A 47362-nucleotide genomic window follows, 5' to 3' on the forward strand; every position below is an offset into this window, starting at 1 on the left:
CTTGCCGTCCCCAACCCCGGAACGATGGACAGGGCGAAGGTCATCAAGGGTTCGGCCTCCGCCGCATCCTGCCGGACCTGCCAGATCAGCATCCCGAGATTTCCGGCGGCTTCGGCATGACGGGGGGCGATGTCCAGCGCTTCGCGATGCGCGGCTTCGGCCTCGGCGATGCGCCCCTGAAGCTGCAATGCGAGACCAAGGCCGGTGAGGGCCGCCGGCCGCCGGCGATCGATGATCAGAGCCCGGCGATGCAGCCGCTCGGCACCGGTGATGTCGTCCCGGTCCAGGCGCTGCGCCGCCAGATTGACGTAGCTTTCGACGATGCCGGGATCGCAGGCCGCAGCCTTGCGGTAAAGCTCCTCCGCACTGTCGCGGTCCAGCCGGGCAGCCTGAAGCCCGCCAAGGTTGAGCCAAGCCTTGCCATAGTCCGGTCGCAGACGAATTGCCCGGCGATACCATCTTGCGGACGGTCCGTTGTCGTGCTCCGGATCGTGCCGGTCATCCAGCGCGGTGCCATGATTGTTGAGGACCATGGGATCGGCGGGGCTGAGCGCCACCGCCCGACGCAGAACCCGCACCGCTTCATCCCTCGAATCCAGATCCAGCAGCGCGACGCCTAGATTGTTGTAGACGCCCTGCATGGACGGATCATGGGCCAGCGCCCTGCGGAAATGGTCCGCCGCCTGTGCCGGGCGTCCCAAGGCGAGCAGGGCCGCGCCCACGGCAACATGCATCATCGCGCTATCGGGATGACGGCGCACCCCGGGTGCCAGCACCTCCAATGCCTCGGCATGGCGAGCCTGTCCGTTCAGCAGCGTTCCCAGCTCCAGCAACAGCTCGCAATCGTCCGGTGCATCGGCAAGCGCACGCCGCAGGCAAGCTTCCGCGTCCGGATGGCCCAGTCCACGCAGACAGATCGCCAGATGCCGCCATGCTTGGGAATGGGACGGGTCGGCCTGTACCACCGCATAGAAGGCGTTGGCCGCCGCCGGGATCTGGCCAAGCTCGCGCTGGAGGACACCATAGTTGAAACGGACGGTCAGGTTGCCGGGATTGATGTTGAGCGCCCTGGCATAGGCCTCCGCCGCCTCCGAGCCGCGTCCCAGACGTTGCAGGACGGTCGCGCGATTGCCGTGGGCTTCGGCATAGCCGTCATCCCGGGCAATGGCCTCGGCATAGGCCATCAGGGCCTCGTCATACCGCCCGAGGTCGGCGAGAACGTTGCCGAGATTGCTGTGCGCCGGGGCGAAATTCGCCCGCACCGCAAGGGCCACACGCAGGCCGCGAAGGGCTTCCGCCGCATGACCCTCCTGGTACGCGGCCATCGCCGAAAGATGCAGTGCATCGGCATTCGCCGGGTCTTCGACCAATACCCGCCGATACAGGGCCGTCGCCTCGGCAAGGCGGCCGGCACGGTGCAGCGGCAAGGCAAGGTCGAGCAGATCGGCCGGTGTCACGGCGTCCCGTCTTTTTCCACCGGTTCGTTTCTCTCCGATGCCTCCGACGGAGGAACGGCGCCGTCGCCGCCCTCTTCTCCGACGGTCGCGCCGCTGCCGTCCTTGAACATCTTACGGCAGAGCTTGAGGGCGCGATAGTAGTTGCGCCCCTCGACGAGCCGCGTGATCTCGTCCAAGACCTTGGTGACATCAGGCCGTGCAGCCCGCGTCTCCTCCAGGATCGAGGCGAACCGCTGAAGATTCAGCGTGGAATCCTCGGGGAAGATGTAAACGAGCTGGATGACGAAATAGAGCTTCTTCTCGATGCAGTCGATCTGCTCTTCCTTCAGGACCTCGCGTCCACGCAGGAAGTTGGCGGTGTTGTAGAGGAAGAATGATCCTGGACGGTCACCGGCACCGATGACGGCGCCATTGATGATGACCTTTTCATTGGGACGAAGGACGAACTTGAGAGGCATGAGCAAAGGACCTGGTGCGTGCGTGCCGTCGCCGGCCGGCCTTTGCCGACCCGTTTCGACCCCCAAAAGAAAACGGGCGGCGGCTTATGCCGCCGCCCGCCGGGCGTGATCCTAACCGAACTCCCCGGCTTAGAACAGGCGCAGGATCGACTGCTGCGACTGGTTGGCGAGCGAGAGGGCGATGGTGCCGAGCTGCTGGCGGGTCTGCAGCATCAGCAGGCCGGCGCCTTCCTCGTTCTGGTCGGCCAGCGTCAGCTTGCTGGCACCCTCCGTCAGCACGTCGCTGAACTCCTTGGTGAAGTTCTCACGGGTGGTGACGATGTTGAGGTTGGTCGACAGGTTCTGCGAAGCCGAGCGGATCGTCGCCTTGGCATGGTCGAGGCCGGAAACCGCCTTGTCGATGTCGGCACGGTCGCTCCAGTCGTTCTGTGCGGCATCGATCTGCAGGCCCTGGCCGCTGGTGGTCAGGTTAACCGCGTTCACCGTGATCGAGCTGCTGTTGGACTCGTTCAACTGGACGGTGATGTCGTTCGACGAGTTCGCGTCGGAGATTTGCTTGGTGACGAGATTCGCCGAGCAGCCGGCCGACGCCGCCTGCATGATCTTCTTCTGGTCGACGTTGACACGCACCGTGCCGCTGTCGAAGGCATAGGACTGCTCGCCATCCGACAACTTGCTGTCGCCCTGGGTGTTCATGGCGTCGCGGGTGATCTGGGAACCACTGGAGTTGGTGACCTGGATCTGCAGGTCGACCTTCTTCTCGATGGTCGAGACACCGTTGCCCTGGTTGTTGGCGGCCTCCAGCAGGCGGCGGTCGACCGTGAAGGATACGACGGTGCCCGAGGCGAAGCTCTCCGAGATGTGCTTGGTCAGCGCGTTGGTGGCGCTGGTGGTGATCCCCATGTCGCGCACGACGCCAGCCGTCTGCTGGCCAGTCAGCCGGATCGTGCCGGAGCCGCCGATGCTCACGCTCTTGACGTCCTTGCCCTCCAGGCGGCCGCCGGCACCCATCGCGTTGTTGATCGAGTTCGCGAGCCGCGTCGCGACGTTCTTGGCGACGTCCTGGCCGATGGCCACATCGCCGGAGGTTGCAGCATAGCTGAAGGACTGGCCCTCCACCGAGATGGTGAAGACGTCGCCTTCCTCGATCGTGCCGCTGACGTTGATGTTGGCGACCTGCGCCTGGCCGGACTTGGCCGGCTTGACCTGCTTGGCCTCGATCGCCTGCGTGTTGTCGAAGTAGGAGATGGTGCGGCTCTCGTCGCCCTCGCCGACGATGATGTCGCGGGTGCGGCCATTGGCGCCACGCACCTCGACCGTGACGTTCGAGAAGCTGCCCGACGTGGTCGACATCTTGCCCGACAGCTTCAGGCCGGTCAGGCCATGCGCGTTCTCGGCATCGGAGATGTCCCTGGTCTTGCCTTCGATCGAGCCGTCGCCCTTGACGCGGATCGAGTAGGTGTCGGCCTTGGTCACGTTGGTGACGCGGGCGTTGTCGAGGCCGGTGATGGTGTTGACCGAGGCACGGGACTCGCTGGTGCTGTCCATGCTGAGGCCGTTGCCGTTGATCAGGTTCTTGCCGCCGTAGCCGCTGTCGGAGGCCAGCTTGTCGATCTGGTCCTTCAGCGTGTTGAACTGGGAGGCCAGCGACTTGCGGGTGGCGATCGAGGAGGCGTCGTTGCCCAGCGCCGCGTAGGCTGCGGTGGTCAGGCCCTTGGCCTGGTCGACGATCGAATCGATGGCCGTCAGGCCCTTGTCGGCGGCCTGGATGGTGCTGATCGACTGGCCCATCGCGTCCTTCAGCGACGTCAGGTCGCCGGCGCGCTGGTTCAGGCCTTTCGCCGAGAAGAAGGCGGTCGGACCATCGAGGGCAGTGTTGATCTTGTTGCCCGTCGCCAGAATGTTCTGCTTCTTTTCGATCTGCGACTGCGTGCTCTGCAGTTGCAGCAGGTTCGTCCGCATCGACGCGGAGAGGGTAACGTTGCCAGCCATCGAAGCCACTCCTTTGGAGGATCATTATCCGTCCGCGCGCCCTTCGGGGCGCCGCTGGTCCGGAAGGGGACTAATTCCCCTGCCAAAGAGGTAGGCAAGAAGCGGGCCAGTTCGAATTTGCCGGGTTTTCTAGGAAATCGGTTCCGGTAGGCAGGGCGTGGCCCGGCAAATTTTGCCGGGATCCCGGCAGAAACTGCCGGTCAGGAGGCAGAGGTTGCCGGGACGGCAGAATCTGCCGGGCACTTGTTGCCGGGCAACACAACCGTTTCGCACAATGCGAGCGGCCCCATGATCAAGGCCACGCTACCCCAGGACCAGCCCACGCCGAAACCGGACAGCAGCAGGCGGCGGGCGCCATCGGTCAGGGACGGCCCCAATGCCGCGGTCAGTGCCAGCGGAATGGATGCGGAACTGGTATTGCCGAGATCCTGCAGGGCGACGACCGTACGCTCGGTGGCCACACCAAGCTTCCGCCCCAGGTGACGGATCATCTGCGCGTTCGCCTGATGCAGGACGAGATGATCGATGTCGTCGATGGACCAGCCAGCACCCTCCAACGCCGTGCCGATGCTCGCGGGGACCTCGCGAAGGGTGAAGGCGAAGACCTGGGTGCCGTCCATGAAGAGGCGCGCGGGCAGGTCGGGTCGACGCATCGCCCCCCCTTCGACCGACAGATACGGCGCGCCGGCTCCATCGCTGCCGAGGTCGAAGCTCATCGCTGGGGCGCCGCCATCCACCTCCAGGGCCGTGGCGCCGGCCCCGTCTCCAAACAGTGGCGCCACCGCCCGGTCATCCGGGTCGACCAGCCGGGAGGTGGTATCGCCGACCAGCAGCAGGGCGCGCCCTCCCACCGTCCGCAACAGGCCGGCGGCAACCCACAGGCCATAGACGAAGCCGGAACAGCCATGGGTGACGTCGATCACCGCGGCGCCCTTGCGCAGGCCGAGCCGGCGGTGCAGGACCGATGCGGTACCGGGCAGCAGGTGGTCGTGGGTCTGGGTAACGACCACCAGAAGATCGACGCTGTCCGGGGTCCAGTCCAGGCCGTCGAGCAACCGCCGGGCAGCGGCCTCCGCCAGATCACTGGTGCATTGGCCGGGCGCCACGATCCGCCGGGACTCGATGCCGGTGGCGGCGGCAATCCTGTGCGCAGCCTCGTCCCCGAACCGCCGGGCAAGATCTTCAAGGCCTTCGCGACCTTCCGGCACGCAGCCGACGATGCCGCGCAGGGCTATCCCCTCGATCCGGCTGGCGACCATGTCCCCTCCCTCGCGTCTGTCCGGCGGCGGCTTCCAGGTCCCGCGCCGTCAGCAGGTGATGCCGCCGTCGACCGTGATGGTCTGGCCGGTGATGAAGGCGCCGCCCCCGCCCAGCAGGAAACGGACCACCGGTACCACGTCGGCGGCCGTACCGAGGCGGCCGAGCGGGGTGCGCCGGACGATCTGGTCGCGCTGCCCCTGCGACAGGCTGCCCGACATCTCGGTATCGAGATAACCGGGAGCCACCGAATTGACGGTCACCGCCAACCGCCCGACCTCGCGTGCCAGCGCGCGCGTCAGCCCGTCCAGCCCGGCCTTGGAGGCGGAATAGGCAGCCAGCCCGACATAGCCGCGCTGGCCGATGATGGAGGAGATGTTGACGATCCGCCCCGGTCCCCGCGCCAGCAGCTTTGCGCGCAGGAAGGCCCTCGCGGCCTGGAGGGCGCCGGTCAGGTTGGTCTGGATCACGGCATCGGCATCGACGTCCGGAAAGGTCGCCAGCACGCCTTCACGCGCGATCCCCGCATTGTTGACCAAGCCCCATAGGGGCGAATCGCCGCCCCAGGCGGTGGCGGCCTCGAAGAAGGCACGCACCTCGCCCGCCTCGCCGATACGGCAGGGATGCCAGAACAGGTCCGGACAGCCCAGCCGCTCAAGTGCCACCGACGGCTGGCGGCTGCAGGTCGACACGCGGTAGCCGTCCGCCAGCAGCGCTTCGACCAGCGCCAGGCCAAGGCCGCGGCTGCCGCCGGTGACGACCACATGCCGTTTCACGTCCGTGACGCTCATGCGCTTCCTTTCCGGCTCTTCTTACCCGCTGCACTCAAGGGAATGGTCGCGGCCATGGTCAGCGCGCGCGGCCGCGCCGCCGGAACGAGATCCGCGGTGGCGGCACGCAGGGCGGCGCGCAGGGACGGCTCGTCGGCGCCTGGAACCGGAACGATGGTGGCAGTCAGCAGGTGCCCGGTGATCGGGCTCGGCACCGCGGCGACCACGGCATCGGCCACCCCCTCGACCGCCAGCAGGCGCCTCTCCACCGCCTCCGGCGACACCTTCACCCCGCCCACATTGACAAGCCCCCCGAGCCGCCCGGCGAAAAGGACCCGGTCGCCGCAGCGCTCGACGAGGTCGCCGGTCGACAGCCAGCCGTCTGCACCGCCAGCGGTTCCCAGCGCCGCACGCGGGCTCCGCACCTCCAGCACGCCGCCGGCGATGCGCAGGGCGAGGCCGGGTCGGTCTTCGTCCGCTCGCCCCTCCGGTCCACCCCCCCCCTCTTCCGACAACCAGGCGGCTGGAAAGCCCGCTCGCCCGTCGCCCACCGAGAACAGGGCACCGGCTTCGGTCGAGGCGTAGATATGGCGCAGTCTTGCAGTCGGGAAGCGCTCGGCCAAGCGGTCGAGCAGGGGCTGGTCGACCGCCTCGCCGCCCAGCGTCACGGCGGCGAGCGGCAGTTCGGCGCCATCCAGCGCGATCAGGAAGGCACGCCAGAAGCTGGGGGTGCCGCTGATATGGGTGACGGCATGGACCCGCGCCGCGTGCACCAGCCCTGCGATGGCACCGCCGGCCCCGGCTCCCGTCCGGTCCTGCGGCACGGCCACCAGCGTCGCACCGGCCGCCGCCGCGGTCAGCATGACCTGCAACCCGGCGAAGGTTGCCGGCTCATAGGTCAACAGCCAGCGCGCCTCGCTGTCCTCAACGCCGCGCAGCCGGCCGCACAACCGGTCGAAGTCGTGCCGCAGCCGTTTGGGCGCCCCGGTGGTGCCGGAACTTTCCAACGTGACGGAAAACCCCCGGCCCGGATCCCAGCCGGCCGTCTCCGCCTCCCCGCCGCGGGTCAGCAGCAGGCCGCGGTCGGCCACCTCGGCGGCGGCCAGCGCCGCCAGAACCTGGGAGGGGCGACGGGCGACCACGGCGCCGCCGGCAGGCAGCGGCATTGCCGCCAGTTCCGGCCAACCCAGGTCGTGGCCGCCCTCGATCAGGCGGAAGCCCGGATGAATCCAGCCGGGGCGCAGCCGGTCCGCAGGCTTCCCAATGGCAGGCGCCGCGCTCATGCGGCAGCGGTATAGAGAGCCGCCAATTCGCCGACCGTGGTGAACTGGCGGAAACCGGCGCGGAAGGGATCCTTGCCGGTCCGTTGCTCCAGCACCACCAGCAGCGTCGCCAGATCGAGGGAATCGATGGGCAGGTCGCCATCCAGAAAGCGGCTGTCAGGCGTCAGGAGCGGCAGCCGCTCCCCCTTTTCCACGGCGATCCGCTCGAGTTCCTCGGCAATCATGGCAAGCATGGTGTCGGTCATGGGATTGGCTTCGGTTCGGATCAGGGGGAAGGAGAATCGCAACGGTTCAGGAAGGCGCGGATGGCTGCGGTCACCGGGCTTGCAGCCTCGATGTGCGGCAGGTGTCCGGCAGCGTCGAAAACATGGAACGGAACTCCCGATGGCAGCCGGTCGGCCGGCGGCAACGGGATGATGCGATCCTCCCTGCCCCACAGGATCTGGATCGGCATCGGATAGCGGTTCCAGTCGACGACCGGTCCGCCGTCGGCGTATTCGGCGAAGGACGCCTCGATGATCCGCTGCAGCGCCGCACGGCGAACCGGGTCGGCCCCCTGGGCATGCAGGACCTCGCCGACTCTTGGCACCAGGGGTGATCGCCGGGCGAACAGGTGTTCGGCGCAAGCCTTACCTTCCGCCATGTCGGCCGGCGCGACGACCCGCCGCAGGAAGCCAAGATCAAAGGGTGTTCCCAGCCCGGCGCTGGACAGCAGCGTCAGGCTGACCACCCGCTCCGGCACCCGCAGCGCAAGTTCGCGCGCGACATAGCCGCCCATCGAGTGGCCGACCAGATGGACCCGCGGCATTTCCAGCGCGTCGAGGAAGGCAACCAGCCAGGGGGCGAAATCGGACACCCGGCCGCTGCCGACGTCGCAGGTCGAGCCGCCATGACCGGGAAGGTCGACGGCCACGGCGCGGCGCCCCGTCGACAGCGCCGACAGGTTGAACTGCCAGGTCAGCCGGTCGCCGGCGAACCCATGAAGAAGCAGCACCGGTATGCCGCCGCTCCCCACCGACAGGTAGGCGGCAGGACCGCCGGCGATGGTGGCGACGCCGGCGCGCAGCCGGCTGCCTTCCGAGACGGGGCGCGGCACGGCTCAGGCCGCGACCGGGACACCCGCCAGCACCATCAGGTCGGCGACCGTCTTCGCCTTGGCGAGCTTCTCGCCTTCGACCACCACGCCGGTCTTCTCGTCGACCAGGGCGATGAAGCTGATGACCGCGAGAGAATCCCAGTTGTCCAGCGTCTCCAGCGTCTCGTCGCCGGTCAGGGTGCCGGGATCCAGTTCCAGCATCTCGTCGAGGGCGAGAAGGAATTCCTTGCGGTCCATGATTTTCTTCTCCTTGTCCGGAACCTGTACCGCAGCCCGCCGGCCTGCCACCGGGTCTGTCCCGGTTCTGGCCTTCCGGCTCTGCCAGTGCAGCGTCTTTTGCCGGACCGAACGGTTGATGTCCACCCAATCCGGGTGATCGCGAAGAATCCTGCAACAATCTTGCCAGCCGAACTCCGGATTCACCGGGACGAGCGCCTCGATGAGGCGGCGAACCAGGTCATAGTCGGCAGGTTCGTCGACGCACCAGCGCTGGCCGGGCGGTTCCACCGGCGTTTCCGGCGCCAGGGCCGGAGCCACCCGGAAACGGTCGGGACGGTTGTAGATATAGGGGGTGACGTGCTCGCGCTCCGCCGGGTCGACGGCCCGGGAATCCGCCTCCTCCAGCAGAGCGCGCGGGAAGATCTCGGCATCCAGGCCACGGGGATAGAGAGTGCTGTCGATGGACAGGTAATCCGGAGCGGCATCGCTGCCACCATCGCCGAAGGCGGCGATCAGCCGGCCGACCAGGGCGGGGTCGATCAGCGGGCAATCGGCCGTGACGCGCACGACCAGATCGGCACCCGCCATCGCCGCAGCGCCGGCGAAGCGGCCGAGCACGTCCTGCTCGTCGCCGCGGAAGACCGCGACGCCCAGTTGCTCCGCGCAGGCGGCGAGCGGATCATCGGCGGCATTCGCGGTCGTCGCCAGCACCACGGCGTCGAGGCCGGGCGTACGGGCCAATCGCTCCAGGTGATGCGCGAGCAGCGGCTTTCCCGCTGCCGGCAGCAGGACCTTGCCGGGCAGCCGGGTCGAGGTCATCCGGGCCTGCGATATGGCAACGATGCGAGGATCACCCATGCGGCGCCTCGTGGTCCGCCTCATCGCCAGTCTCCAGCATCTCCCATCCGAGCGGCTCGCCGCGGCGCAGCGGCCGTGCGGCCCTGCGCCCGACGACCGCGGGCAGGTGCTTGGGCGCAAGACCGAAGCCGGGGCGGATGGAACGGACGTTGGCGCTGGTCAGCCTCTCCCCCGCCGCGATGTCGGCGACGACGTAGAGCGAGCGGCGATAGTCGCGGCCGCCGGCTTCGCTGGGCTTCACCGCATAGTCCACCCGTCCGATCGCCGCCGTGGCAGTGCGCACCCCGTCCGCCATCGCCCGGAACTCGGCGGGCTCCAAGGAAAACGCGCTGTCGACACCGCCATCGGCACGGGACAGGGTGAAATGCTTCTCGATGATCGACGCCCCCATCACTGCCGCCGCGACCGGCACCGCGATGCCCTGGCTGTGGTCCGACAGGCCTGCGACGACACCGAACGCGTCGGCGAGGTGAGGAATGGTCTTCAGGTTGCACTCCTCGGCCGGGGCCGGGTAGCCGCTGACGCAGTGCAGCAGGGCGACCGGCACCTCCCCGACGACACCGATCGCCTCCTCGATCTCGGCGAGCGTCGCCAGCCCGGTCGACAGGATCAGCGGCCGGCCCGACCGCGCGGCGCGGCGGATCAGCGGCAGGTCGATCAGTTCGAACGACGCGATCTTGAAGGCCGGAGCGTCCAGCCTCTCCAGCAGGTCGACCGCGGTCTCGTCGAAGGGAGAGCTGAAGATGGTCAGTCCAAGAGACCGCGCCCGCTCGAACAACGGCTCGTGCCACTCCCAGGGGGTGTGCGCCTCGCGGTAGAGGTCATGCAGCGTGCGCCCTTCCCACAGCCCGCCCTCCAGCCGGAAGCCGGGGCCGTCGTGGGCGATCGTGATGGTGTCGGCGGTATAGGTCTGCAGCTTCACGGCGTCGGCACCGGCCTCCTTCGCCGCCTCCACCAGTGCCAGCGCCCGACCGAGGTCGCCCTTGTGGTTCCCCGACATCTCGGCGATCAGGTAGGGCGGGTGACCGGGCCCGATCGGGCGGCCGGCGATGACGAGGGGCGGACGGGCGCACGTCGGGCGGACGGAACCGGGCGGAGCAGGCTTGGCGTTCGGCACGGGCGGTGTTCCGAAGGAGGATGGGCGGCTCGACAGCCTGGAGCGTGATCGCTTCAAGCGGTATCGCTTGAAACGTGACTCGCACGGACGATTCTAGCCCGTCATGAAGACGGGAAGGAAGGCCAATCGCGCCGACCGCCGGCTCAACCGCCTCGCTGGCCGCGCAGGATCGTCCGGACCTCCTCGCCATAAGCCAGGAGGCGCTCGACGCAGCGGCGGCGGTCGCCGACCTCCGCGAAACGGGAACGCGCCGCAGCCTCCGCAGCCTCTGCTCCCGCTGCGCCGGCGTTGGCGAGGGCGACGGCCCGCTCCACATAGGCGGTGCGGTCGGCAACGCAGAAGGACGGTCCCGACACGCTGGCGCCATCCCCCCAATCATAGGTGACCACCGGCACCCCTTCGGCCAGGGCGAAGGCGGCCCCGCCCCCGCCGCCCTGGCGCGGCGGATTCAGGAAGACCCGGCATCGCCGGTAGAGCGCACGGATGTCGCCGACATGCCCGAGACAGCGCATGCGCCCGTGGTTGCGCGCCTTGGCCAGCCGCGCCGGCAGGTCCACGACCTCGCCTGCGAAAACAAGGCCCGCGTCGGGACAGCGGTCCAGGATGTCGTCGAACAACGACAACACCTCGCCCGTCACCTCGTGGTCCAGGCGGGTGCCGACCACCGCAAACAGGATGGTGCCTTCGGCGAATCCGGTTTCGATCCGGTCCCCGTCGGATGGCGGCAGGGTGTAGCCGAAGGTGAAGGGACGGAACCGCCGGGCAAAGGGCTCACGGTAGAGCGCCGGGATCGACGCCGTATGATCCCGCTCGTCGAAACCGAGCACGACCGGTGCCAGCGACAGGGTGACGCCGGAACTGGTCGGCAGGCAGAGCACCGGCCGGGCCGCCGCGTCGGCGAACAGGTCGGCGACGATGTTCGAGCCTCCGAAGGCCAGGATGAGATCCGGGTCGTAACCGTCTATGGCCTCGACGATCAGGCTCAGCTTGTCCCTGTTGAAGGCGCGGCCGGTGAAGGAGGCGACCTTGACCTGCCTGCCGAGCATCCGCATGGCGAAGACGCCCTCCATGTCCTCCACCACCTCCGCGACCATCGGCGGTATGAACAGGTTCTCAACCTGGCCTGGCAATCCATTGACGTTGATGATGGCGACGTCCAGCCCGAAATCGTCCTGCAGGCGGGCGGCATAGTCGAAGCAGTCGCGGGTCGGCTGGTGCCCCCGGTTGGTGAACTGGTTGGTGACCACGGCGACGCGGCGGATCGGTCCGTCGCGCAGTGGGGCCGCCGCCGGCGCCAGCCGCCAGGACCGCGTGGTCCGGCGAACCAGCGCGGTGTAATAGCGGAAAAGGTCGCAGGGAACGAAGCTGGCCAGCTTTTCCCCACCGGCGATGCCGAGGAAAAGCTGGCGCGACAGGCACCAGTGGACATAGTGCATCTGCGCCGGATCGACCGCCTCGCCGCCCAGCAGCAGATAGTGCAGGATGCGCTCGTAGTGATAGAGGTCGCCGGTCAGCAGGAACAGGACCGAGCGCAACCGGATGGTGTCCCCGATGGGAGCATCCGCCTCCAAACGCTCCGCCAGGGCGAGCCGACCCTCAAGGCCGATGCCACGCCGAAGCTCGTCGCACAAAGCGGAAAAACGCTCGATCTTTCCGGCATCGAACTGGCTGTCGCCGAGGTAGGCCAGCAGGGCGGCAACGGCCTCGCCGGCATGGTCCGGCGGTTCGATGAGCGGCATGGCTGGACCTCTCGTTCGGGCTTTGCCCGGCTGGGCGGGCTTGGTCGCTGTGTAACGCCGGCCGTGCCCCGGGTGCAAGCCGGGAGCGGAACGGCTTGCACCCGGGACTGCCGGCCCGGTCGGCCTGGCTGGCCCGGTGACCGGGTGGCTCGATAGCGCCGTGGCCGAACTCGACAGGCAGTCCGACGCCGCCAGCGACACCGCGCCCGAGGTCGGTGACCTGGCAGGCGTTCTGGTGGCGGCGCGGCGCGTCGCCGACCGTGCGGCGGGCGATGGCGCCTACAGCTTCAGCCCGGCGACTCCATCCAGGATCGCCCCCTCCAGCAGGGCGCGCCGCTCCAGCTTGGCACCGAACAGCTTGGCGCCGCTGAGGTCGGTTCTGGTCAGATCGCAGCCGCGCAGGTTGGCAAAGGACAGATCCGCGCCGTTCAGCTTCACCGCCCGCAGGCAGGCACCGCTGAGGTCGGCATACCGGAACTTGGCGCCCGACAGGTCGGCAGGACGGGACCGCTGCTCGTCGAACACCAGCGGCCGCAGATTGACGTTGCGCAGATCGGCGTTGTTCAGCTTCGCCTGTCTCAGGCTGATGCCACGCAGGTCGCCGTCGGCCAGCTTCGCTCCGCGGAGGTCCGACTGGTCCAGCACCGCGGCCTGAAGCTGAACCCCGGTCAGGTCGAGGCCGTAAAGCGTTGCACCCAGCGCCCGCAGCATGGTCAGGCAGCCGTGCGCCAGCGACGGGGCGTGGCGCAGGTCAAATCCCGATAGATCGAGCATCGCCCCCTGCGTCCCGTTCGACCCGACCCAGGCGATGTGATCGGCCAGCAGGTCGTCCAGCGATCTCCCCAGTTCGGCGACGACGCGGCCCACCGGCTTGTCGGTGAGCGCCTCGTCCATGTCCGCCTCGGTCAGGTCGGTCATCACCATGGTGGCGCCGGTCAGCACCGCCCCGCGCAGGCAGGCACCGCGCAGGTCGGCACCTGACAGGTCGGCCCCTTCCATGTTGGAGCCCGTGAAGTTGGCGCCGCGCATGGTCGCCCGCACCATCTTGCAGCCCCGCAGCACCGCATCGGAAAAATCGGTGTGAATCGCCATGATGCCCGACAGCCGGGCATTGGTCAGGTTGGCCCCCGACAGGTCGGCACCGTCGGCCTCTGCCGGATTGCCGTCGATCTGCACCATATGCAGATGGCCGGACCGGTCCTTCTCCGCCAGGGAGCCGTCGCGCAGATCAGCCTCGAACAGGTTGGCGCCGACCAGGATCGCACCGCGCAGGCAGGCTCCCCGCAGGTCGGCCTTGATCAGGCTGGCCCCATCGAAGTTGGCCTGCCTCAGGTCCGCGACGAAGAAGGCGGCGCAATCCAGGCGCGCGCCGGCCAGATTCGCCCCGCGCAGGCAGGCGCCGACAAAGTCGGCATGCGCCAGATCCCGCCCCGACAGGTCCAGTCCGGACAGGTCGCAGAAGGAAAGGTTGGCACGTGCCCCACCGATCCGGGCGTTGCGGAACATCTCGTGCCGCCGCACCATCAAGTCCAGTTGCGACTGATCGAGGCGCTTGAGCGCACGAGCCTGTACCATCGGATCCTGTCTCCCTTCCCCGCGACAGCATTGCATGGCCACGCTTCAGAAAGGGTTAATTCAGGCGACCTGCTGGGTTTCGCAGGCCTTCTCGTCCGCAACGCCCGTGGACGGCTCGGACAAGATCGCCGTGATGGCGTCGCGCAGATCATCCGGGGTCACCGGCTTGTGCAGCAGCCGGCATCCCGTGGCGACCGCGTCGCGGATCCGCTCCGGCGCCGTGTCGCCGGTCAGGATCAGGCCGGGAACCGCCCTCCCCAGCAACTCTCCAACCTGCCCCACCGTCTGGACGCCGGTCAGGCGGCCCGGAAGCCGGAAATCGCTGACCACCATGTCCGGCTCCCGCCTGTCCCGGCTGCCAACAACCGCCAGCGCGTTCTCCCCGTCGACCGCCTCCATCACGCTGTGTCCCCAGCTTTCCAGCAGCAGCCGCAAGGCGTCGCGCTGGACTGGATCATCCTCCACCACCAGGATCAGCCGGCCGCCGACCGGTGCCGGCGCGCTGGCGGCCGGGGCGGCGGGAACCGGCCCTTCGATGCCGACCACCGGCACATGGACGGCGAAGACCGATCCGCGTCCCGGGCGCGAGCGCACCTCCACCGCATGCCCCAGCAGCGCCGCCTTGCGCCTCACCTTGGCCAGGCCCAGGCCCAGGCCGTGCCGCCGGTCACGCTCGGGGTTGCCGAGTTGGACAAAGTCCTCGAAGATGTTGTCGAGCTGTTCGGCCGGGATCCCGGGACCGGTATCCCACACCTCGATGCGCAGCCATTGGCCGCGCCGCCGGCAGCCGAGCATGATGCGCCCGGACTCCGTGAAGCGGATGGCGTTGCGCACGAGGTCACCCAGCATCCGGTTCAGCAGAGTGCGGTCCGTGCGGATCACCATCCGGCAGGGCACGGCGGTGAGCACCAGTCCCTTTTCCGCTGCCGAGGACCGGAATTCGGCCAGCAAATCATCAAGCACCGGCGCGACCGGGACGTCGGCCAACTGGGGCCGCACCACGCCCGCGTCAAGCGTTGCGACCTCCAGCAGGGCGTGCAGGAGTTTTTCGCCGGCGTCGAGCGCCTCGCCCATCTTCTCGGCGATGGAGCGATCGCGGGACTCGGAAAGCCGCTCCATCAGGATGTGATGGAACAGGCGAAGCGCCTGGAACGGCTGCCTCAGGTCATGGTTCGCCGCGGACAGGAACCGGCCTTTCGCCTGGTTGGCCCTCTCCTTTTCCTCAAGGGCCCTGCTCAGCTTGACGTTGGCGGCGCTCAGCGCCGCCGTCCGGTCCGCCACCCGCTGCTCAAGCCGTGCGTTCGCATCGGTCAACGCGCGACGGACCGCCGCTTCCCGCCGCAGGCCGCGCATGCCCAGCAGCGCGAGCCCGGCCAGCGTAGCGACGCCCACGAGCATCGCCAGGATGCCCCGCTCCAGCCGGACGTGCCAGGAGGCCAGTGCATCGGACTGCGGCACCGACACGGCGGCCAGCAGCGGAATTCCCTGCATCCGCACCAGTGCCAGCACCGCGGAGGCCCCTGTGCCGCCCCAGCCGGCGATCGTCCGCTCCTCCCCCTCCGCCAGCGTGGGCACGACACCGAGTGAGGACGGGCCTGAGCCGGCGAGCCTCAGCCCGTCCGGACCATAGAGGCCGACCGTCCGGCCATGCTCGCTGTCGAACACGTCCAGGAATGGCGTCAACTCCGACATCGGCACCGCGGCCAGGACGGTCCCATCCAACGCGCCGGCGGCGGTGTGGATGCGTCGCAGCAGGAGAAGTGACGGCTGCCCGGACATGTGCCCGGACAGAACCTGGATGGATCGCTTTTCGGCCGCCTGGAGCCCGGCGCCGGAGGCCGAAGGCGCCGGAAATGGGCGCCCGGCCGACGGCGGCTCGGGCGGACCGGACCGGAACTGTCCCCGGGGGTCGTTGCCACCGTCGAAACCGACCGCCGGACCGAAGCGGACCGCCCCGCCCGCATCGAAAAGGGTCAGCCGGCCGAAGCGCTCGACGAGCATGGCCTCGTCCAGGCTGCGATCGGTCCAGGACTGCAGCCCGCGGCCATCCATGCGGTCGGCGATGCGCACGAGCAATCCCGTGCTGCGCTCCAGCACCGACCGGGCATGCCCGTTGAGGAGGGCTGCCGCCTGCCGGACATCGCGGGCGGCGCGTTCCAACGTTTCTTGGTAGTCCAGAATGGTGACGGTCGCCCACGACCCGGTTCCCAGCAGGCCCAGCACGATGAAAACAGTGGCGAGCATCGGCTTCGATGCCGGCGTGGCGCCTGGCAGATCCGCGGCGCTCGGAAGGCGAAGCAGGTTCTTGAACCGAAACGTGGACGGGAGCCCTTTGAACCGCGTCGACACCGCTTCAGCCCGGAAAGGAGGAAACGGGCAGGCCGGCGGCCCCGGCAGACCGAGCATGCATTGCCGGCGCTAGACAGATGATCATCTGGCACAGATCCTCGTTCGACTGCAGCCGGCACACGCATCGGGCAGGGAAGCGGAGTTCACAACGCAAAGCCATCGCCAACGGCCGGCGCTGCCGCCACGATCACCAGGAACATAAGACAAATCCGCGGCCCGTTTGAATGAGCATGCCGGCAATCGGCACGATGCTATCGGTTCAGGAAGTAAGAGTGTCGATACAGCCAAGCTCAACTTGTAAAACTGAGATTATCATACGAAGAAATCTCACGCGACACACCTTGGCGTCTATGACTATCATCATAGAGCCTTACCCCTTCGAGGGTCTGAAGCAGGCCGCTCCCGGGGGAAAGCAGCATCCGCGGCGAGCAATAATAATTGAGTTTTGCGATTTTATATTCTATCAGCAAATTCTTTGCCGTTCCGTGATGATCCACACGGAATGATGGTGCCCGAATGGCTGGAAGGTGGACGGTCTCCACCGCGGCCGGCCCGTGAGATGCACGCATCCGATTAGCCGCAAGGCCCGGCAAGGGCGAGGGCAAGGGCAAGCACGACAAGGCACGCCGCCGCTCGAAGCGGGGGCGTGCTGGTGATGGTTTCGCCAGGGACGATGAGGACCAAGCCGTCTTCGGCAGGCTAGGTGGCCTTGCCTGCTCACGGGGAATGGGAACCTTCCGGCTGCGGCAGAACGGCAACAACAGCGCCAGGGTCCTGCCGGTCGAAAAGGTGATGTCGGGTAGCCGCGCCGCACCGCTTTGCTGGATGCGGACGGACACCCCCCGACCTGCGTGGGCGGCACCGCAGTGACGACGCCCGACGGCAGGTCCGGGTGGTTTGGTACCGTTTGGAACAAGGCTAAGGCGTCCTTCAGGACGGAAATGGCGAAGAACCGTTTCCTCGTCTCTACGATCATCCCCGCCCTGGCATTCCCGCCCTGGCGAGCTCAGGCCCGCCCCCCCTCCAGCCCCGGGTTGAGCCGGAACGTGATCGCACGCCCCAGCTTGGATTCCCGCAGAAGGATCTGCTTGGTTTCCAGCAGCTTGATGGCCCGGTTCACGTTGGGCCGCTGCATGCCCAGGGCATCAGCCAGCTCGGACTGAAGCACCGGGATGGGGCGGTCGAAATGGAGCCTCCGGCTCAGATAGGTGAACACACGAAGCGCCTCCAGAGTGATCTCTCGGTCGGTCGAAACAGTTCTGGAGAGGACATCATGGTGATGCAGCATCGCAGCCTCTATACGCAAGGTTGTCGGGTTCCGGGAGCGACAATCGCAATTGGCGTGGCAACTCGCCGCACCTCCTTCTGCGGAAGGAAGGCGGCGAACTATGTCCAGGGGCACCGTCCGACATGGTGAACGGGGATGGGCGCCGGCCTTGGATATCCGCCTGCGTCTGTCGCCCCCTCCATCCACACGGGCCGGCGGGGCCGGCGATTTCAGATGCCCTCAAGCTACAGCACGAATATTGTCCGAGTATGTCTTGCCTATTTCGCGGCTGACATAATTGCTGTCTCCGGAAGCAATATTGGGAAAAGGGTTTTTCCCGGCACCTGCGAAGGACGGGGAACCGCCCACGAAGCGCCGATGTTGCTGTCCGGACGTATCCGCCCGACGGGAGATCCGCCATGCATCGACTGATTCTGCTGCGTCACGGCCAGAGCGTGTGGAATGCGGAAGACCGCTTCACCGGATGGACCGATGTCGGCCTGACCGACCGCGGCATCGCAGAGACGCGGCAGGCCGCCGCGCTGCTGAAGGAGGCCGGCATGGACGTGGACATCGCCTTCACGTCCGTCCTGAGCCGTGCCATCGAGACGCTGCACATCGTGCTGCGCGACATGGACCGGCTGTGGCTGCCGGTGCATAAGCACTGGCGGTTGAACGAGCGGCATTACGGCGCGTTGCAGGGTCTCAACAAAGCGGAAACCGCCGAACGCCACGGCGCCGACCAGGTGTTCCAGTGGCGGCGCAGTTGGGACGTGCCGCCACCGCCGATCGAGCCGGACGATCGGCGCTCGGCCGTCATCGACCGCCGCTATGACGGCATCGCCACATCCAACCTGCCGCGTGGCGAAAGCCTGAAGGACACCACCGCACGGGTGGTCCCATACTGGACCGAAACGATCAGCCCCGCGCTGCGCCTCGGTTCCCGCGTGCTGGTGTCGGCGCACGGCAACAGCCTGCGCGCATTGGTGAAGCACCTGGACAATGTCGCCGACCAGGACATTCCCCTGTTCGAGATTCCGACCAGCCGCCCGCTGGTCTACGAGCTGGGCGCCGACCTGATGCCGCTGCGCCGTTACTTCCTCGGCGAGGGCGGCACCGTCGAAGAGATCACCTGGCCGAAGCCGGAGCCGGGCGCGGCGGCCTGAAGCACGGCGCTGCCGGCTTTCCCCCGCCACCGCACGCGCCCCCGCCCCTGCCTCCGCCTCTCGCGCCGCACTCCTATCGCCGGCGCCCCGCAGCCCTCTCCCGTCCCGGGAGGGGGCTCTTCCTGCCGTCCCTGCCCGCACCATGATGGAAATGTTGCGGGTGGGCGTCGGTCTTTTCGCCGCCCGCCTTCTCCGGCCGTTCCGCCCCGCCGCGCCGGCCGCCGCGACGCTCCTCGACCCGACTGCCGTAGCAGGCGTCGCAGACACGGAAGCGATGGTTGGCCTTCAGCCGGGTGCCGCAGACCGGACAGGCCCGGGCCAGCGACCGTTCCGCCAGCGTCCGTTCGATGAAGGCGTTGAGATGCGCTCGGCGTTCCTGGCACAGATCCATCTCGGGATAGGCGTCGGGAAACCGGTAGGCCAGCCAGGCATAGGCGGTCAGCTCCTTCACCGCCCGCTCGGCCTTCTCGAGTTCCACGTCGGTTCCGACATTGTGACGGAACCGCTCCGCCGCGTCGGGGGCGCTGTTGCGAAGTCCCTTGCCCTGGTTGATCGCCCAGCCGCCCAGAAGGCGGAGGTTGTTCTGGTCGCGGGTGTCGATCGGGCAGCGGGCCAGCATGTCGCGGTCAGCCAACGGCAGCCTGGCGCGGTCAACCGCGGCGGCGGCCTGGATGCGCTGCTCCAGATCGGTCATGCGGAAGGTCTGGTTGGCGCGCAGAAGTTCCTGGCCGGCGGTGCGCAGCACCTTGGCGAGGCTGTCGGTGTCCAGTTCGCGGGCGATCGCCTCGACATGGCTGAGGTTGGGGGAGATCCACGAACGCGGGTCCTCCGGCGGCACCGGCGGCGAGGTCAGCGCCCGGCGGACCGGATTGATGTTCTCTCCCTCCAGCACGGCGACACGCCCGTCCTCATGCATGCCGAACCGGCCGGCGCGGCCGCCGATCTGCCGGATCTCCGACGGAGTCAGTTCGCGCTCCTCGCGCCCGTCATATTTGCGGGTGGTGGAGAGAACGACGCGGGCCACCGGCAGGTTCAGCCCCATGCCGATGGCGTCGGTCGCCACCAGGACGTCGGCGGTCCCGTCACGGAAACGGCGCGCCTCGGCCCGCCGGACTTCCGGCGACAGGGCACCATAGATGACGGCGACGTTATGCCCACGCCCAAGCAGGTCGTGCCGCAGGGCCATCACGTCCTTGCGCGAGAAGGCGATGAGCGCGTCACCCGACTTCACCTCCGACAGCTTCACGCGCTCTTCCTGCACGCGCAACGGCGACTTGCGCGTGAATTCGACGACCTCGAGTTCCTCGCCCAATGCATCGGCCAGGCGCTTGAGGTAGGGGATGGCGTCCGCCGAGCCGGTCATCAGGATTTCGGGCGCGGCGACCCCCGCGACGGCCTGGGTCCAGGCCCAGCCGCGGTCGGGGTCGCCGATCATCTGGATCTCGTCGATGACGCAGGCCCCCCACACCTTGACCGTGTTGACCATCTCGATGGTCGAGGAGGTGAAGGAGGCTCCCGGCCGGACGTCGCGTTCCTCGCCCGTGACCAGGCTGCACGGCCGGCCCCGCGTCTCCAGCGCCTCCTGCCCCTCCAGCGCCAGCAGACGCAGGGGAGCGAGGTAGCAGCCGCTTTCCGCCTCCGCCAGCCGGTCCATGGCGGCGTGCGTCTTGCCGGAATTCGTCGGGCCCACGAACAGCCGCAGCTTGCGCACCATCGCGCGGGCGGTGGCGAAGCTGTCGAGATAGACGCCCATCCCCGAGGCGGTTTCCAGCCGCTCGCGCCGAACCTTCAGGCCGGCCCGCGCCGCACTGGTGGAGAATGCCTCCTCCATCGCGTCCAGCAGCGTCTGCAGGCGCGGGATGCGCCCGCCGAAGCCGACCACGCGGCCCAACTCGTCCGCGAACCCCTTGGGCCGCCAGGACTCCCCGAAGCCGGCCGCCCGTTGCGCCATCGAGGCGAACCAGCCGTCGACCCGTGCCTTGGCCTTCTCGATGGCGGGCGAGGACAGACAGGCTGCCTTCACCTTCTTGCCGAGCGCCTTCGCCTGCGGCCGGCCAAAGCCCTCGTCGCTGGTCAGCAGGCCCCACAGCTCGGCTTCGACCTCCGGCAGGGGGCCGAGGGCCACCTTGAAGCGCAGCTTCAGCTTGCGGTCGGTGCCGGGGACCGACACCGGATGGACCACCGCCACCGACCAGCGGGCCGGCGTGCTGTCCCGGTCCACCTCGATGCCGTCGCCGCGCACGACGGCCGCCACCGCGCGCAACGCCTCGCGGCGGTCGAATTCGTCGGCCGTGCCGGGGGTGCGGTCGGGACCCGGGCTGTCGGGGGTATCGTCGGTCATAGCTGTTCTTTTCTTGGAAATAGTCCGGTCATGCAAGGTCAACCGCCGCATCGGCCAGTTGGTATCGTCTTATGACGCCGGAACTCCTCTTATGGGATGGGCTGGCTGTTTCGGCAAGCCGTTTCCCCTTCTTGAGCGAGCCCGGGCTAATTCGAATCCGTCACCGCTTCGCCGATCTCGCCCGTGCGAAAAGGGGGGAGGACCGGCCACATAGAGCCACGCGGGTTTGCTGGTCCGTCCCCAACGGGTTAGCCGCCGCCCTCCGGCGCAGATGATGCGCCGGCACGGCCAACGCTTTGTGATGCCTTCACTTTTCGGGAGATGCGCATGCCGAATCCTCGTGACGTCCTTGAACTGATCGAGCGCATGCGGTGCATTTCGAGCGATACCGAGCGCCACCGGCTGGTGGAGGAACTCGGCGCCGTCAGCCGTCCGACAGTGCTGTCCTTCCTGAACGCGCACGGCGTGAACGTCTGCATGGGATCGGATGCAGCACTGGCCGCCTTCCGCGCCTCCGACGTGCTGCTGCGCGACGGCATCGGCATGCAGGCGGTGCTGCCGGCCCTGAACCGGCCGGTCGGCCTCAACATGAACGGCACCGACTTCATTCCGCTCCTGCTGAGGACGCTCGGCGCACGCAACGTCGCGATCTACGGCACCGCCACCCCCTGGCTCGACCGCGCCCGCGCGGTGCTGGAGGAAACGACGCCGCACCGCTACGCCGACCTCCAGCACGGCTTCCATCCGGCCGAGCATTACGTCGACCGGGCGAGGACGCAGCGGCCGGACCTGATCCTGCTCGCCATGGGCATGCCCAAGCAGGAGGAGGTTGCGGCGCTGCTGAAGCGGTCGCTCGACCATCCCGTCCTGATCGTCAATGGCGGGGCCATCGTCGATTTCCTGGCCGGACGCTTCAAACGCGCGCCGGACGCGGTCCAGCGCTCGGGCCTGGAGTGGGCCTTCCGCCTCGCCCAGGAGCCGCGGCGCCTGTTCCGCCGCTATTGCATCGGTGCCTTCGGCTTCGCCTGGAGCACCCTTCGTCTTCGTCGTGCCGCCTCTCTCCGTACCCGTGGGGCCGCCCCCGCTGCGACCGGCCCGAACACGCCGTCACCGATCCAGCGGTCGCCTATCCAGAAGGAGCTTTAAGACGTGGAAAACCTGCCCCAGATCAACAACGGCGGCCCGCCGGCTCCGGCGTGGCCCTCCCATGTCGGCCACCCGGCGCGTGAGTTCGATGGTCCGGCTCCGGCGATGGGTCCCGATTTCCGTTTCATCCTGCGCGTGCTGGCGGCGCACAAGACGCTGATCGCCGTCATCGTGCTGGCCTTGACCGCCGTCTCGGCCTTCGGCGTGTCGCTGATGAAGGACAAGTACACATCGGAAGCCCTTCTGCTGGTCGATAACCGGCAGGTGCGCGTGGTCAGCGCCGAGGAGCAGGCCCTCAACTCCATCGCTCCCGAGGACGGTGCGATCCTCAGCGAGATCGAGATCCTCAAGTCCAACGCGGTCCTGACGCAGGCGATCCAGGACCTGAAGCTCGCCACCAATCCCGAGTTCAACCCGCCGGTCCAGGCCGACGAGAGCAAGCCCTTCGTCGAGCGTGCGACCGCCTGGGCGCGTGAGCAGGCCCACGGCGTCTGGGGCGACGACGTCCCCGGCGTGATCCAGGCCGTGCTGGCCCACGGCGACGGCATGACCCACGATGCCCAGTTGCGCGAGACCCGTGCCGCCAACAGCATCGACGGCGTGCTCGACATCGTCCGCCGCAACCTCGAGGTCGCCATCGTCGGCCGGTCGCGCGTGATCCAGGTCCGTTACACCGCCCGCGATCCGGAACTGGCCCAGCAGGTGGTCGACACCGTCGTGCACCGCTACATGGAAACGCGCCAGCAGATGGACCGCGACCTCTCCACCAGCGCCATCGCCTGGCTTGAGGATCGCATCACCACGCTGCGCAAGGAAGTCGCGGAAGCCGACAACAAGGTCGACGCCGTGCGCTTCAAGGCCGGCCTCGTCAAGAACGGCAACAACGGCCTGATGGCCACCACCGAACTGGAGCAGGCCCGCCTGCGCCTGGCCGAAGCCTCGGCCAACCGCGCCCGCGCCGTCGCCCAGGCCCAGGCCCTGGAGCGCAGCTCCGCCAACGGCGGCAGCCTCGCCTCGCCGGTCGTGGCCCAGTTGCGCGCCACCGTCGCCGCCATCTCCACCGAACTGGCCCAGCTCTCGCGCCAGTACGGCCCCAAGCACCCGCGCATCCAGGAGCTGCAGGCCCGCCTGAACGAAGCCAACTCCTCGCTGCAGCAGGAAGTCCGGCACGAGATCGCCGGCGTCCGCGAGGCCGCCAACGTCGCGGTCGAGCAGGAAAACGCCCTGAAGGGCATGATCGCCAAGCTGGAGTCCGGCTACCAGACCATGGCCGAAGAGGCCGTGCCGCTGCGCACGCTGGAAGCCGAGGCCGCCGCCAAGCGTCAGCTTCTGGACAGCCTCCTGGCCCGCCTGGAAGAGGTGCAGGCCCAGCAGGACAACCGCGCCTTCCCGACGGCCGTCAAGCTGGTGTCGGCGCCGCAGGTCCCGCATGAGCCGTCGGGTCCCTTCCGCGTGCTGCTCCTGCTCGCCGGGTTCGTCGCCTCGCTCGCCATCGCCGTCTTCATCGTCTTCGGCGTCGAGCTGTTCCAGCGCCGCATCCGCACCCCGGACGCCGTGCGCCGCATCCTGGGCGTCGGCTCGGTCCACATCGTCCCGCACCACTCCACCCGCGGCTCCCGCGGCCGCCTCGACCAGCTCTTCCAGAAGCATCCCTTCTCGCTCTTCGCGGAGTCGATGCGCGCCCTCTACCGCAACAACCTGTCTGATCTGGGTCCGGTCGGCTCGATCGCCGTCACCTCGGCCCGCCCGCAGGACGGCAAGACCTCGATGAGCCTGGCCATCGCCCAGGTCGCGGCCCAGGCCGGCCGCCGGGTGGTGGTGGTCGACACCGACTTCCGCCGGTCGCGCATCGACAGCCTGTTCAACCTGTCGGCCAAGAAGGGTCTGTCGGACTGGATCTCGGGCACCGCGACGCTGGACGAGATCGTCCACGGCAGCGACGACGCTCCCTACGCCATGATCCCGGCCGGCCGGCTGATGCCGGAGACGCTGGACCGCTTCAACGTCGACGGTCTGGTGCACCTGATGGCCGGCCTGTCGCCGCACTTCGACCTGGTGGTGTTCGACACCGCCCCGGCGCTGGCCGTGTCGGATGCCCGCATCGTCTGCGGCGCCGCCTCCAAGGTGATGTTCGTCAGCCGCTGGGGCCACACCACCGCCAGCGACCTGCAGGCGATCGCCGACCTCGGCCCGATCGACCACTCCAAGTTCGTGGCGGTGATGACCGACGTGAACCTGAAGAAGGCGGCCTCGCGCGGCTACCAGGGTCCCTACAACAGCTACATGGCGACCCGGAAGTACTACGGCGATACCAGCCTGCGGGCGGCGCCGTAAGCGGGTCGGCCTGAAGCTCCTTCGACCTTGAGCACCCCTTCCCTTCGGACGCTCCGGCGCCGGAGGGAAGGGGCTTTTCATGACCGGCCCCCGCGCCTCCACGGAGTCCCTTCATGAGCCTGTCTCCCAAGCTTTCCCTTCCCTCCCGCTTGCCCAGCCGGCGCGAGTTGCTGTGGACCGCCGCCGCCGGGGTCGTCCTGGCGAGCTGCCGCGGCGCCTCCGGCCCGACCACCGCCGAGGCCGCGTCGCCTGCCGGCGATGCCGCCCCGGCGGTGACGCTGCGCGATGCCTGCCGCGCGCTCGGGATCCGCCACGGCGCCGCGCGCGACCATTACATCGAGCCGGAAGACCCGATGCTCGACCGCCTGATGGCGCGGGAATGCGATGTCGTCACGCCGGAGAACGGCGGCAAATGGGGCGTCTTCCAGCCGTCGGAGGGACAATACGACTGGCGGCGCTTCGATGCGGCGGTGGAGCTGGCACGCTCGATCGGCGCCACGCCGAACTGGCACACGATCATCTGGCAGCATATGGGCATGCCGCCCTACATGAAGCTGCCGGCCGGGCGGCAGGCGGAACTGGGCATCTCCGAAGGCGCCTACTTCTCGCCCGACGGCACCCTCAGCGAGGAGAATGTCTGGTCGCGCTTCACCGGCGTCGTGGACGCCGTCAAGCAGCGCTACGGCGACATCTTCTATCGCATCGACGTCGCCAACGAGGTCTTCTTCTGGGAGACCGCCGAGAGCCACCCCCGCCAGCAGGACCGCTTCGGCTTCCGCCGCGGCATGTGGTGGGTCGCCGCCGGCGGGGCGGACAAGGGCCCGGAATGGCTCGACCCCTTCTTCCGGCAGGTCCATGCCGCCTTCCCAAAGGCGAAGCTCGTGCTGAACGAGTTCGGCATCGAGATCGACGAGGGATGGCAGCAGCGCAAGCGCGCCTATCTGCTCGACTGGCTGACCGGTGCGGTCCGTCGCGGCGTCCCGATCCACGGCATCGGGTTGCAGAGCCACCTGATCGCCGGGAAGCCCTACGACAGCGACGGCATGCGCAAGTTCCTGCGCGCGGTCGACAAGCTGGGGCTGTCCGTCCACCTCACCGAGATGGACGTCGACGAGACGCGTCTGCCGGTCTCCTGGTCGCGCGAGGAGAAGGACCGCACGATGGCGCTGCTGGCCCGCCGCTATCTCGCGGACGTGCTGAACAACGCCAAGCTGGAAGAGCTGTGCTGGTGGCACCTGCGCTCCGACCTGAACTTCATCGCACGCGAGCACCCGGCCCTGCGCCCCCACCCGTCCCCCTATGACGAACAGTCGCGTCCACTGCCGCTCTACGCCTCGGTGGTCGAGACGCTTCGCGACAAGGCCCGCACCGGAAAGGCGCGTTCGGGTTAGGCCGCAGTCAACGGCATACGCGCTTTCGCTCCAACGGGTTTCCCGTTCGCGCCCGCTCCTCCGCCGCCTCTCCCGTTTTAGAGTAATGCTCGCGTCCGGCACCCCCTATGGAGAGGTCCATCGTGCACGACACCGCCGATTTGCTGCCATCGGACCGCCTTCCCGACATCCAGATGAGCGACGAGGATGTCCTCGCGCGATACCGGAGGAAATTCCATCTATCGCCCGCCTGCCAGCTCGACATGTCGATGGTGCGGCACCACTGGGATCTCGAACGGCGCCTCGCCAGGGAGCTTCTGGGCACGCCGCCGGAAGAGCGGTGGACCGCTTTCGAACAGGCCTACACCACCCTCTACCAGAGCTGCCCGTGGCTGAACGAGGCTGAGGACGATGCCCGCACCCGCGACGACGACCTGGACTTCCGCCATTTCCTGAGCATCCTGGGCGGACCGCAGGACGTGTACGAAGTGGGTTCGGGCAAGGCCCGGCTGCTGCGCTACCTCGCCCGTCACGGCTACCGCTGCGTCGCCACGGAAGTCACGCGCGAGCGCGGCGCCGGCTGGATCGAGAAGGACGCCAACATCGAGTGGCGCTGCTGCGACGGCGTGAACTTGGCCCGCTTCGAACCGGAAGGCCGCTACGACAGCGTCATTTCCACCCATGTCGTCGAGCACCTGCATCCGGACGACGTTCCGGCCCACATGCGGAACGTGGCGGCGATCCTCAAGCCGGGCGGCAAGTACGTGCTGTGCATGCCGCACAAGTATGCCGGACCGTGCGACCTGTCGGACGTGTTCGGGCTCACCGACCCGGTCTGCATGCATCTCCGGGAATACGGCTGGGATGAAACCGCAGCCATGCTGCGCGCCGCCGGATTCGGCCGGATCGAAGCGGTCTATATCCTTCCGTATAGGCTACGCCGTCACCTCAAGCTTCACTTCGCCAGCCGCGCCTACTTCGGCTACATGCGGCTCGTGGAATCCGTGCTCGGGGCATTGCCGTTAACCCTTAATCGCAAGCTCGGAAGGATAGGGCAGCTCTTCCTGTTCCGCCCGGAGGTGTTTATCGTCGCCCATAAGGCCCCCGAACCAACCTGAAGGTCGGGAAAAACTCCTTGTAAATCAGTATATTAGTCGGTGACCTAACCCCTTTGTTGCTGCAAAGCATCGGCAAAGGGGTTTTTCGTGTCTCATTCTTTTCACAAGCGGGAGTGGCATTTGGGTCTCATTTCGCTAAAATCCGAAATACCTCATTAACCTTTTCCGGCGAGATTGGTCTCAAGCGAAACACGGAAAAGAGGATATATCCAATGGCAACGAACCCCGTCGAAATGACCTTTGTCGTCAATGCCTCGGGCGTGGCTGCCGGCGGAGTCTGGCCGCACTTCAAGTTCCTCGTCGACGGCGTCAGCGTCGGCCAGGCGACGGTCAATTCCACCAGCGCCGGCCGTTACAGCTTCACCACCAAGGTGGCGCCGGACGCCGCGCACAAGGTCCAGATCGTCTATGACAACGACTGGCTGTCGACGGACAAGGCGGGCATGTACCGCGACCTCGTCGTCAAGTCGATCGAGGTGAACGGCAAAGCCATCGCCTCCAGCAGCTCGCTGGCGTCCTATGCCGCCGAAGGCCAGGGCACCCTGTCCGGCCGCGAGGTCCTGTCGTGGAGCGGTTCGCTCGACTTCAACCTGAACAAGGACTACTTCGCCAGCTCGGCCGGCGCCCCCTCCACGCCGACGACGCCGACCACCCCCACCACCCCGTCGATCGGCACGCCGATCGTCGTGAACGCCTACGGCAATGCCGCTGGCGGCGTGAATGCCCACTTCAAGGTGATGGTCGACGGCAAGGTGATCGGCGAAGGCACTGCCGGCACCGCTGCGAAGGATTTCACCTTCCTCGCCAATGTCAGCTCGGACGCCGCCCACAAGGTGCAGATCCAGTATGACAACGACGGTGTCGCCAACGGCGCGGACCGCAACCTGTACGTCAACAAGATCACCATCGGCGGCCATGCCGTCTCCCCGACCGACAGCATCGTGTCCATCGACAAGGGCGCGCTCGACGGCAAGGACGTCGTCGCCGGTCAGAAGGGCATGTGGTGGAACGGCACGATGGAGGTCCACGCCGACAAGTCCTGGTTCGGCGGCAGCAGCTCCAACCCGTCGACCCCCTCCAACCCGTCCAACCCGGCGCCGACGCAGCCGAGCCTGTCGGTCAGCGACGTGACAGTGACCGAGCCGACCGGCACCAAGTCCGCGGGCGGCATCCAGGGCTTCCTGCACACCGAGGGCAACCAGATCGTCGACGAGGCCGGCAACACCGTCCGCCTGACCGGCGTCAACTGGTTCGGCGGCGAGGGCTACAACTACGTGCCCGCCGGCCTGTGGGTCGACAGCTACCAGCATCACCTCGAGAACATGAAGTCGGTCGGCTTCAACACCATCCGCCTGACCATGTCGGACTCCATGTTCGACAGCTCGGCGGTGACCAACGGCATCGACTACTCGAAGAACCCGGATCTCGTCGGCCTGACCCGCCTGCAGGTCTATGACAAGGTCATCGACTACGCCGGCAAGCTCGGCATGAAGGTGATCCTCGACCACCACCGCAACGACGGCGGCGCCGGCACCAACGAGCACGGGCTGTGGTACACCAGTGCCCACCCGGAATCGAAGATGATCGAGAACTGGAAGATGCTGGCCAAGCATTACGCCGGCAACGAGACGGTCATCGGTGCCGACCTGCACAACGAGCCCAGCGTCAGCGCCACCTGGGGCGGCAACGCCTCCACCGATTGGGCCTCGGCGGCCGAGCGCATCGGCAACTCGATCCAGTCGGTCAACAAGGATTGGCTGCTGTTCGTCGAGGGCACGGAGTGGAGCAGCACGCTGGCCGGTGCGCAGTCGCGCCCGATCCACTTCGACACCCCGAACAAGCTGGTCTATTCGCCGCACGCCTATGGCCAGAGCGTCGGCCAGTTCAGCTGGCTGAACGACCCGAACTACCCGAACAACCTGCCGGCCCAGTACGACAAGATGTGGGGGTACCTGTACAAGAACGACACCGCCCCGATCCTGCTGGGCGAGTGGGGTGGCCAGTTCAAGAGCTCGGCTGAGCAGACCTGGGCCAGCACCATGGCCAAGTACCTGAACGGCGACTGGAACCTGGACGGCAAGAGCGACATCGCCGCCGGCGACAAGGGCATGAGCTGGACCTTCTGGGCCTGGACCCCGGAATCCGGCGATGTCGGCGGCATCCTGATGGACGACTACAAGACGGTCAACCAGACCAAGGTCAACATCATCAAGCAGGCGATGGGCGGCGCGGTGTTCGACACCGACAACGGCGGCACCACTCCGAACACCGCCAACGCGGTGTTCACGGTGAAGCTGTCGGCGGCTTCCAACACCCCGGTCACGGTCGATTTCGCCACGGTCGACGGCACCGCCAAGGCCGGCTCCGACTACGCCGCCACCAGCGGCAAGCTGACCTTCGCCGCCGGCGAAACCACCAAGACCATCGCGGTCAAGGTGCTGAGCGACAGCGTGACGGAAGGCAACGAGACCTTCGGGCTGAAGATCTCCAACCCGACCGCCGCCACGATCGCCGATGCCAACGGCACCGGCACGATCGTCGACGCCGCCGCCAAGGCCGCCGCAGCCGCCGCGCTGGATGCCAACGCTTTGCTGGCCCACACGATGGCCACTGCCGCCGCCCCGGTGGCGACCGCCGCCAGCCTCGACGGCTCGGTCACCGACCTGTCGCACGCCGCCATCGACACCAGCTACCACGCCGTTGATTGGCACGACCCGGCGCTGGCCCACGCCGCCTGATAGCGGTAGCCATCGCAAGGTGAAAAAGGAAGGGGCCGGCAGCATGCTGCCGGCCCCTTCCTGCTTTTCTTCCCGCCTGCCGACGCGGGCGCCTCCCCGTCGCCGGTCCCGTGCCGGCTCAGCCCGGCATCGGCGCGACGGCGGCAGCCGACACCCCCGGCCTGCCGGCGACCGGTGCCGGGTTGGGGATGTCGGGCACCGCGACCTCCGCCACCGGCTTGCCGGGATTGCCGGCGACCACGGTACGCCGCGGCACCGGCTTGGTGACGACCGAGGAGGCCGCCACGATGCACTCGTCGCCGACGCTGACGCCGATCACCACGGCGTGCGGACCGACCCACACCCCATCGCCCAGTTCCGGGTAATGGGTGACCCGGCCGGAGGGAAGCAGGTCGTCCTTCTGTCCGAGGGTGACGCCGTGGAACAGCGTGACGTTCGCGCCGATCCGGGCATTGGCGTTCACCACCAGTCCCCAGCCGTGCAGGATGCGCAGCCCGGGACCGACCTCGGTCTCCCACGGAAGGTCCATGGCGGCAGAATGCTGGGTCCAGCGGTGCGCCAGGCGGCAGGCCGCCAGCAGCGGGGCGCGCAGCGGGGCCGGCAGTCCCCGGGCCGCTTGGCAGCTCCGCAGGGTGAAGGTCACGCGGAACATGCGGTTTCCGGCAAGGAGCTTCAGCACAGCACCCAGGCCCGAACCGCCGCCATAGCGGATGGCGTCGGCGCCGACTGTCTGCCAATAGCCGTATCGGGACGCGTCCTGCATAGCCCTGTGGTCCTCCGGGTTGGAATTGTGGTGCGGCGCGGGGTCAGGCCGCCTGCGGCCGGCGCAGGAAACGCCCGAGCATGCGGGAGAGCATCGCGCGATCCGTCTTGCCGAAGCTCGGCCCGAACAGGGCTGCGATGGCGGCCAGCAGCGTCAGCCCGACCTTGGCGGCCGCGAAGGTCGGGTCCACCTCGAAGCCGAACAGCGCGAGGCCGGCGAGATAGGCGATGGTCGCCGGGGCCAGGATGCCCAGCACGCGCAGGACGCCCAGCGGCGGCTCCTTCGGGCTGAGGCGCCGGCACAGGGCCTCGGTGGCGCCGACCATGAACAGCTCGCGCAACAGAACACCGACCGCCCCACCCATCAGCCCGAGCGGCCCGAGCGTCGCCGCCATGATCAGCGTTCCCACCACCACGCCGCCCAGCGAGATCATCGGCAGCACGCCGACCTTCTTGGTCTTGACCAGGCCCACCTCAGCATGCATCCGCACGCCGTGCAGCACATAGGCCAGCACCAGCAACGGCATGCAGGGCAGCACCGGCGCATAGTCGTGGGACGCGATCAGCCACAGCACCTCGGGCGCGGTCAGCGCCATGCCGAGGCCGGCGGCGGTCAGCAGCACCAGGAACAGGTAGAACACGAACTCGGACTGCTCGCGGCCGGCGGTGCTGTCCTGCGCCTCGATGCGGCTGACCGACCAAATCTGCAGGAACGATGCGGTCAGGAACATGTAGAGCAGCGTCGCCAGCCGCAGCCCGAAGGACAGCACGCCCACCGCCGCCACGCCCATCAGCAGGTTCACCAGGTAGCGCATGGCGAACTGGTTGCCCATGTCCAGCATGGTCTGCGGCATGAAGGGCAGCCCCAGCGCCGCCACCCGCTTCAGGATGCCGAAGGAGAAGGAGACACCGTTGGCAGCCAGGATGGCGACGGTCAGCCCGACGCCCAGGCCGACGAAGGTGATCGCGTTCGCGAGGAAGATGCCCGTCACCCCCAGGTCCATCGCGAGCAGGAAGCTGAGGTTGAGGCCGATCAGCCCGACCGCCTTGCCGACCGAGATCAGCAGGCAGGTGCCGGAGCGCTTGTGCACCCGGTAATAGGCCAGGGCCAGTTCGAACACCGCGCTGAACGCGATGCCGGCGAAGGCGAAGGCGACGATCGGCGCTTGCTCGGACGTGCCGAACAGCATGTGGCTGGCCGCCCATCCGCCTGGAAAGGAGACGGCCAGCAGCGCCAGCGATGCGACCCACAGGCCGATCATGGTGGTGCTGACCACGCGTGACCGGCCCTTGTCGTCGGGGTGTTCGAAGTAGACGACGGTGAAGGCGTTGATCATGCCGATCATCAGCATGACCGCGACGATGTCGCCGACGACGCTGATCAGCGCATAGACGCCGAATTCCGCAGGCGACAGGACCTTCGTGTAAAGCGGCAGCAGAAGCAGTCCCGCAGCGCGGTTGACCACATTCGCCACCATGAACATCCAGCCGTGCTTGATGATGGTGCCAGCTTCGAGAGACATCCGGTTTCCTTCGCTTCCCGCCTTCCCCTGAGAGCGCGTTCCCCGGTCGGTCCGCCGGGTGGCGCGTGGGTGCAAAATGGGAAAAGTCCGGCCAAATCTCGGGGGCTGGCGGCTGACCGTCAATTCGGCCTTGCAGCGACGAAAAACACTCTTCGGTGCTAGTCACCACGGCTCCGGCACTGTGCCCTGGACGTTCCGATTAGGCGCTCCGGCAGGGCTGCAAGCTGCCTCTGACGCAAGGAAAATGGCAAGGGTGCGTTCGCGCCGCCTGCTCGTCCGGAATCGTCGCGGCTCCTCCATCGGGAATTGTCGGCACCGTCGGCGCGCCGCACGATCGGTCGACACCCCCATTCGCGCACAGGAGAAGGAACCGGAAGGGGAGGCGGCACCCCCTCTCTACCCATTTTTTGCGGCGAGGGCGGGCGCCACCGGGGGTGTGGCACACCGAAGCCGCTAGCCCGAACCGCTAACGCCACCCGTGAGCCTCTCCAAAAGCATCCTCTTTAATATTCGAAGCAACGCACCCTTCGATACCCCGGTGGTATCGCCGATGCGAAATCAACGTCCGTATGCTCTGTTGCTGGTCGGCGATCCTCATCCTAATTCGTCCTCAACGAACCTCGGGATCGGCTGACAAAGATCATGAAAGAGCGTTCTTTACATAAATGCGGCGATGAAAGCGCGTCGGCGCAGCATGGTAAAGGCGGGCCGGTTCCAAAGAGACGCTGATGATGAGCGACCATCCGCGCAGTATCCGCGCGGTGGCTGGCATTCCCTTCAAACCACGGGACCTGCGATGAGCAAACTGGACCCTGAAGTGGCCATCGACCTGACTGCAACAAAAAAGACGGCAATCCCGACGATCGCGCCGGGGCTGCTGCTGGCCCTGTCCGACGGCCTGGTTCTCGCCTTGGTGGGATGGACGCTCAACCATTTCCTCGGCACCGACGTGCTGACCGACCCGGTGGAGGCGGCCGCCTGGCAGAGATCGCTGGTCACCGGGCTGATGCTGGTGCCGCTGGTCAAGTCGGTGTTCGGCATCTATACGCTCGGCCGCTTCGACTACATGGAGCGGACGCGCCGCACCTTTCAGGCCGCCTTCCTGTGCTGCGCCGTCCTTGCCGTTCCCTTCGTCGTCATGGACGGCTTCCGCTCCTTCTTCGTCGAGGCGCTGTCGATCGCGCTGCTCGGCTTCGCCATCACCTACGTCGCCGACCTGCTGCTGATCCAGGGCCTGCTGTCGACGGCGCTCGACTGGCGGACGCCGGTGATGATCGTCGGTGCCGGCCCGCAGGGTGCGGCCATCGCCGAGAAGCTGCAGCGCCTGCCCTGGCTCGGCATGCGGCCCGTCGGCTTCGTCGATGACGACGACAGCCTCTGGCAGACCCGGGTTTCGGGCCTGCCGGTGATGGGGCCGGTGGAGCTGCTGTCCAAGTCGCCGGCGGTCGCCCGCCAGGCCAGCGCCGCCATCGTCGCCGACCTCGGGCGTCACGTCGACCGCCACATGGGTGGCGAGGGGACCGACCTGACCGGGCTGGTGCGCACCCTGCCCTACCGCCAGGTCTACTGCGTGCTCGGCGAAGGCAACGTCAGCGCCGTCGACGCGACCTATCACAACCTTCACGGCTCGCTCGCCCTGCGCGTCAGCGTCCGTCCGCCGACCGTCTACCTGCGCATCCGCCGCGCCATGGACATCGTCCTGTCCAGCATCCTGCTGGTGGCCGTGGCGCCGCTGATGCTGGGGCTGGCCATCGCGATCAAGCTCGACAGCCCGGGTCCGGTGATGTTCCGCCAGAAGCGCTGGGCCGGCGGCAAGCAGACCTTCGACCTGCTGAAGTTCCGCTCCATGCATGTCGATGCCGAGGAACAGCTACAGCATCTGCTGGAAACCGATCCGGTCGCCCGCGAAGAGTACATGACCTACCACAAGCTGACGGTCGACCCGCGCATCACCCCGCTCGGCCGTTTCCTTCGCAAGACCTCGCTCGACGAACTGCCGCAGCTCTGGAACATCCTGATGGGCGACATGAGCCTGATCGGCCCGCGCGCCTACATGCCGAAGGAACTGCCGGAAGTGGGCGAGTCCGCCGCCGTCATCGGAACGGTCCGTCCGGGCCTGACCGGCTACTGGCAGGTGTCGGGGCGTCATCGCACCACCTTCCAGGAGCGCGTCGCCATGGACGTCTTCTACGTCCGCAACTGCGGCCTGCTGTTCGACTTCTTCATCCTGTGCAAGACCGCGGTGATGGTTCTCAAGGGCGACGGGTCGTAACGCGGCGCCCACCGCAGGCCTCCTGATCCTGGCCCCCGCGCATCCCGTGCGCGGGGGCTTTTCTTTTGCCACGGCCGTCTTGGACCCGCGCGGCCGGATAGGGTGGTCCGGAAGCGGCTACCCCTTTCGGGTGCGGCCTCCTTCGGTCTAATGCCACCGCCCGCCTACGCGACGGGGGAAGCGGTACGCATCTTCAGTGCTGCACAGCCGAACACGGACGGCAGCCCAGGGACAGCCGCAAGGAAGACCGATGAAAATCCTGGATTTTCTGGAAAAGAGCATCGCCGTTGTCTGCATCATCGCCTTTGGCGGCTCCGTGCTGCCGCTGATGCTGACCGGTGGCGACCCGCAGTCGGGGGACCTTGAATCCTCCGCCGTCACCGTCCTCTACGGCGGCATCTACGTGCTGCTGCTGGTGGCCATCGCACTCAGGCCGGCGATCGCGTTCCAGATACCCTTCGCCAGTCCGGCGCTGACGATGATGCTGGCCTTCGCCTTCCTCACCGCCCTGTGGTCGCTGTTCCCGGACGTGACGCTCCGCCGGTCGATCGCCTTCCTGTTCACCACCGTCTTCGGGATCTGGCTGGGTTTGCGCTTCCGCTTCCCCGAGATCATGCGGCTGATGGTGATCGGGCTGTCCTTCCTCATGTTCGCCTCCTTCTTCATGATCTTCGCCATGCCGCAGATCGGCCTGGACAGCGCGCAGCATATCGGCGCCTGGAAGGGCGTGTTCTTCCAGAAGAACGTGACGGGCCGCATGATGGTCTGGCTGGTGCTGTGCCTGGTCTGGCTGGACTGGCAGAAGGAGGCGAGCCGCTGGATCACCCGCGGGCTGCTGGCGCTGGCGATGCTCCTCATCATCATGAGCCGGTCGGGCACCGGCCTCGTCACCTCGGTGCTGGTGTCGATGGCGCTCCTGTCCACCACCTTCATGCGCGGCAGCATCCGCAGCTTCGCGCCGACCATGGCGCTGCTGATCGCGCTGCTGGTCATCGTTGTCACCGCGGGCGCCACCTTCTGGTACGACGTGCTCTACGCGCTTGGCCGCGACCCCACCCTGACCGGCCGCACCGTGCTGTGGGAGCATATCGTGCGCTCCGTGTGGGACCGCCCGCTGCTCGGCTACGGCTATGCCGCCTACTGGTTCGGCATCAACGGCCCGGCCGCCAGCTTCACCAGGGACTGGGGCATCACCTCGGCCCACAGCGGCTGGCTGGAGCTGACGCTCGACCTCGGCCTCGTCGGCGTGGTGCTGGTGGTGGCCCTGCTGTCCCGCCTGCTGTTCCAGGGCTTCTTCGCCGCGCGCTACGGCAGCAGCCGCGCCGAGGCCGCCTGGTCCTTCGCCGTCGGCTGCGCCCTGCTGGCGGTGTCGGTATCGGAAAGCGTGTTCGCCGAGCGCCATTCGCTGAACTGGGTGATCGCCACCGTCGCGGTCGTCCGCCTGGTCCAGCAGAGCCGCTGGCAGCGCATGCTCCACGATCGTGCCGAGGAGCAGGCCCGCCTGCACCGCCAGGGCCGGCCCGCGCCGTCGGCGGCCTTCGCCGCCTCAATCGTCGATCAGGGCAGGCCGCTCTACGGCCGCTCCCTCTGATCGCCCCCCAATTCCTCTGCGCCCAATTTCGCTTGAAGGCAGACCCATGAGCCCGATGAAAGAGCCGGCCGGCCACAACGATCCGGCCTCCAACGAACGGGTGACTGTCGTCATCCCCACCCGCAACCGGCCCGATCTGGTAACCCGGGCGGTACGCAGCGCGCTCGATCAGACCTATGCCGACATCGAGGTCATCGTCGTGATCGACGGCCCCGACCCGGCGACCGTCGAGCACCTCGGCAAGCTGGACGACGCGCGGTTGAAGGTCATGGCGCTGGAGACGAACCACGGTGCCGCGGAGGCGCGCAACATCGGGGTGCGCAGCGCCAGCGGCGACTGGATCGCATTCCTCGACGACGACGACCACTGGATGCCGGAGAAGGTGGCCCTGCAGATGGCCGGCCGTCCGACGGGCATCCGCTTCCCGATCATGAGCTGCCGCTGCCAGGTGGTGACCGCGCGCGGCACCTTCGCATGGCCCCGGCGGTTGGCCGGGCCGCAGGACGCCATCGGCGACTACCTGTTCATCCGGCGCGGGCTGTTCAAGGGCGAAACCTTCGCCCCCACGACCACCCTCCTGACGCCCAAGGCGCTGCTGTTGCGAAACCCCATTCCCGAATCCCGGTTCGACGACTGGGAATGGCTGATCACCTGCGGCCGGATCGACGGCGTGGCGCTGGTCCACATCCCGGATGTCATGGCCGTCCACTACACCGAGAACAACCGGGTCACCCTTTCGACCTGCCACAACATCAACCACGCGCTGGAGTGGGCGGAGGCGATGCGCGACCACCTGTCGCCGCGCGCCTACGCGAGCCTGCTGCTGCAGGCCACCGGCGGCGAACAGGCGGCCCGCACCGCCGGCACCCGCTGGCGCATCCTCAATTCCGCCCTGCGTGACGGGCAGCCGACGCCGATGGCGCTGGCCACCTTCACCATGCATTCGCTGATGCCGGTCGGCCTGCGCCGCCGCTTGCGGCAAGCTCTGTTTTCCGCATCCGACGCTGCCTGAGCCGAAAGGATTTCGACGCCTATGGACAGCACCAACGACAGCCGGTTCCAATCCCGTCAAGGGGGAGCCTCCCGCCGGCGCGTCATCGTCTTCGCGACGCCCGGCGCGCTGGACGGCGGCGGCGGGATCGGCCGCATGACGGGCTATGTGGTCGACCAGTTCGACAAGTCCGGCGCACCGGACTCGATCATCCTCGACACCCGGGGCACAGGCAGCGTGCTGCTTTCGCCCTTCTACCTTGGCCGGACCCTCGCCCGGCTGGGGGTCCTGCTGGCCCGACGGCGGGTGTCCGTGGTCCACATCAACGTCTCGGAACGGGCGAGCTTCCTGCGCAAGGCCGCGGTGCAGGCCGTTGCCGGGCTGATGTCCTGCCCGACGGTGGTGCACCTGCATGGCGCCTCCTTCGTCGACTATTTCGAAGGTGGCCGCTTCGCTCGCGGCATCAGCCGCTGGCTGTTCGACCGTTGCGGCCGCGTGGTGGTTCTGGGCGACAACTGGCGCGACTATCTGGTCCAGTCGGTCCGCACCGACCCCCACAAGATCCGGGTGCTGTACAATGCGGTGCCGGACGTCGGGACGGATCTCGGGCCGCGCAGGCCGCCGGAGCCCGGCGCCAGCCTTGCCCTCCTCGTGCTCGCCAACCTTTCCGAACGCAAGGGCATCGGCACGCTGCTGCATGCCTGCGCCGACCTGAAGCGGCGTGGCCAACCCTTCCATGTCACCATCGGCGGCGGCGGCGACGTCGACGGCTATCGCCGGATGGCGGCGGAACTGGGGGTGGCCGAAGAGTGCCGCTTCCTTGGTTGGATCGGGCGGGAGGAGGCGCATGCCCACATCCGGTCCCACGACATGCTGTTGCTGCCCTCCACCCATGAAGGGCTGCCGATGGTGATCCTGGAGGCGCTGTCGGCGCAACTGCCGGTCGTCACCACCGCCGTGGGCTCGATCCCGGAGGTGCTGACCGACGGCGAGACCGCGCGGATCATTCCGGTGAACGACGCCGCCGCCCTCGCGGATGCCGTCGTGCAGCTCGGCAGCGATCCGGAGCTTTACGGCCGCCTTGCCGGGAACGGCCGCCGCCTGTTCCTGAAGCAGTTCGGCATCGACGCCTACGCCAAGTCGCTGCTGGCGATCTACCGGGAGCTTGAAAGGCCGGGCGGTGAACTGGGCGGGCAGCTCGCGGAATCGGCGGCCAGCGCGGCCTCGAAGCGGCGATGAGGAGCTCGATGATCGCCCCCGAAACTCATCGAAATCCCCATGACCGCAAGGGAGATTTGCATGCTCAGGTTGGGTAACCATCCCGACAAGCCAACCCGTTCGGTCGCTCCGCAGCGTATGGCTGCGCCATGGCGTACAGTTGCAAGCGCCCGCCGCCCTGCTCGCGCAAGGCACGGGTTCCGGCCGGCGGTCCGCCGGCTGCTGCAGGACATGCATTCCGCGAAGGCTGGGCGTTCGGAGGCCGGCGCGGCGTGACCAACCGATAACAACAAGCCTGTCGCCGCAGCCGTCGAAGAACGGACGCCATCGGAAAGGACCCGGGGCGAAGCACAGAAGCGGCGGGTTAAAAGGATCAGGAGCGGACATGATCTACATCGTCTCCCCGGGCGGCACCCAGGAGAAAGGCGGCATGGGACGCGTCGTCGACAACTTCACCACGGACTTCAGGCAGAATTGCCCGGATGTCCGGTTCGAGGTTGTGGACAGCTACGGTCCCGGCAAGTTTCACCTGATGCCCCTCTACTTCATGCGGGCCGTTGCCCGTCTTGCCGGCTGCTTCGTCGCCGGCAAGGCCGACCTCGTCCATATCCACATGGCGGAATATGGCAGCGTCGTGCGCAAGGGCATCCTGATCGCCATGGCCCGTGCCTTCGGCGTGCCGGTGGTCCTGCACCTGCACGGTGGACGTTTCCCGAAGCACTTCAAGGACGCCGGCCCGATCAGCCGGTGGGCGATCCGCCGCATGATGGCGATGACCGCGGAGATCGTGGTGCTCGGCGAATTCTGGCGCGACTGGGTCGCCGAAGCCTTCGGGCCGGAGGCGCGCCGCCGCACCACCCTGCTCCACAACGCGGTGCCCGGCCCGGCTTCGCCGCCGGCCCGCGACGATGCGGACAAGGATTTCGCCGGACCGGTCCGCCTGCTGTTCCTCGGCCGCCTGATCAAGCTCAAGGGCATCGACGTCCTGCTGAACGCCCTGGCCTCCCCGGCCTGCCGCGACCGCAACTGGGAAGTGACCATCGCCGGCGACGGCGATCTGGAGACCTACCGCGGCTTGGCGGCCGAACTCGGCATCGCCGACCGGGTCCGCTTCACCGGCTGGCTCGACCAGGCCGGATGCCGGCGCGAACTGGCCGCGGCCCATGTGCTGGTCCAGCCCTCCATGTTCGAGGGGCTGCCGATGTCGGTGCTGGAGGCGATGGCCGAAGGCTTGACCATCGTCGCCACCCCGGTCGGCAGCGTCCCGGACGCCATCGCCGATGGGGAGACCGGCCTGCTGGTGCCGCCGGGCGACGTCGCCGCCCTGTCCGACGCGCTGGTGCGGGTCATCGACGACCGCACTCTGCGCCGCAACCTGGGGGCCGGCGCCCGCGCCCGATGGGAACGCCAGTTCGACGTCGCCGTCTTCCGCGAGCGACTGCTCGACATCTACCGCCGGCATGCCCGCGGCAGCCTGAGTGCCGTCCCCGCCGGCGCGGTCGGCCCCGCCGCCGTCCCGGCCGCCGGACCGACCGGCAACGCCGAGCGCAGGACCGGATGAAAGCCAGAGGATGAGCCCCGTGGCCTGGGCCCGGGAACCGGAAGCACGGGCATCGACAAGAGGAGGGATGCAGAATGAAGGAGGCCATCGCCGGCCTGGTACGCTGGACGGGGTTCGCCGCGATGCAGCGGTACCTCAAGGCGCGTCGCGGCGTCACCATCGTGGTCTACCACGATCCCAGCCCCGAAACCCTGCGCGAGCATCTGCGCTGGTACGCCAAGCACTACAGCTTCGTCACGCTCGATGCCGTAGCGGAGGCGCTGGAGAGCGGACGCTGGGACAGCCTTCCGCCCTACCCTCTGGTGGTCACCTTCGACGACGGGCACCGGAACAACACGGCGCTCGCCCCGCTGTTCCGCGAGTTCGACCTGCGCCCGACGATCTATCTCTGCAGCCAGGTGGTCGGCACCGACCGCCCCTACTGGTGGAAGACCGAGGCGGCCGACCGCATCGGGGTGGAAAGCCTGAAGCGCGTCTCCGACCCCGAACGCCGCCGCCTGCTGGCGGAGGCCGGGAACGATCCCGATCGCGACGGCGCCGACCGGCAGGCCATGACCTGGGACGAGGTCGCGCGGATGGCCGACGTTGCTGATTATGGTGCCCACACCCGCACCCATCCGATCCTCCTGCAATGTGACGATCATCGCTGCACCGAAGAGATCGCCCTGTGCCGGACGGAGCTGGAGGAGGCGCTGGGCCGGAGTTGCGGCCACTTCGCCTTCCCCAACGGCGACTTCGGGGAGCGCGAGGTCGAGGAGATCCGCCGTGCCGGCTATCGCACCGCCCGCACCATCGACCCCGGCTGGAACGGCCCCGGCAGCGATCCGCTGCTGCTGAAGGCTTTCCCGGTTTCCGACGACGTGAGCGTCGAGTGGCTCAGCGTGCAGCTCACCGGCATCCCGGCCTGGCTGCGCAAGCGCAAGGCCCAGCCGGCCGAACAGGGTGCGGGTCATGGACCGGCCCAATGGACTGGCGCGATGGCCAAGCCGAAATCGGCGGGCGTATGACCGCGCGCCGCTGCGGGCATGCCAAAGGGCAGGACATGGATGTCAAGCCCTATTACCGATGAACAGAGTGGCTAACCACAGACTTCAAGCGCTTGCTATCCTTTGATCCCTCGCAAAGCAGCGCAAGTATCACAATAAAATTGCAGTATCACGCGGCTGCAAAAAAACAGAGGCCGGAAGAGCCAAGGGGACAGGGAGGGCCCCAGCCCAACCATCCCGAAGAGCCACCCGGAACCCCCGTTTCCGAACGAACCCACGAGGAGTTTTCAGAGACATGCGGACCGCCACCCTGACCGACACGACCCTGACCGCTCCCGCCCTGCCGGAAATCCGCGCGTTCATCGTGGAGAACTTCCTGCTCGGCAAGGACTCCGGCTTCGACAACAGTGAATCCCTCCTGGAGTCCGGGATCATCGACAGCACCGGCATCATGCATGTCGTCGCTTACCTGGAAGAGCGCTTCGGCATCGCCGTCGACGATGACGACATGGTTGCCGACAACCTTGAATCGGTGGAACGCATCGCCGGCTTCGTCACGCGCAAGCAGGAGCTTCGCAACGCCGCCTGAACGGGCGGCGGAAGGCGGACGGTCCCCCGGACACCCGATGCGGGCTCCGAGACGGGCGCCAGCAAGAAGGGAAGCTTAGATGGCTCACCTGGTTCACCAGCTCCTCACTGAAACCGCCCAGCGCGATCCATCGCGGACCGCGCTGATCGCGGGGGAGGCTCGGCGCAGCTTCCTCGAACTGGACCGCGAGAGCGACGCCATCGCCTGCGCGCTCCAGTCCGCGGGGATCGGCCGTGGCGACCGCGTCGCGGTGATGCTGGAGAACTCGATCGAATACGTCGCCGGCCTGTTCGCCACCCTGAAGGCCGGCGGCGTCTTCGTCCCCGTCACTCCCTCCACCAAGGCCGACAAGCTGTCCTACCTGCTGGCCGACGCCGGTGCCCGGATGCTGATCGCGCCTGCCGCGCTGGCCCGCCAGGTCCTGCCGGCCCTGGCGGAGTTGGTGGCGCCGCCCGCGGTCCTTTGGGTCGGCTCAGATCTGCCCGCCGGCGCCACCGGCCGGCTCTATGCCGAGGCGCTGGGTGAACCCCATCGCGTCCCGGCCGATCCCGGCCTGATCGATCAGGATCTGGCGGTGATCATGTACACCTCCGGCACCACGGGCCGGCCGAAGGGGGTGATGCTCACTCACGCCAACCACGTGAACACCAGTTGGGCGATCTCCAGCTATCTCGGCAACACGCCGGACGACGTGGTGATGTGCGTGCTGCCGCTCACCTTCGGGTACGGCCTGTCCCAGGTCACGACCGCCGCGCGGGTCGGCTTCACCCTGGTGCTTGAGAGGTCCTTCGCCTTCCCCCAGGAGACGCTGAAGCGCCTGGTCCGGCATCGCGTGACCGGACTGCCCGGCGTGCCGACCGTTTTTTCGACCCTGCTGGGGCTGGAGGCGGCGAAGACCGCCGACCTCTCCTGCCTGCGCTACCTCACCAACGCCGCGGCGCCGCTGCCCGCCGCCCATCTGGAGCAGTTGTGCCGGCGTTTCCCGCAGGCGTCCTTCCACTCGATGTACGGCATGACGGAGTGCTGCACGCGCATCAGCACGCTCGCCCCGGCCGATCTCGGGACGAAGCCAGCGTCGGTCGGCCGTGCCATCCCCAACTGCGAGGCGTTCGTCGCCGACGAGGACGGCAGGCGCCTTCCTCCCGGCCAGGTCGGCGAGTTGGTGGTGCGCGGCGCGAACGTGATGCGCGGCTACTGGAACCGCCCCGAGGAAACCGCCCGCCGGCTTCGCCGCGGGCCGCAGGGAGAGACGCTGCTCTTCACCGGCGACCTCTTCACCCAGGACGCCGACGGACACCTCTACTTCGTCAGCCGCAAGGACGACATCTTCAAGTGCCGCGGTGAAAAGGTCAGCCCCAAGGAGGTCGAGAACGCGCTGTACGAACTGGACGAGGTCGCCGAAGCCTGCGTCGTCGGCGTTCCCGACGAGGCGGACGGCCTTGCGGTCAAGGCCTTCCTCGTCCCTCGCGACGGTGCGGCGCTGTCCGAACCCGCCATCCGGCAGCACTGCCGCGGCCGCCTCGAAAGCCATCTGGTTCCGAAGTTCATCGAGATCCGCGACAGCCTGCCGAAGACCGACTCCGGCAAGATCCGGCGCCTCGACCTGATGGAGGCCGCCGCCCCTCTCCCCGTCCCGCAGCCGCTGGCTGCGGGAGAAGGCTAGGACGGGAGCCGCAGGCTTCCCCCTTCAAGAACCCACCCCAGGACAGAGAGCACGCTGATGTGTGGTGTCGCCGGAGTTCTCGCAGGATCGAATGCCCAACCGGCCGATCTGGACGAGTTGAAGCGCATGATCGCCATGCTGGGCCACCGCGGGCCGGACGGCTACGGCTTCTACCGTGACGAGCGGATCGGGCTCGCCCATGCGAGGCTCAGCATCGTCGGTCTGGCCGGCGGCTTCCAGCCGATCCACAATGAGGAGCGCACGCTCTGGATCAGCTTCAACGGCGAGATCTTCAACCACGTCGAGCTGCGCCGCGACCTTGAGGCGCGCGGCCACCGCTTCTACACCCAGACCGACACCGAAGTGATCGTCCACGCCTTCGAGGAGTACGGTCCGGCCTGCTGGAGCAAGCTGAACGGCCAGTTCGCCATTGCGCTGTGGGACAACCGCCGGCGCGAGCTGTGGCTGGTGCGCGACCGCCTCGGCATCCTGCCGCTGTTCTACGCCCGCCGCGGCGACCATCTGGTCTTCGCATCCGAGGCCAAGGCGCTGTTCGGCGGCGGCCGGGTGCAACCGGAGTTCGATCCCGCCCGCCTCGCCCAGGTCTTCAGCCACTGGAGCGCCGCCCCCCACGGCAGCGTCTTCGCGCGGGTCGACAGCGTGCCGGCCGGCACCGCGATCCGCGTCGACTCGACGCTGGCGCTCCATGTCGACCGCTACTGGCAGCCTGACTTCACCGCCGATCCGGCACTGGCCCGCCTGTCGCTGGACGAGGCTGCCGACCGGCTGGAGGAGAAACTGACCGACGCCATCCGCCTGCGGCTGCGTGCCGACGTGCCGGTCGGCGTCTACATCAGCGGCGGGCTCGACAGCTCGGTGATCGCGGCGCTGGCGCGCAAGCTCGACACCACCCACATGCACAGCTTCGGCGTCCGCTTCACCGACGCCGGCTTCGACGAGACGCCGCAGCAGCGCCTCGTGGCCGGCCATTTGGGGACGGAGCACCACGACATCCTCTGCGGGCCGGCGGACATCCAGGCGGCCCTGCCCGACGTCGTCCGCCATGGCGAGGCGCCGCTGGTGCGCACCGCCCCGGCGCCGCTGTTCCTGCTGTCCCGGCTGGTGCGCGAGCGCGGCATCCGCGTCGTGCTGTCCGGTGAGGGCGCCGACGAATGGCTGGCCGGCTACGACATCTTCAAGGAGGACAAGGTCCGCCGCTTCTGGGCTCGCCAGCCCGGCAGCAAGGCCCGCCCGAAACTGCTCGGTCGCATCCATCCCTTCGCCGCCGTCAACGGCCAGAAGGACAGCCCGCTGTGGCAGGCCTTCTTCAAGCGCGGGATGATGGAGACGGACGACCCCTTCTATGCCCACCGCACCCGCTGGCGGAACACCGCCTGGTCGCAGCGGCTGCTGTCGGCCGACGTCCAGGCCGCTGCCGACGATGCCGCCTTCGAGGCGCGGGTGGCGGACGTCCTGCCCGCCGGCTGGCGCGGCTGGTCGCCGCTGGCCCGCAGCCAGTGGGCCGAGATCTCCTCCTTCATGACGCCCTACCTGCTGTCCGCCCAGGGCGACCGCGTCGCCATGGCCAACAGCATCGAGGTGCGCTATCCCTTCCTCGATCCGGCGGTGGACGATCTCTGCGCCGCCCTGCCAGACCGGGTGAAGATGCTGGGGTTGCGCGACAAGCTGGCCCTGCGCCGGCTGGCCGCCCGTCATCTCCCGGCCGAGATCGGGCAGCGTCCGAAGCGCCCCTACCGCGCGCCGATGACCAGCGCCCTGTTCGGCGCCGGCGCTCCCGATTATGTCCATGACCTTCTCTCGCCGGAGGCACTGGCCCGCTACGGCGTTGCCGATGCCGCCGCGGTCACCGCACTCGCCGACAAGGCGCACCGCCAGGACGGCCGGATGTCCGGCGAGCGTGAGGAAATGGCCCTGGTCGGCATGCTGACGCTGCAGATGCTGGCGCGCTACGTCCATGACGAGCTGCCCCAGACGCTCCGCCGGCAATGCGAAGCCCTGGAGCGCGCCGACATCCATGTGCTCGAGGATCACGCGGCGGACGGAGGGATGGCAACCGTAACCACCACTCTTCAGCCCAGCGCGGCCTGACCGCCGTCCTGCCGCCCCGTCAAGTCTGTAAGACCCAACCACGACGATGCAACAAACCCATCGGGAACCGACATCATGCTGAACGCCCTCACTTCGTTCGATTCCAAGGCTCTCGATCTGGACTGCGCGGCTGCCGCACACGAGATCGAAGAGGCCATCCGTCGCATCGTCGCCCATGACCTGCGCCGCCAGGGCGTCGTCCTCGGTGTCTCCGGCGGCATCGACAGCTCGGTCTGCGCCACGCTGGCCGTGCGTGCCCTCGGCCCCGATCGCGTGCAGTGCATCCTGATGCCGGAGAAGGAGAACTCGCCGAAGAGCACCCGGCTCGGCACCCTGCTCTGCGACCATCTCGGCGTGACGCCGGCGATGGAGAACATCACCGGACCGCTGGAAGCGCTCGGCTGCTACGACCGGCGCGACAACGCGATCCGCCGCCTCTTCCCGGAATTCGGTCCGGGCTGGAAGCAGAAGATCGGCTTGGCCGGCAACCTGCTCGACGCCGACCGCGTCAACTACTTCACCCTGACCGTCGAATCGCCGGAGGGCGAGCGCCAGACCAGCCGCATGCCGGTCGACGTCTATCTCGATGTCGTGGCCGCCACCAACCTGAAGCAGCGCATCCGCAAGACCGTCGAATATACCCACGCCGACCGCCTGAACTACGCCGTGCTCGGCACGCCGAACCGGCTGGAGTATGAGCTCGGCTTCTTCGTGCGCGGCGGCGACGGGCTGGCCGACCTCAAGCCGATCGCCCATCTCTACAAGTCGCAGGTCTACCAGATGGCGGCCTATCTCGGCCTGCCGGCGGAGATCCGGGCGCAGCAGCCCAGCACCGACACCTACACCCTGCCGCAGTCGCAGGAGGAGTTCTACTACGCCCTGCCCTACGACAAGCTCGATCTGGCGCTGTGCGCCTACGGTCGCGGCGCGTCGGAGGAGGAGGCCGCCGCGGCGCTGAACCTGACCGTCCAGCAGATCCACCGCGTCTACAAGGACATCACCGCCAAGCGCCGCACCTCCGCCCGCATCCTGCGCGATGCCGCCCTGGTGCAGCCGGTGTCGGTCGAGGATGCGGCATGAGCGTGATCGACTGGAAACAGCGTGGCGTCGCCCGGTATGAACCGGGCGACCGCGCCGCCCTGGAGACGTTCCAGCGCGCGCAGTTCGGCGCCGACGCACTCCAGTTGGCGCCCGACCATTTCCACTGGCTGTTCGAGGAGCCGCCGGAACGCGAACACGAAGGGCCGCAGCTCTGGCTGTGCAAGCGTAACGGTGCGGTCGTCGGCCAGCAGGGCGGCATTCCGTTCGCCCTGAAGGTCGGGGAACGCACCCGCCGCGGGTCCTGGGCGATCGACCTGATGGTCGCGCCGGAGTGGCGCCTGCGCGGCGTCGGTCCGGCGCTGTCGGAGACGCATGCCGGCGCGACCGACCTCGCGGTGTCACTGTCGATGACCGAGGCCGCCTACAAGTCCTACAAGCGGGCGGGCTGGCTCGACCTCGGCAACATCCCGACCTACCTGCGGGTCATCGATCCCCAGCGCTGCCTGCGCGTCAGTCCCTACGGCGGCGGGCTGGCGCGGCTGGTGGCGACGGTCGGCAAGCCGGCACTGGCCTCGGTCTCGCTGGGCTACGGGCTGTCGGCGCGGATGCTCGGCGCCAAGCTGGTGGAGATCGGCAGCTTCGATTACCGGGTCGACGATCTCTGGGAGTCGGCGTCGCTCCAGCACCCGGTGATCGCCCGGCGCGACTGGGCTTTCCTGAACTGGCGCTTCGACAGCACGCCAACGGGCGGACGTCACCGCCGCTTCTACGTCATGCGCGGCGAGACCGTGCTCGCCTACGTCGTGCTGCGCGTCGACCAGTGGAAGGGCGAGCCGGTGGGCGTCGTCTGCGACTATCTCGCCCGGCCCGGCTGGCTGATGTCGACCTTCTCGCTGATGACCGAGCTGGCCCGCCGCGAGGGCATGGTCGCCCTGATGTGCCGGACGCTCAACGCCCATGCCGCGCGGCCGCTGTCGATGATGGGTTTCCTGTGCCTGAAGAACGGTCTGCGCACGCCGACCCGGATGATGGTGCGGCCGGCCCTCGACCAGCCGGAACTCGCCGGTTCAACGGGTGATCCGAAGAACTGGTTCGTCACCGCCGCCGACAGCGACATGGGCTTCCGAAGCATCGGCGAGTAGCGCCGGCCGCGGAAGCCGTCACGACGGCGAAGCTGGCAAACGGAAAAGGCCGCCTTCCCTATGGGAGGCGGCCTTTTCCGTGATGCGATAAAGTCGAATGTCTTTGACGGGATGCGTCTTCAAGCACGTCCATGAAGCGGCTTGCCGCTGTGCATGGCGCCCGGATGGAGATCAAGCCGATCGAGCGATTAGTAAGGCTTAGCTTCAGGCGTTGCCGCCGGTCCACATGCCTCCTATCGACGTGATGGTCTGTCACGGCTCTCA

Annotated in this window: 34 protein-coding genes and 1 rRNA gene (1 of these 35 running past the window's edge); 17 read left to right on the plus strand and 18 right to left on the minus strand. The window is 67.9% G+C overall.

The window, feature by feature from the left end:
• The 14 genes from J2850_RS08770 to J2850_RS08840 form a co-directional block, all read right to left on the minus strand.
• Positions 1–1457, minus strand: the start of a protein-coding gene (locus J2850_RS08770) for a tetratricopeptide repeat protein (RefSeq protein WP_209980657.1). It extends 4501 nt beyond the left edge of the window; the window shows 1457 of its 5958 coding nt (coding positions 1–1457); its start codon is at positions 1455–1457; its stop codon lies off the left edge, out of view.
• Positions 1454–1915, minus strand: coding sequence for a flagellar biosynthesis repressor FlbT (locus J2850_RS08775; RefSeq protein WP_246512915.1), 462 nt, complete (start codon positions 1913–1915; stop codon positions 1454–1456). The genes J2850_RS08770 and J2850_RS08775 overlap by 4 nt, the downstream gene beginning before the upstream one ends.
• Positions 1916–2044: 129 nt before the next feature.
• Positions 2045–3907: a flagellin N-terminal helical domain-containing protein gene (locus J2850_RS08780; protein WP_209980658.1), complete on the minus strand. Its 1863-nt coding sequence runs from the start codon at positions 3905–3907 to the stop codon at positions 2045–2047.
• A gap of 200 nt (positions 3908–4107) precedes the next feature.
• Positions 4108–5166 (minus strand): ketoacyl-ACP synthase III, encoded by a 1059-nt coding sequence (locus J2850_RS08785; RefSeq protein ID WP_209980660.1) that lies wholly within the window; start codon positions 5164–5166, stop codon positions 4108–4110.
• Positions 5167–5214: 48 nt separating this feature from the next.
• Entirely contained in the window at positions 5215–5955 is a 741-nt protein-coding gene (locus J2850_RS08790) for an SDR family NAD(P)-dependent oxidoreductase (RefSeq protein WP_209980661.1), read from the minus strand.
• Positions 5952–7217: an AMP-binding protein gene (locus tag J2850_RS08795; RefSeq protein WP_209980663.1), complete on the minus strand. Its 1266-nt coding sequence runs from the start codon at positions 7215–7217 to the stop codon at positions 5952–5954. The genes J2850_RS08790 and J2850_RS08795 overlap by 4 nt, the downstream gene beginning before the upstream one ends.
• Positions 7214–7462, minus strand: a complete 249-nt coding sequence (locus J2850_RS08800; RefSeq protein ID WP_209980665.1) for an acyl carrier protein — start codon at positions 7460–7462, stop codon at positions 7214–7216. Before J2850_RS08800 ends, J2850_RS08795 begins: the two co-directional genes overlap by 4 nt.
• A 20-nt stretch (positions 7463–7482) precedes the next feature.
• Positions 7483–8313: an alpha/beta fold hydrolase gene (locus J2850_RS08805; protein WP_209980667.1), complete on the minus strand. Its 831-nt coding sequence runs from the start codon at positions 8311–8313 to the stop codon at positions 7483–7485.
• A 3-nt stretch (positions 8314–8316) separates the two neighbouring features.
• Positions 8317–9390: a cytidylyltransferase domain-containing protein gene (locus tag J2850_RS08815; RefSeq protein ID WP_246512916.1), complete on the minus strand. Its 1074-nt coding sequence runs from the start codon at positions 9388–9390 to the stop codon at positions 8317–8319.
• Positions 9383–10507: a pseudaminic acid synthase gene (gene pseI, locus J2850_RS08820; RefSeq protein WP_307354190.1), complete on the minus strand. Its 1125-nt coding sequence runs from the start codon at positions 10505–10507 to the stop codon at positions 9383–9385. Before pseI ends, J2850_RS08815 begins: the two co-directional genes overlap by 8 nt.
• 143 nt (positions 10508–10650) lie before the next feature.
• Positions 10651–12246, minus strand: a complete 1596-nt coding sequence (locus tag J2850_RS08825) for a glycosyltransferase (RefSeq protein ID WP_209980669.1) — start codon at positions 12244–12246, stop codon at positions 10651–10653.
• A gap of 279 nt (positions 12247–12525) precedes the next feature.
• Positions 12526–13821, minus strand: a complete 1296-nt coding sequence (locus J2850_RS08830; RefSeq protein ID WP_209980671.1) for a pentapeptide repeat-containing protein — start codon at positions 13819–13821, stop codon at positions 12526–12528.
• A gap of 60 nt (positions 13822–13881) precedes the next feature.
• Positions 13882–16065: a hybrid sensor histidine kinase/response regulator gene (locus J2850_RS08835; RefSeq protein ID WP_209980673.1), complete on the minus strand. Its 2184-nt coding sequence runs from the start codon at positions 16063–16065 to the stop codon at positions 13882–13884.
• A 1111-nt stretch (positions 16066–17176) separates the two neighbouring features.
• Positions 17177–17458 (minus strand): MarR family transcriptional regulator, encoded by a 282-nt coding sequence (locus J2850_RS08840; protein WP_246512917.1) that lies wholly within the window; start codon positions 17456–17458, stop codon positions 17177–17179.
• A 398-nt stretch (positions 17459–17856) separates the two neighbouring features.
• Between J2850_RS08840 and gpmA the strand changes: the two genes are divergently transcribed.
• Positions 17857–18603: a 2,3-diphosphoglycerate-dependent phosphoglycerate mutase gene (gpmA, locus tag J2850_RS08845; protein ID WP_209980678.1), complete on the plus strand. Its 747-nt coding sequence runs from the start codon at positions 17857–17859 to the stop codon at positions 18601–18603.
• 73 nt (positions 18604–18676) lie between these two features.
• On the opposite strand, the gene J2850_RS08850 is transcribed toward gpmA, so the two are convergent.
• Positions 18677–20944: a helicase-related protein gene (locus J2850_RS08850; RefSeq protein WP_246512918.1), complete on the minus strand. Its 2268-nt coding sequence runs from the start codon at positions 20942–20944 to the stop codon at positions 18677–18679.
• A gap of 327 nt (positions 20945–21271) precedes the next feature.
• On the opposite strand from J2850_RS08850, the gene J2850_RS08855 reads away from it, so the two are divergent.
• From J2850_RS08855 to J2850_RS08875, 5 genes are all read left to right on the plus strand, one after another.
• Positions 21272–22090 carry a WecB/TagA/CpsF family glycosyltransferase gene (locus J2850_RS08855; protein WP_209980679.1) on the plus strand — a complete coding sequence of 273 codons (819 nt, stop codon included), beginning with the start codon at positions 21272–21274 and terminating at the stop codon, positions 22088–22090.
• Between the two features lie 3 nt (positions 22091–22093).
• Positions 22094–24424, plus strand: a complete 2331-nt coding sequence (locus J2850_RS08860; RefSeq protein WP_307354187.1) for a GumC family protein — start codon at positions 22094–22096, stop codon at positions 24422–24424.
• A 113-nt stretch (positions 24425–24537) separates the two neighbouring features.
• A complete protein-coding gene (locus tag J2850_RS08865; protein ID WP_209980681.1) occupies positions 24538–25815 on the plus strand; it encodes an endo-1,4-beta-xylanase in 1278 nt (425 codons plus the stop codon).
• A 122-nt stretch (positions 25816–25937) separates the two neighbouring features.
• Complete coding sequence (locus J2850_RS08870; RefSeq protein ID WP_307354185.1) at positions 25938–26912, plus strand: class I SAM-dependent methyltransferase; 975 nt, start codon at positions 25938–25940, stop codon at positions 26910–26912.
• Between the two features lie 212 nt (positions 26913–27124).
• Positions 27125–29650, plus strand: coding sequence for a cellulase family glycosylhydrolase (locus J2850_RS08875; protein ID WP_209980685.1), 2526 nt, complete (start codon positions 27125–27127; stop codon positions 29648–29650).
• A gap of 118 nt (positions 29651–29768) precedes the next feature.
• On the opposite strand, the gene J2850_RS08880 is transcribed toward J2850_RS08875, so the two are convergent.
• Together J2850_RS08880 and J2850_RS08885 are read right to left on the minus strand one after the other, a co-directional pair.
• Positions 29769–30413, minus strand: a complete 645-nt coding sequence (locus J2850_RS08880) for a serine acetyltransferase (RefSeq protein ID WP_209980687.1) — start codon at positions 30411–30413, stop codon at positions 29769–29771.
• 43 nt (positions 30414–30456) lie between these two features.
• The gene (locus J2850_RS08885; protein WP_209980689.1) at positions 30457–31935 is read right to left on the minus strand and encodes a lipopolysaccharide biosynthesis protein; all 1479 of its coding nucleotides are present in this window, start codon (positions 31933–31935) and stop codon (positions 30457–30459) included.
• Between the two features lie 796 nt (positions 31936–32731).
• On the opposite strand from J2850_RS08885, the gene J2850_RS08890 reads away from it, so the two are divergent.
• From J2850_RS08890 to J2850_RS08940, 11 genes are all read left to right on the plus strand, one after another.
• Entirely contained in the window at positions 32732–34207 is a 1476-nt protein-coding gene (locus tag J2850_RS08890) for an exopolysaccharide biosynthesis polyprenyl glycosylphosphotransferase (RefSeq protein WP_209980691.1), read from the plus strand.
• Between the two features lie 250 nt (positions 34208–34457).
• On the plus strand, positions 34458–35798 hold the full coding sequence (locus J2850_RS08895; RefSeq protein WP_209980693.1) for an O-antigen ligase family protein: 1341 nt from the start codon (positions 34458–34460) through the stop codon (positions 35796–35798).
• 46 nt (positions 35799–35844) lie between these two features.
• Positions 35845–36810: a glycosyltransferase family 2 protein gene (locus tag J2850_RS08900; protein ID WP_209980695.1), complete on the plus strand. Its 966-nt coding sequence runs from the start codon at positions 35845–35847 to the stop codon at positions 36808–36810.
• A 21-nt stretch (positions 36811–36831) separates the two neighbouring features.
• Complete coding sequence (locus J2850_RS08905; RefSeq protein WP_209980697.1) at positions 36832–38028, plus strand: glycosyltransferase family 4 protein; 1197 nt, start codon at positions 36832–36834, stop codon at positions 38026–38028.
• Positions 38029–38392: 364 nt separating this feature from the next.
• Positions 38393–39568 (plus strand): glycosyltransferase family 4 protein, encoded by a 1176-nt coding sequence (locus tag J2850_RS08910; RefSeq protein WP_209980699.1) that lies wholly within the window; start codon positions 38393–38395, stop codon positions 39566–39568.
• Between the two features lie 74 nt (positions 39569–39642).
• A complete protein-coding gene (locus tag J2850_RS08915) occupies positions 39643–40575 on the plus strand; it encodes a polysaccharide deacetylase family protein (RefSeq protein ID WP_209980701.1) in 933 nt (310 codons plus the stop codon).
• A 274-nt stretch (positions 40576–40849) separates the two neighbouring features.
• On the plus strand, positions 40850–41143 hold the full coding sequence (locus J2850_RS08920) for a phosphopantetheine-binding protein (RefSeq protein ID WP_209980703.1): 294 nt from the start codon (positions 40850–40852) through the stop codon (positions 41141–41143).
• Between the two features lie 79 nt (positions 41144–41222).
• On the plus strand, positions 41223–42806 hold the full coding sequence (locus J2850_RS08925) for a class I adenylate-forming enzyme family protein (protein ID WP_209980704.1): 1584 nt from the start codon (positions 41223–41225) through the stop codon (positions 42804–42806).
• 57 nt (positions 42807–42863) lie between these two features.
• Positions 42864–44915 carry an asparagine synthase (glutamine-hydrolyzing) gene (gene asnB, locus J2850_RS08930; protein WP_209980706.1) on the plus strand — a complete coding sequence of 684 codons (2052 nt, stop codon included), beginning with the start codon at positions 42864–42866 and terminating at the stop codon, positions 44913–44915.
• A gap of 75 nt (positions 44916–44990) precedes the next feature.
• Positions 44991–45995, plus strand: coding sequence for an NAD(+) synthase (nadE, locus tag J2850_RS08935; protein ID WP_209980708.1), 1005 nt, complete (start codon positions 44991–44993; stop codon positions 45993–45995).
• Positions 45992–47098 (plus strand): GNAT family N-acetyltransferase, encoded by a 1107-nt coding sequence (locus J2850_RS08940; protein WP_209980710.1) that lies wholly within the window; start codon positions 45992–45994, stop codon positions 47096–47098. Before nadE ends, J2850_RS08940 begins: the two co-directional genes overlap by 4 nt.
• A 167-nt stretch (positions 47099–47265) precedes the next feature.
• Here the strand turns inward: J2850_RS08940 and J2850_RS08945 are convergent.
• Positions 47266–47362, minus strand: a 23S ribosomal RNA gene (locus J2850_RS08945); the annotation flags it as partial.

Source organism: Azospirillum picis, assembly GCF_017876115.1.
Classification (GTDB): domain Bacteria; phylum Pseudomonadota; class Alphaproteobacteria; order Azospirillales; family Azospirillaceae; genus Azospirillum; species Azospirillum picis.

What these genes read in the sequence shown, in the direction of transcription:
- J2850_RS08775 (WP_246512915.1), bottom strand. Translation starts at nt 1,915, where the DNA reads ATGCCTCTCAAGTTCGTCCTTCGTCCCAATGAAAAGGTCATCATCAAT.
- J2850_RS08780 (WP_209980658.1), bottom strand. Translation starts at nt 3,907, where the DNA reads ATGGCTGGCAACGTTACCCTCTCCGCGTCGATGCGGACGAACCTGCTG.
- J2850_RS08785 (WP_209980660.1), bottom strand. Translation starts at nt 5,166, where the DNA reads ATGGTCGCCAGCCGGATCGAGGGGATAGCCCTGCGCGGCATCGTCGGC.
- J2850_RS08790 (WP_209980661.1), bottom strand. Translation starts at nt 5,955, where the DNA reads ATGAGCGTCACGGACGTGAAACGGCATGTGGTCGTCACCGGCGGCAGC.
- J2850_RS08795 (WP_209980663.1), bottom strand. Translation starts at nt 7,217, where the DNA reads ATGAGCGCGGCGCCTGCCATTGGGAAGCCTGCGGACCGGCTGCGCCCC.
- J2850_RS08800 (WP_209980665.1), bottom strand. Translation starts at nt 7,462, where the DNA reads ATGACCGACACCATGCTTGCCATGATTGCCGAGGAACTCGAGCGGATC.
- J2850_RS08815 (WP_246512916.1), bottom strand. Translation starts at nt 9,390, where the DNA reads ATGGGTGATCCTCGCATCGTTGCCATATCGCAGGCCCGGATGACCTCG.
- J2850_RS08825 (WP_209980669.1), bottom strand. Translation starts at nt 12,246, where the DNA reads ATGCCGCTCATCGAACCGCCGGACCATGCCGGCGAGGCCGTTGCCGCC.
- J2850_RS08830 (WP_209980671.1), bottom strand. Translation starts at nt 13,821, where the DNA reads ATGGTACAGGCTCGTGCGCTCAAGCGCCTCGATCAGTCGCAACTGGAC.
- J2850_RS08835 (WP_209980673.1), bottom strand. Translation starts at nt 16,065, where the DNA reads ATGCTCGCCACTGTTTTCATCGTGCTGGGCCTGCTGGGAACCGGGTCG.
- J2850_RS08840 (WP_246512917.1), bottom strand. Translation starts at nt 17,458, where the DNA reads ATGCTGCATCACCATGATGTCCTCTCCAGAACTGTTTCGACCGACCGA.
- gpmA (WP_209980678.1), top strand. Translation starts at nt 17,857, where the DNA reads ATGCATCGACTGATTCTGCTGCGTCACGGCCAGAGCGTGTGGAATGCG.
- J2850_RS08850 (WP_246512918.1), bottom strand. Translation starts at nt 20,944, where the DNA reads ATGACCGACGATACCCCCGACAGCCCGGGTCCCGACCGCACCCCCGGC.
- J2850_RS08855 (WP_209980679.1), top strand. Translation starts at nt 21,272, where the DNA reads ATGCCGAATCCTCGTGACGTCCTTGAACTGATCGAGCGCATGCGGTGC.
- J2850_RS08865 (WP_209980681.1), top strand. Translation starts at nt 24,538, where the DNA reads ATGAGCCTGTCTCCCAAGCTTTCCCTTCCCTCCCGCTTGCCCAGCCGG.
- J2850_RS08875 (WP_209980685.1), top strand. Translation starts at nt 27,125, where the DNA reads ATGGCAACGAACCCCGTCGAAATGACCTTTGTCGTCAATGCCTCGGGC.
- J2850_RS08880 (WP_209980687.1), bottom strand. Translation starts at nt 30,413, where the DNA reads ATGCAGGACGCGTCCCGATACGGCTATTGGCAGACAGTCGGCGCCGAC.
- J2850_RS08885 (WP_209980689.1), bottom strand. Translation starts at nt 31,935, where the DNA reads ATGTCTCTCGAAGCTGGCACCATCATCAAGCACGGCTGGATGTTCATG.
- J2850_RS08890 (WP_209980691.1), top strand. Translation starts at nt 32,732, where the DNA reads ATGAGCAAACTGGACCCTGAAGTGGCCATCGACCTGACTGCAACAAAA.
- J2850_RS08895 (WP_209980693.1), top strand. Translation starts at nt 34,458, where the DNA reads ATGAAAATCCTGGATTTTCTGGAAAAGAGCATCGCCGTTGTCTGCATC.
- J2850_RS08900 (WP_209980695.1), top strand. Translation starts at nt 35,845, where the DNA reads ATGAGCCCGATGAAAGAGCCGGCCGGCCACAACGATCCGGCCTCCAAC.
- J2850_RS08905 (WP_209980697.1), top strand. Translation starts at nt 36,832, where the DNA reads ATGGACAGCACCAACGACAGCCGGTTCCAATCCCGTCAAGGGGGAGCC.
- J2850_RS08910 (WP_209980699.1), top strand. Translation starts at nt 38,393, where the DNA reads ATGATCTACATCGTCTCCCCGGGCGGCACCCAGGAGAAAGGCGGCATG.
- J2850_RS08915 (WP_209980701.1), top strand. Translation starts at nt 39,643, where the DNA reads ATGAAGGAGGCCATCGCCGGCCTGGTACGCTGGACGGGGTTCGCCGCG.
- J2850_RS08920 (WP_209980703.1), top strand. Translation starts at nt 40,850, where the DNA reads ATGCGGACCGCCACCCTGACCGACACGACCCTGACCGCTCCCGCCCTG.
- J2850_RS08925 (WP_209980704.1), top strand. Translation starts at nt 41,223, where the DNA reads ATGGCTCACCTGGTTCACCAGCTCCTCACTGAAACCGCCCAGCGCGAT.
- asnB (WP_209980706.1), top strand. Translation starts at nt 42,864, where the DNA reads ATGTGTGGTGTCGCCGGAGTTCTCGCAGGATCGAATGCCCAACCGGCC.
- nadE (WP_209980708.1), top strand. Translation starts at nt 44,991, where the DNA reads ATGCTGAACGCCCTCACTTCGTTCGATTCCAAGGCTCTCGATCTGGAC.
- J2850_RS08940 (WP_209980710.1), top strand. Translation starts at nt 45,992, where the DNA reads ATGAGCGTGATCGACTGGAAACAGCGTGGCGTCGCCCGGTATGAACCG.